This window comes from Variovorax sp. GW821-FHT09D04, from assembly GCF_059416405.1.
The window spans coordinates 57161-102475 of the sequence record NZ_JBWKPA010000016.1; the positions used below are offsets into that span (position 1 = coordinate 57161).

General features: G+C 67.2%; 33 protein-coding genes (1 of these 33 running past the window's edge). 29 read left to right on the forward strand and 4 right to left on the reverse strand.

The window, feature by feature from the left end:
• The 19 genes from AC07O4_RS30110 to AC07O4_RS30200 all read left to right on the forward strand — a co-directional run.
• Positions 1 to 108 carry the end of an ABC transporter substrate-binding protein gene (locus AC07O4_RS30110; RefSeq protein WP_495306432.1) on the forward strand. 1053 nt of this gene lie to the left of the window's left edge, so only the last 108 of its 1161 coding nucleotides appear in the window; its start codon lies beyond the left edge, outside the window; the stop codon is at positions 106 to 108.
• Entirely contained in the window at positions 86 to 598 is a 513-nt protein-coding gene (locus AC07O4_RS30115) for a (2Fe-2S)-binding protein (protein WP_495306433.1), read from the forward strand. The genes AC07O4_RS30110 and AC07O4_RS30115 overlap by 23 nt, the downstream gene beginning before the upstream one ends.
• Positions 595 to 4308, forward strand: a complete 3714-nt coding sequence (locus AC07O4_RS30120) for a molybdopterin cofactor-binding domain-containing protein (RefSeq protein ID WP_495306434.1) — start codon at positions 595 to 597, stop codon at positions 4306 to 4308. Before AC07O4_RS30115 ends, AC07O4_RS30120 begins: the two co-directional genes overlap by 4 nt.
• Positions 4309 to 4373: 65 nt before the next feature.
• A complete protein-coding gene (locus tag AC07O4_RS30125; protein ID WP_495306435.1) occupies positions 4374 to 5561 on the forward strand; it encodes a fumarylacetoacetate hydrolase family protein in 1188 nt (395 codons plus the stop codon).
• A 140-nt stretch (positions 5562 to 5701) separates the two neighbouring features.
• Positions 5702 to 6787, forward strand: a complete 1086-nt coding sequence (gene tssA, locus AC07O4_RS30130; RefSeq protein ID WP_495306436.1) for a type VI secretion system protein TssA — start codon at positions 5702 to 5704, stop codon at positions 6785 to 6787.
• 85 nt (positions 6788 to 6872) lie between these two features.
• Positions 6873 to 7442 carry a type VI secretion system contractile sheath small subunit gene (tssB, locus tag AC07O4_RS30135; protein WP_062473966.1) on the forward strand — a complete coding sequence of 190 codons (570 nt, stop codon included), beginning with the start codon at positions 6873 to 6875 and terminating at the stop codon, positions 7440 to 7442.
• Entirely contained in the window at positions 7439 to 8947 is a 1509-nt protein-coding gene (tssC, locus tag AC07O4_RS30140; RefSeq protein WP_056583649.1) for a type VI secretion system contractile sheath large subunit, read from the forward strand. The genes tssB and tssC overlap by 4 nt, the downstream gene beginning before the upstream one ends.
• Before the next feature lie 51 nt (positions 8948 to 8998).
• Complete coding sequence (locus AC07O4_RS30145; RefSeq protein WP_062473964.1) at positions 8999 to 9481, forward strand: Hcp family type VI secretion system effector; 483 nt, start codon at positions 8999 to 9001, stop codon at positions 9479 to 9481.
• 140 nt (positions 9482 to 9621) lie between these two features.
• On the forward strand, positions 9622 to 10494 hold the full coding sequence (locus AC07O4_RS30150; RefSeq protein ID WP_495306437.1) for a type VI secretion system accessory protein TagJ: 873 nt from the start codon (positions 9622 to 9624) through the stop codon (positions 10492 to 10494).
• Complete coding sequence (tssE, locus tag AC07O4_RS30155) at positions 10491 to 11036, forward strand: type VI secretion system baseplate subunit TssE (RefSeq protein ID WP_062473960.1); 546 nt, start codon at positions 10491 to 10493, stop codon at positions 11034 to 11036. Before AC07O4_RS30150 ends, tssE begins: the two co-directional genes overlap by 4 nt.
• Positions 11036 to 12907: a type VI secretion system baseplate subunit TssF gene (tssF, locus tag AC07O4_RS30160; protein WP_495306438.1), complete on the forward strand. Its 1872-nt coding sequence runs from the start codon at positions 11036 to 11038 to the stop codon at positions 12905 to 12907. The genes tssE and tssF overlap by 1 nt, the downstream gene beginning before the upstream one ends.
• Entirely contained in the window at positions 12904 to 14064 is a 1161-nt protein-coding gene (gene tssG, locus AC07O4_RS30165) for a type VI secretion system baseplate subunit TssG (RefSeq protein ID WP_495306439.1), read from the forward strand. Before tssF ends, tssG begins: the two co-directional genes overlap by 4 nt.
• Positions 14061 to 16769, forward strand: a complete 2709-nt coding sequence (tssH, locus tag AC07O4_RS30170; protein WP_495306440.1) for a type VI secretion system ATPase TssH — start codon at positions 14061 to 14063, stop codon at positions 16767 to 16769. The genes tssG and tssH overlap by 4 nt, the downstream gene beginning before the upstream one ends.
• A 17-nt stretch (positions 16770 to 16786) precedes the next feature.
• On the forward strand, positions 16787 to 19180 hold the full coding sequence (locus AC07O4_RS30175; RefSeq protein WP_495306441.1) for a type VI secretion system Vgr family protein: 2394 nt from the start codon (positions 16787 to 16789) through the stop codon (positions 19178 to 19180).
• Positions 19180 to 19647: a hypothetical protein gene (locus AC07O4_RS30180; RefSeq protein ID WP_095743171.1), complete on the forward strand. Its 468-nt coding sequence runs from the start codon at positions 19180 to 19182 to the stop codon at positions 19645 to 19647. Before AC07O4_RS30175 ends, AC07O4_RS30180 begins: the two co-directional genes overlap by 1 nt.
• A gap of 5 nt (positions 19648 to 19652) precedes the next feature.
• Positions 19653 to 22190 carry a DUF2169 family type VI secretion system accessory protein gene (locus AC07O4_RS30185; protein WP_495306452.1) on the forward strand — a complete coding sequence of 846 codons (2538 nt, stop codon included), beginning with the start codon at positions 19653 to 19655 and terminating at the stop codon, positions 22188 to 22190.
• A complete protein-coding gene (locus AC07O4_RS30190) occupies positions 22187 to 23236 on the forward strand; it encodes a pentapeptide repeat-containing protein (protein ID WP_495306442.1) in 1050 nt (349 codons plus the stop codon). The genes AC07O4_RS30185 and AC07O4_RS30190 overlap by 4 nt, the downstream gene beginning before the upstream one ends.
• A gap of 62 nt (positions 23237 to 23298) precedes the next feature.
• Positions 23299 to 23961: a DUF3540 domain-containing protein gene (locus tag AC07O4_RS30195; RefSeq protein ID WP_495306443.1), complete on the forward strand. Its 663-nt coding sequence runs from the start codon at positions 23299 to 23301 to the stop codon at positions 23959 to 23961.
• A 43-nt stretch (positions 23962 to 24004) separates the two neighbouring features.
• Positions 24005 to 24388 (forward strand): DUF4150 domain-containing protein, encoded by a 384-nt coding sequence (locus AC07O4_RS30200; protein ID WP_095743173.1) that lies wholly within the window; start codon positions 24005 to 24007, stop codon positions 24386 to 24388.
• A gap of 28 nt (positions 24389 to 24416) precedes the next feature.
• On the opposite strand, the gene AC07O4_RS30205 is transcribed toward AC07O4_RS30200, so the two are convergent.
• The 3 genes from AC07O4_RS30205 to AC07O4_RS30215 form a co-directional block, all read right to left on the reverse strand.
• Positions 24417 to 25214, reverse strand: a complete 798-nt coding sequence (locus AC07O4_RS30205; protein WP_095949836.1) for a PP2C family protein-serine/threonine phosphatase — start codon at positions 25212 to 25214, stop codon at positions 24417 to 24419.
• A complete protein-coding gene (gene tagH / locus AC07O4_RS30210; protein WP_495306444.1) occupies positions 25207 to 27105 on the reverse strand; it encodes a type VI secretion system-associated FHA domain protein TagH in 1899 nt (632 codons plus the stop codon). Before tagH ends, AC07O4_RS30205 begins: the two co-directional genes overlap by 8 nt.
• Positions 27106 to 27169: 64 nt before the next feature.
• Positions 27170 to 27544: a TssQ family T6SS-associated lipoprotein gene (locus tag AC07O4_RS30215; protein WP_223301458.1), complete on the reverse strand. Its 375-nt coding sequence runs from the start codon at positions 27542 to 27544 to the stop codon at positions 27170 to 27172.
• 171 nt (positions 27545 to 27715) lie between these two features.
• On the opposite strand from AC07O4_RS30215, the gene tssJ reads away from it, so the two are divergent.
• From tssJ to AC07O4_RS30245, 6 genes are all read left to right on the forward strand, one after another.
• Entirely contained in the window at positions 27716 to 28231 is a 516-nt protein-coding gene (gene tssJ / locus AC07O4_RS30220) for a type VI secretion system lipoprotein TssJ (RefSeq protein ID WP_062473939.1), read from the forward strand.
• Between the two features lie 243 nt (positions 28232 to 28474).
• On the forward strand, positions 28475 to 29770 hold the full coding sequence (gene tssK / locus AC07O4_RS30225) for a type VI secretion system baseplate subunit TssK (RefSeq protein WP_235926916.1): 1296 nt from the start codon (positions 28475 to 28477) through the stop codon (positions 29768 to 29770).
• A gap of 8 nt (positions 29771 to 29778) precedes the next feature.
• Positions 29779 to 31161: a DotU family type VI secretion system protein gene (locus tag AC07O4_RS30230; protein ID WP_369645871.1), complete on the forward strand. Its 1383-nt coding sequence runs from the start codon at positions 29779 to 29781 to the stop codon at positions 31159 to 31161.
• Positions 31161 to 34796 carry a type VI secretion system membrane subunit TssM gene (gene tssM, locus AC07O4_RS30235; protein WP_495306445.1) on the forward strand — a complete coding sequence of 1212 codons (3636 nt, stop codon included), beginning with the start codon at positions 31161 to 31163 and terminating at the stop codon, positions 34794 to 34796. The genes AC07O4_RS30230 and tssM overlap by 1 nt, the downstream gene beginning before the upstream one ends.
• Position 34797: 1 nt before the next feature.
• Complete coding sequence (tagF, locus tag AC07O4_RS30240) at positions 34798 to 35526, forward strand: type VI secretion system-associated protein TagF (protein WP_095743178.1); 729 nt, start codon at positions 34798 to 34800, stop codon at positions 35524 to 35526.
• 36 nt (positions 35527 to 35562) lie between these two features.
• On the forward strand, positions 35563 to 37557 hold the full coding sequence (locus AC07O4_RS30245; RefSeq protein WP_495306446.1) for a serine/threonine-protein kinase: 1995 nt from the start codon (positions 35563 to 35565) through the stop codon (positions 37555 to 37557).
• A gap of 19 nt (positions 37558 to 37576) precedes the next feature.
• On the opposite strand, the gene AC07O4_RS30250 is transcribed toward AC07O4_RS30245, so the two are convergent.
• Positions 37577 to 38914 (reverse strand): YifB family Mg chelatase-like AAA ATPase, encoded by a 1338-nt coding sequence (locus tag AC07O4_RS30250; RefSeq protein ID WP_495306447.1) that lies wholly within the window; start codon positions 38912 to 38914, stop codon positions 37577 to 37579.
• A gap of 244 nt (positions 38915 to 39158) precedes the next feature.
• On the opposite strand from AC07O4_RS30250, the gene AC07O4_RS30255 reads away from it, so the two are divergent.
• From AC07O4_RS30255 to AC07O4_RS30270, 4 genes are all read left to right on the forward strand, one after another.
• Positions 39159 to 40895, forward strand: a complete 1737-nt coding sequence (locus AC07O4_RS30255) for a site-specific integrase (protein WP_495306448.1) — start codon at positions 39159 to 39161, stop codon at positions 40893 to 40895.
• Positions 40885 to 43164: a site-specific integrase gene (locus AC07O4_RS30260; protein WP_495306449.1), complete on the forward strand. Its 2280-nt coding sequence runs from the start codon at positions 40885 to 40887 to the stop codon at positions 43162 to 43164. Before AC07O4_RS30255 ends, AC07O4_RS30260 begins: the two co-directional genes overlap by 11 nt.
• Before the next feature lie 118 nt (positions 43165 to 43282).
• Positions 43283 to 43804, forward strand: a complete 522-nt coding sequence (locus AC07O4_RS30265) for a hypothetical protein (protein ID WP_495306450.1) — start codon at positions 43283 to 43285, stop codon at positions 43802 to 43804.
• A complete protein-coding gene (locus AC07O4_RS30270; protein WP_495306451.1) occupies positions 43794 to 44954 on the forward strand; it encodes a site-specific integrase in 1161 nt (386 codons plus the stop codon). The genes AC07O4_RS30265 and AC07O4_RS30270 overlap by 11 nt, the downstream gene beginning before the upstream one ends.
• The last annotated feature ends 361 nt before the right edge of the window (positions 44955 to 45315 follow it).

Here is a 45315-nt window from a genome sequence, read left to right on the forward strand (position 1 = left end):
AGCACGCGCTTCGGCGACTTCCCCGTCGACTACAGCGCGAAGAACCACAACGGCTCGACCTTCGTGGACCTGGAGATGTACACCCGTGACGGCCAGTTGCGGCGCTGAGCCGCTGCACCTGCAGGTCAACGGCCGGGCCCACGCGCTCGCCGGCGTGCCGCGCGAAGCCTCGCTGCTGCACCTGCTGCGCAACGACCTCGGGCTCAACGGGCCCAAGTACGGCTGCGGGCTCGGGCAGTGCGGCGCGTGTACGGTGCATGTCGACGGCGTGGCCGCGCGGTCCTGCGTGATTCCCGCGCACGGCGTGGCAGGGCGCAGCATCACCACGCTCGAAGGGCTTGGCATGCGCGGGCGCTGGCACCCGGTGCAGGCCGCTTTTGAAGACGCGCAGGCCGCGCAGTGCGGCTACTGCCTCAACGGCATGGTCATGCAGGTGGCGGCGCTGCTCGCGCGCGATCCGCACGCGAGCGAGGCGCGCATCCGCAGCGAGCTGTCGGGCAACCTGTGCCGCTGCGGCACGCACATCGAGATCCTCGACGCCGTGCAGCGTGCCGCCGTGCGCCTGCGCGCGACCCCGCCGGACGCCCCCGCCGCATGACGCGCCGCGCCGACCTGCCGCAGACGCGCGCGGAATTCCTCGCTGCTGATGGCGTGCTGCTGGTGGTGCGCGAGGCACCGCCCCCACCGCCGCCGGCCAAGGGCCAGCCCGCCTTCATCGCCAGCAACCCCGTCGAAGGCGACGAGGTGCTGCTCGCGCTGTGGGACGACGGCAGCGTCTCCGCGCTCAACGGCCACGTCGACTTGGGCACCGGCATCCAGACCGCACTGGCGCAGATCGTGGCCGAGGAGCTCGACCTCGGCATGCCCTGCGTGCGCATGATGCTCGGCGACACCGCGCGCGCGCCCAACCAGGGCGCGACCATCGCGAGCGCGTCGATCCAGATCCACGCGCAGCCGCTGCGGCTGGCCGCCGCGCAGGCACGCGCGTGGCTGCTGGCGCGCGCGGCCGAACGGCTGGGCGCGGCCGCCGATGCGCTGCAGGTGCGCAACGGCGTGGTGCGCGTGGCCGAGGCGCCGGAGCGCCACCTCAACTACGCGGACCTCGTGGCGCACCAGCGCACGGTGCTGCGCCTCGACCTCGACGCCACCCCCAAGAATCCGGCCGACTACCGCCTCGTCGGCACGCGCCAGGCGCGCGTCGACATCCCGGCCAAGCTCGCGGGCGACCTCGTGTTCGTGCACGACATGCGCCTGCCCGGCATGCTGCACGGCCGCGTGGTGCGCCCGCCGTATGCGGGCGCGGACCACGGCGAGTTCATCGGCAACACGCTCGAAGCGGTCGACGAGTCGTCGATCGCGCACATCCCCGGCATCCGCGCCGTGGTCGTGGTGCGCGACTTCGTCGGCATCGTCGCCGAGCGCGAAGAGCACGCCGAGCAGGCGATGCGCGACCTGCGCGTGACCTGGAAGCCCTGGCCCGGCATGCCCGACCTGCGCGACGTGGCACAGGCCCTGCGCGACAACCCCTCGACGCAGCGCCTGCTGGTCGACGAAGGCGATGTCGACGGCGCCATGGCCGCCGCCGCGCAGCCGATGCAGCGCACCTACGTGTGGCCCTACCAGATGCATGCGTCCATCGGCCCCTCGTGCGCGCTGGCCGAGTGGCAACCGGCCGACGGCAGCGGCATGCAGCTGCGCTGCTGGGCCGGTTCGCAGAACCCGCACGTGCTGCGCGCCGACCTCGCGAAGTTGATGGGCGTGGACGACGTGCAGGTCGACGTGGTGCGCATGGAGGCCGCGGGCTGCTACGGCCGCAATGGCGCCGACGACGTGGCGGCCGATGCGGCACTGCTCGCGCGTGCCGTGGGCGCCCCGGTGCGCGTGCAGCTCTCGCGCGAGCAGGAGCATGCGTGGGAGCCCAAGGGCGCCGCGCAGCTCATGGAGATCGATGGCGGGCTCATGGCCGACGGCCGCGTGGCCGCCTACGACTTCGAAACCTCATACCCCTCGAACGGCGCGCCCACGCTGGCGTTGCTGCTCACGCGCACGGTCGAGCCCGTGGCGCAGGCCTACGAGATGGGCGACCGCACCGCGCGCCCACCGTACAGCTACGACAACCTGCGCGTGAAGGTCAACGACATGGCGCCGATCGTGCGCGCCTCGTGGCTGCGCGGCGTGTCGGCGCTGCCGAGTTCGTTCGCGCACGAGTCGTACATCGACGAGCTGGCCACGGCCGCCGGTGTCGACCCCGTGCAGTTCCGCCTGCGGCACCTGGACGATCCGCGCGCGGTCGAGCTCGTGCAGGCCACCGCGCAGAAGGCCGGCTGGCGCATGCGCACCGGGCCGCAGGAGAACGCCGACGGTGGGCTCGGCGAAGGCGGCGACATCCTCTTTGGCCAGGGCTTTGCGTACGCGCGCTACATCCACAGCAAGTGGCCGGGCTTCGGCGCCGCGTGGGCCGCGTGGGTGGCCGATGTCGAGGTCAACCAGAAGACCGGCGAGGTGCATGTGCGCCGCGTGGTGGTGGGGCACGACGCGGGGCTGCTGGTCAACCCGGCGGGCGTCGAGCACCAGGTGCACGGCAACGTGATCCAGACCACGAGCCGCGCGCTCAAGGAGCAGGTGCAGTTCGCGCCGCAGCAAGGTGCTGCTGCTGGCGGTGCGCAGTTGCCGGGCGTGTTGCCGACCGGCGTGGTCGCGAGCCGCGAGTGGGGCAGCTACCCGATCCTCAATTTCCGCGACGTGCCGGTGATCGAGGTGATGCACATGCCGCGCCCGGGCGAGCCGTCGCTGGGCGCGGGCGAGTCGTCGTCGGTGCCGGGCACGGCGGCGATCGCGAATGCGATCTTCGATGCGACGGGCGTGCGCTTCCGCTCGCCGCCGTTCACGCCGGAGACGGTGCTGGCGGAATTGAACCGGGGGTCGCTGCCACCGCCGCCGGGGCAGGGCGATTCCGCCGGACCCTCCTCGCCACCAGCCTCGGGCGCCGGCGTGCGGGACGCCCTGTGGCCGCGTCGCAAGGGCCTGTGGGCCACCGGCGCCGCGCTCTTCATCGGCGGCCTGGGCGTCATCGCCGGCCTGCTCGGCTGGCGCTCCGCCATCGCGCCCGTGTCGCTCAGCGCGCCGGTCTACAGCGAGTCCACCATCGAGCGCGGCCGCGTGCTCGCCGCGCTCGGCGATTGCGCGGTGTGCCACACCGCACCGGGCGGCGCACCCAACGCCGGTGGCCGCGCGATGGACACGCCCTTCGGCACGCTCTACACCACCAACCTCACGCCCGACGCCGAGACGGGCCTGGGCCGCTGGTCGTTCAGCGCCTTCCAGCGCGCGATGCGCGAAGGCGTCTCGCGCGACGGCCACCACCTGTACCCCGCGTTCCCCTACACCGCCTTCGCGAAGACCAGCGACGACGACCTGCAGGCGCTCTATGCGTACTTCATGGCGATGCCGGCGGTGCGTGCGCCAACGCCCAAGTCCGAACTCAAGTTCCCGTTCAACCTGCGCCCGCTGATGGCCGGCTGGAACGCGCTGTTCCACGACCCCGCGCCGCTTCCGCCCGTGCCCACGCAGAGCGCCGAGTGGAACCGCGGTGCCTACCTCGTCAACGGCCTGGGCCATTGCGGCGCCTGCCACACGCCGCGCAACGCGCTCGGCGCGGAGCAGGGCGGCAGCGCGTTCCTCTCGGGCGCGATGGTCGATGGCTGGGAGGCGCCCGCGCTCACGCAGCTGTCGAAAGCCGCCGTGCCGTGGGACACCGACGCGCTGTACCGCTACCTGCGCAATGGCCACTCGCCGCGCCACGGCATCGCGGGCGGCCCGATGGCCGAGGTGGTGCGCGAACTCGCGCAGGTGCCCGACGCCGACGTGCGTGCGATGGCCGTCTACCTCGGCTCGTTCAACCCCGAGCCGGTCGCGCAACCGCAAGCGCTCGCGCAGCAGGCCATCGACAACGCGGCGCGCACGCAAGGCCAGCTGCTCGGCCCCGCGCAGCGCATGTTCGACAGCGCGTGTGCGTCGTGCCACCACGACGGCGACGGTCCCACGCTGCTGGGCGTGAACACGCCGCTCGCACTCAACAGCAGCCTCACGAGCACACGGCCCGACAACCTGCTGCGCACCATCCTCGATGGCGTGCGTGCGCCCGCGCACCGCGACATCGGCTTCATGCCCGCGTTCCGCGAGGCGCTGGACGACCGCCAGATCGCCGACCTCGCCGGCTACATGCGCGCACGCTTCGCGCCGCAGGAAGCGCCGTGGACGAACCTGCCCGCCGAGGTGGCGCGCGTGCGGGCCACGCCGGGCCACTGACACACAGCGGTTCCCGGGGCGCGGCTACGATGGCGCGCAGACCTTATTCACGGAGACACCCCACCATGCCTTTGGACCTTTCGACCGCTTCCAGCCTGCCCCGCGACGCCGAGCGCGCCACCCTTGTCGGCCGTCTCTGGCAACCCGGCGTGGGCCCGGTGCTGGTGGCCGTGCAGGGCGATGGCCTGCACGACCTCTCGACGCTCGCACCCACCATGAGCGACCTGCTCGAAGGCAACGGCTCGCCAGCCGAAGCCGTGCGCGCGGCACTGCAGAGTGGCACCGCGCCACGCATCGCCGCACTCGATGCCGTGCTCGCCAACAGCGACGAGAGCAAGCGCGACAGTGGCCAACCCTGGCTGCTCGCACCCTGCGACCTGCAGGTCGTGAAGGCCAGCGGCGTGACCTTCGTCGCCAGCCTGCTCGAACGCGTGATCGAAGAGCAGGCACGCGGCGATGCCTCGCGCGCCGAGGCCACGCGCGCGGCCATCGGCGACGTGCTGGGCGACAACCTCGCCGACATCGTGCCGGGCTCGCCCGAAGCCATGAAGGTGAAGGACGTGCTCATCGCGCAAGGCATGTGGTCGCAGTACCTCGAGGTCGGCATCGGCCCCGACGCCGAGGTCTTCACCAAGGCGCCGGTGCTCGCGGCCGTGGGCACGGGCGCCGACGTGGGCATCCACGCGGACTCGGCCTGGAACAACCCCGAGCCCGAGGTCGTGCTCGCAGTGAACAGCCGCGGCGAGGTGCTCGGTGCCGCGCTCGGCAACGACGTCAACCTGCGCGACTTCGAAGGCCGCAGCGCACTGCTGCTGGGCAAGGCCAAGGACAACAACGCGTCGTGCGCCATCGGCCCGTTCATCCGGCTGTTCGATGCGCACTTCGGCATCGCCGATGTGCGGCGCATCACGGTCGCGCTGAACGTGACCGGCCCCGAGGGCTTCACGCTCGAAGGGTCGAGCTCGCTCGCGAAGATCAGCCGCGATCCGCTCGACCTCGTGGCGCAGACACTCAACCGCCACCACGCCTACCCAGACGGTTTCATGTTGTTTCTGGGCACGATGTTCGCGCCGACACAAGACCGTCACGGACCGGGGCAAGGATTCACGCATGTCGTGGGCGACCATGTGCGCATTGCTGCGCCTGAATTGGGTGCGTTGAACAACCGCGTCGTGCACGCAGACCAGGCGCCGCGGTGGTCTTTCGGCCTCGGTGCGTTGATGCGCAACCTCGCGTCGCGTCGGCTGCTGTAGCCCGTACTTCTGCACTTTAAAAGCAGATGTACTCCTTTGGAATTCAGAGGCTGCACTTTGCATTCTGTTGCGGTTGACCATGCCTCTTCTTACCCTCAAGATGACTACCATCGCGAGTGGATAAATCAAGGGAGTCGTGGTTGCTGCCGAATGAGATCGATCTGTTGCAGACGCCCGTCGAGGGCCCGCTTCCCTGTGGTGAAGATCTGGAATACGACGCCGATTTCATGGCGCTCCAACAGGCGGCCACGGGCAAGCGCGAGCAGCAGTTCGGCGACACGATCATTCCCGCCGAGCCGCCCGACTGGGCGCGTGTAGACCGCATCGCACGACAGCTGTGCGTGCGCACGCGCGACCTGCGCGTGCTGGTGCCGCTCACGCTCGCATGGACCGAAAGCCGTGGCTTGCCCGGCTATGTCGACGGGCTGCGGCAGGTCGATGCGGTGCTGCAGACTTTCTGGAACGACGTGCATCCGCGCGTCGTCGATGGCACGAACGAAGACCCGCTGCCGCGCATGAATGCGCTGGCCGCACTGGCCGAAGCCGAAGGGCTCGGACGCAGCGTGCGCGATGCGCGGCTGCTCGAAGACGGTGGCACGGCGATGAGCCTGCGGCAGGTCGAGGCGCTGCTCGATTCGAGCAAGAGCGACCAGGTGGACTACCCCGGCGGCGTGGGGCGCCTGCGCGAGGCCGCACGCCGTGCACACGACAAGGCGGCGGCGCCGGTCGTGGCCTTGCGTGAGGCTCTGGCACTGCTGCAGCGCATCCGCGAGACCTGCGAGCGCGCGCTGGGCCAGAGTTGGGCGCCCGATTTTTCACGGCTCGAACGGTCGCTGCGCACCGTGGGCCAGTTGCTGCCGGAGCAGCCGCACAGCGAAGTGCCGCAGGCGTCGGCAGTGGGCGGTGCAGAAGACACAAGCGGTGCGGCGCACGTGCCCGCACCCGCAACGCACGTTGCAGCGGCCACGCAGGCTGCAGTGCGTCCGCTGCGTATTCAAGAGATTGAAATATCGGCTCGTGAAGATGTGCAAGTGTTGTTGGAAAAAGCATGTGAGTTCCTGGAGCGAACGGAACCGAGCCATCCGGCACCCATGCTGATCCGCAGGGCCCAGCGGCTGATGGACCTCAACTTCTTCCAGATCATCGAAGAGCTCGTGCCCGAGGGATTGCAAAAGATAGAAAGCCTTGCCGGCCGCCCGTTGAACGGCGACGCCGCATTGCCCTAGCGGCCGTTGCTGCCGGCGAGCAGGAACAACGCGCCGGCACCGGTCGACCGGTACGACCCATGCATTCAGTTTCAAGAGGACGCTTATGGCAGACAACCGTGTCAGGAACAGTGGTCAGAAGTTCATCGCGCGCAACCGGGCGCCGCGCGTGCAGATCGAGTACGACGTCGAGATCTACGGCAGCGAACGCAAGATCCAGCTGCCCTTCGTGATGGGCGTCATCGCCGACCTCGCGGGCAAGCAGACCGACCCCATGCCCGATCTCGCGGAGCGCGAGTTCATGGCGGTGGACATCGACAACTTCGACGAGCGCATGAAGTCCATCAAGCCGCGCGTCGCGTTCCAGGTGCCCAACACGCTCACCGGCGAAGGCCAGATGAACGTGGACATCACCTTCGACAGCATGGACGACTTCTCGCCCGCGCGCATCGCGCGCCAGGTCGATGCGCTGCAGCAGCTGCTCGAGGCGCGCACCGAGCTGTCGAACCTGCTCTCGTACATGGACGGCAAGAACGGCGCCGAGCAACTCATCGCGCAGGCGCTGCAGAACCCGGCGCTGCTCAAGTCGCTGGCGTCCGCGCCCAACCCCGCGGTCGCGCAGGCGGCCGCCGATGCCGCAGCAGCCAAGCAAGCCGACGACAGGACCGCACCATGAGTACCGCATCCCAGCAAGGCGCACGCGCCCGCACCGCCACCGTCGAAGCGCTCGAACCCAACGAGTTCTCCGACCTCCTGCAGCGCGAGTTCAAGCCCAAGACCGAGCAGGCGCGCGAGGCGGTGGAGAACGCCGTCAAAACGCTGGCCGTGCAGGCGCTCGAGAACACCGTCACCATCTCGAACGATGCCTACCGCAGCGTGCAGGCCATCATCACGGAGATCGACCGCAAGCTGTCGGAGCAGATCAACCAGATCCTGCACCACGAAGACTTCCAGCAGCTCGAAGGTGCATGGCGCGGCCTGCACTACCTCGTGAACAACACCGAGACCGACGAGCAGCTGAAGATCCGCGTCATGTGCGCGTCGAAGCGCGAAGTGGCGCGCTCGCTCAAGCGCCACAAGGGCATCGGCTGGGACCAGAGCCCGATGTTCAAGAAGATCTACGAGGCCGAGTACGGCCAGTTCGGCGGCGAGCCCTTCGGTGCGCTGATCGGCGACTTCCACTTCGACCACAGCCCGCCCGACGTCGAGATGCTCGGCGAGATGGCCAAGATCGCCGCCGCCGCGCACTGCCCCTTCATCGCCGGCGCCTCGCCCACCGTGATGCAGATGGACTCGTGGCAGGAGCTGTCGAACCCGCGCGATTTGACCAAGATCTTCCAGAACACCGAGCACACCGCGTGGCGCTCGCTGCGCGATTCGGAAGACGCGCGCTACATCGGCCTGGCCATGCCGCGCTTCCTGGCGCGCCTGCCCTACGGTGCGCGCACCAACCCGGTCGACGAGTTCGAGTTCGAGGAAGAAACCGATTCGGCGCTGCACACGCGCTACACCTGGGCCAACTCGGCCTACGCCATGGGCGTGAACATCAACCGCTCGTTCAAGCAGTTCGGCTGGTGCACCTCGATCCGCGGCGTGGAGTCGGGCGGCGCGGTCGAGAACCTGCCCACCCACACCTTCCCCACCGACGACGGCGGCGTGGACATGAAGTGCCCGACCGAGATCGCCATCAGCGACCGGCGCGAGGCCGAGCTCGCCAAGAACGGCTTCATGCCGCTGGTGCACCGCAAGAACTCCGACTTCGCGGCTTTCATCGGCGCGCAGTCGCTGCAGCAGCCGGCCGAGTACTACGACGCCGACGCCACGGCCAACGCCAACCTGGCGGCGCGCCTGCCGTACCTGTTCGCGTGCTGCCGCTTCGCGCACTACCTGAAGTGCATCGTGCGCGACAAGATCGGTTCGTTCCGCGAGCGCGAGGACATGGAGCGCTGGCTCAACGACTGGATCATGAACTACGTCGACGGCAGCCCCGGCACCTCGTCGCAGGACACGAAGGCGATGAAGCCGCTGGCGGCGGCCGAGGTCCAGGTGGAAGCCATCGAGGACAACCCCGGCTACTACGCCGCCAAGTTTTTTCTCCGGCCGCACTACCAGCTCGAGGGGCTGACGGTGTCGTTGCGGCTGGTTTCGAAGCTGCCGTCCAACAAGAAGGACAGCAGCTAATTCCACTGTCCCGCTACCGGGCAATTCATCGATAACTTTTGGGGGTCAATCATGGCAGTAGACATGTTCATGCGCGTCGAGGGTGCAAACGGCGAGTCCAAGGACTCCAACCACAAGGACTGGACCGACATCAAGTCGTTTGCATGGGGAGCGACGCAGCCTGGCAACATGGTCAGCGGCGGTGGCGGCGGCGTGGGCAAGGCCAGCTTCAACGACCTGCAGGTGCTCGCGCGCATCGACAAGGCGGCGCCTTCCGTGCTGAAGAACTGCGCGAGCGGCAAGCACCTGAGCAAGGTCGAGGTGGCCGTGTGCAAGGCCGGCGGCTCGCAGATCGAATACACGCGCGTCACGCTCGAAGAGGTGCTCGTCACCTCGGTGCAGTACACAGCCGAGCAGGGCGGCGATGCGGTGCTCGTGCAGTACGCCTTCCAGGCCGCGAAGGTGAAACAGCAGTACTGGGAACAGACCGACAAGGGCGGCAAGGGCGCCGAGACGGTGCTGGGCTGGAACATCAAGGAAAACAAGGAAGCCTGATTTCCTTGTTGCGCGGCGGGGCCGTGGCCTTCAGGGCCATGCAGCCCCCGCCGGCGGTCCACAGCCGTTTGTCTGTCTCCTGCGGCGCCCCTTCGCGGCGCGCCGCCTTTCACCTTTCAGCCAGTCAACGGGGAAGTTTCATGGGCGATGGGTTTGCAGTGCTGGGCGAGCGCTCCGTGGCCGAGCACACCGAATGGGTACAGCGGCAGATCCGCGCCAGTCCCCAGAATGCCGGCCTGCGCCTTGCCCTGTGCCACTTCCTCGCGCTGCGCGGCGAATGGCAGCGGGCCGAAGACCAGCTCAAGCTCGCGACGAAGCTCGATCCCACGTTCACGCCGGCCAGCGTCACCTGCGCGATGGCCCTGCGGGGCGAGCGCGAGCGCAGCGACTTCTGGGCCGGCGGCGGACGCACGCCGGCCATCGTCTCGGGCAATGCCGACTGGGTCGAGCAACTGCTCGGCGCCGCCGTGTTGCCCGCCGAACGCGCCGCCGAAGCCGCCGCGCTGCGCGAGGCCGCACGCGACGCGGCGCCGGCGCTGCAAGGCACGCTGACCACCGTCGACCGCTCCGATGCGCGCGCCGTGCAGGCGCTCGACGGCGAGCCCGCGGCGCACAGCGACTTCGCCTGGCTGTGCGACGGCGACGCGCGCATCGGCGCCGTGCTCGAACTGTTCACGCCCTCGGGCTATGCGTGGCTGCCGCTGCCGGCGGTGCGCCGCATCAAGTTCTCGCGCCCGCAACACCTGGTCGACCTGCTGTGGGCGCCGGCCGAGATCGAGCTGCACGACGGGCGCGGCCTCAACGGCCTCGTGCCGGTGCGCTACCCGGGCGCGCTCGACAGCCTCGACGACGAGACCGCGCTGGGCCGCCGCACCGACTGGCAGCCGCTCGCGGGCGACGACCAGTTCGCGGGCATCGGCCAGCGCACGCTGATCAGCGAGGCCGGCGACCACTCGCTGCTCGACCTTCGGCGCATCGAGTTCGCCGCAGCGACGGAAGGCGCGGCTGCATGACCCCCGCCGTCACCACCGACATCGACGGCGACGCCCAGGAAAGCGTCGCGCGCGACCGCCTGCAACCCGTGCTGCTCGACCGCCTCACCGACAAGGCGCCGCAGAACGGCCAGGAGCGCGCGGGCGCCTTCCTCATGAGCGGCAAGCTGCTGCGCGACTCGGTGCTGCGCGACCTGCAGTGGCTGCTCAACACCACCAACTTCGGAGCCGACCACCGCATCAACGGCATGCCGCGCGCGCGCGGCTCGGTGGTGAACTACGGCGTGCGCGGCTGGGCCGGCGGGCGCATGTCGGAGGTCGACTTCGCCGACGTGGAGGCGGCCATCCGCGCGGCCATCATCGACTTCGAGCCGCGCATCATGAAGGACAGCATCGACGTGCGCTGTGTGACCGATGCGACCGACCTGGAGCACCACAACCTGCTCGCGCTGGAGATCCGCGGCACGCTGTGGTCGGTGCCGTACCCGATCGAATTCATCCTGCGTTCGGAGCTGGACCTTGAAAGCGGGCACATGGTGCTGCGGCCGACAGGAGGGCTGTGATGGACGCCAAGCTCCTCGACTACTACAACCGCGAACTCACCTACATGCACGAGCTCGGGGCCGAGTTCGCGCAGCGCTACCCCAAGATCGCGGGCCGCCTGGGCATGCGCGGCATCGAGGTCAGCGACCCGTACGTGGAGCGCCTGCTCGAAGGCTTCAGCTTTCTCACGGCGCGCATCCAACTCAAGATGGACGCGGAGTTTCCGCGCTTCTCGCAGCGCCTGCTCGAGGTGGTGTACCCCAACTTCCTCGCGCCGCTGCCCGCGATGGCCGTGGTGCAGATCGACGGCAACCTCAACGAGGGCTCGCTGAAGGCGGGCTACGAGCTGCCGCGCCACACGCTCTTGCGCGGCCGCATGATCAAGGGCGAGCAGACGGCCTGCGAGTTCCGCACGGGCCATGCCGTCACGCTGTGGCCCATCAAGATCGCGGAGGCCAGCCTGGGCCCGGTGCCGGCCGAGATCGCGCATGTGCTGCCGATGGCGGCGCGCCAGGCGAAGAGCGCGATCACCATCAAGCTCGAAGCCGTGGGCGGCGCGCGCTTTTCGGAGATGCCGCTGGATCGGCTCGAGTTCTTTCTCTCGGGCGCGGAGCTGCATGCGCTGCGCGTGCTCGAACTGGTGGCTCACCACAGCGTGGCCACCGTGTGCCGCGCCGGCCCCGGCAGCACGGCGCGCATCGTGCCGCTGGGCGACGAGGCGATCCGCCACGAGGGCTTCGACCCCGAGCAGTCGCTGCTGCCCTACGACGCGCGCTCGTTCCAGGGCTACCGCCTGCTGCACGAGTACTTCGCCTTTCCCGAGCGCTACCTGTTCTTCAGCGTGAAGCACCTGCGCGCGGCGGCCTCGGCCATCGGCGGCACCACGATGGAGATCGTGATCCTGCTCGACCGCGCCGACGCCGACCTGGAGCGGCTGGTCGACGCCAGGCACTTCTCGCTGTTCTGCACCCCCATCATCAACCTCGTGCCGCGCCGCAGCGACCGCATCCCGGTCGGGCCCGGCCAGCACGAGCACCACGCGGTGATCGACCGCACGCGCCCGCGCGACTTCGAGATCTTCACCGTCGAGCGCGTCACGGGCCACATGGCCAACGGCTCCGAAGAGCGCGAGTTCCGGCCCTTCCTCGGTTCGTTCGCGTCCGACGACGGCGACTTCGGCGCCTACTTCTCGCTGCGCCGCGAACCGCGCCTGGTGTCCGACCGCGCACGCGCACAGGGCACGCGCACCAGCTACACCGGCAGCGAGGTGTACGTGTCGCTGGTCGACCAGCACGACGCGCCGTTTCCGCACAGCCTGCGCCACATCACCATCGACGCGCTGTGCACCAACCGCGACCTGCCGCTGCTGCTGCCCACCGGGCTGGAGTCGGACTTCACCTTGCGCGTGTCGGCGCCGGTGCGCGGCGTGCGCATCCTGCGCGGCCCGTCGCGGCCGTACCCGGCGCTGGCCGAAGGCGCGCTCACCTGGCGCCTCATCAGCCACCTGGGCCTGAACTACCTGAGCCTGACCGACGTCGATGCCACGCAGGGCGCCGCCGCGCTGCGCGAGATGCTCGACCTGTACGGCAACCTCGCCGACCCGGCCGTGCGCCGCCAGATCCAGGGCGTGCGCTCGATGGCGCTGGCACCGGTGTTCCGCCGCCTGCCCGAGCCGGGTCCGATCGTGTTCGGGCGCGGCGTGGAGATCGCGCTGCAGATCGACGAGGTCGCGTTCTCGGGCGCGAGCCCGTACCTGTTCGGCGCCGTGCTGGAGCAGTTCTTCAGCCGGCACGTGTCGCTCAATGCCTTCACCGAGTTCGCGCTGTCCAGCCTGCAGCGCGGCGAAATCGCGCGCTGGACCCCGCGCGTGGGACGCCGCCCCACCGTATGAGCACGACCGGCCTCACCGACGACGCCATGCTGCAGGTGCTGCCGGCAGAGGCCGAGGTGCGCGATGAGGCGGCCGTCGATGCGCGCAGTCCGGCGCACGCGAAGGCGAAAGCCCCGCCGCGCCGCGGCGTGCCCGAGGCCGACCCCGCGCTGTGGGCCCGGCTCGTCGAGCAGCCCTTCGAGCACGACCTGTTCATGCTGCTGCGCCGGCTCGACGCGCAGGGCGACCATCCGCTGCTGGGCCGCGCGCCGCGCCCGCGCGACGAGCCGCTGCGGCTGGGGCAGGAGCCCTCGATGGCCTTCGCGCCGTCGAACGTGTCGGGCGTCGAGGTCGACGAAGACGGCGCGCCGCGCATCTCGATCTACGGCTTCGGCCTGTTCGGTCCCAACGGCCCACTGCCGCTGCACCTGACCGAGTACGCGCGCGAGCGCAAGCGCCACCACGCCGACAACACCCTCAGCGCGTTCGCCGACCTGTTCCATCACCGGCTGATCCTGCTGTTCTACCGCGCCTGGGCCGACGCGCAGTCGGTCAACAGCCTGGACCGCCCCGACGGCCACCGCTTCGTCGACTACGTGGCCAGCCTCATGAACATGGGGCAGCCCGGCCTGAAGGCGCGCGACCGCATCGCCGACCACGCGCGCACGCACATGGCAGGGCACCTGGTGCGCCAGACGCGCAACCCCGAAGGGCTGATTCAAATTCTTCGCCTGTACTTCGACGTGCCCGTGCGCGTGGTCGAGTTCGTGAGCGACTGGGTGCACATCGACGAGCGCCAGGTCAGCCGCATCGGCCTGCTCGGGCGCAACCACCGGCTGGGCAGCGGCGCCACCATCGGCCTGGCGGTGCGCGACGCGCAGGGCAAGTTCAGGCTCGAACTCGGCCCGTTGTCGCAGCAGCAGTTCCGCGAGTTCCTGCCGGGCAGCCCACGGCTGCAGCAGGTGGTCGACTGGGTGCGCCAGTACGTCGGCATCGAATTCGCCTGGGAGCTGCGGCTGGTGCTCAGCAAGCCCGAGGCGCGCGGCATGCGGCTGAGCAGCGACCAGCGCCTGGGCTGGGGCAGCTGGCTCGGCACCCGCCTGTCCGACACCGACGCCGGCGACATGGTGTTCCAGCCCGAGGCGCTCTTTTCCCGCAACGCACCGGCTTCCTCATGACCGACATCCGCCGCGTCTCTCTGTTCTCGAAACTGAATCCGATGCTCTACAAGGCATTGGAGACCGCCACTGCCTTCGCCAAGCTGCGCGGCAATGCCTACGTGGAGCTCGTGCACTGGCTGCACCAGATCCTGCAGCTGCAGGACAGCGACCTGCTGCGCATCATCAAGCGCGCGGGGCTCAACCTCGATGCGGTCGAGCAGGACCTCGTGCGCGCGCTCGACCGGCTGCCGCACGGCGCCACGTCGATCAGCGACATCTCCGAGCACGTCGACCACGCCGTCGAACGCGCGTGGGTGTACGCGAGCCTTCGCTTCGAGGCCACGTCGATCCGCGGCGCCTACCTGCTCGCGGGCATCGTGAAAACGCCGGGCCTGCGCCAGGTGCTCTCGGGCATCTCGCGCGAGTTCGACAAGCTCGTGCCCGACGTGCTGGTCGCGCAGCTTGCCGCGTGGACCGAAGGCTCGCCGGAAGACGACTACGACGCCGCGTCGGAGGCGGGCGGTGGCGCACCGGTGGCGCAGCATCAAGGCGATGCCCCCGCCGCCGGCGGTTCGGCCCTGGCCAAGTACGCGAGCGACCTCACGGCCAAGGCGCGCGCCGGCGAGCTCGACCCCGTGTACGGCCGCGACGACGAGATCCGCCAGATCGTCGACATCCTCATGCGCCGTCGCCAGAACAACCCGCTGCTCACCGGTGAGGCCGGCGTCGGCAAGACGGCCGTGGTCGAAGGCCTGGCCTCGCGCCTGGCTGCAGGCGACGTGCCGCCTTCGCTGAAGGACGTGTCGCTGTGGGTGCTCGACCCCACGCTGCTGCAGGCCGGCGCGGGCGTGAAGGGCGAGTTCGAACAGCGCTTGCGGCAGGTGATCGACGAGGTCGAGAAAAGCCCCAAGCCCATCGTGCTGTTCGTCGACGAGGTGCACACGCTGGTCGGCGCGGGCGGCACCGCCGGCACCGGCGACGCGGCCAACCTGCTCAAGCCCGCGCTCGCACGCGGGCGGCTGCGCACCATCGGCGCCACGACGTGGTCGGAGTACAAGAAGTACATCGAGAAAGACCCGGCGCTCACGCGGCGCTTCCAGACCATCCAGGTGCACGAGCCCACAGAGCCCAAGGCCGTGGTCATGCTGCGCGGCATCTCGGCCGAGCTGGAGAAGCACCACGGCGTGCTCATCCTCGACGCCGCGCTCGAAGCGGCCGTGAGCCTGTCGCACCGCTACATTCCCGCGCGGCAGTTGCCCGACAAGGCCGTGAGCCTGCTCGACACCGCGTGTGCGCGCGTGGCGCTGAGCCAGCACGCGTTGCCTGCGGCGCTCGAAGATTTGAAACGGCGCATCGAGGTGCTGGGCATCGAGTCGGGCATCGCGGGGCGCGAGGCGGCGATCGGGGTCGGCGAGCACCAGCGCGTGGAAGACATCGCGGCCCAGGTGGCGGCGGCGCAGGCTGAACTCGAACTGCTGGAACAGCGTCGCGTGGAAGAGGCCGCGCTGGTCGAGCGCATCGTCGCGCTGCGCAAGCTGCTGTCGCCTGCGGCGGTACCGGTGCAGGCTGAAGTTGAAGAAGACAACAACGAAGAAGAAGCGCCTGCTGAGCCCGAGCGAACGCCCGAAGCCATCCGCGCCGAACTCGACGAAGCACAAGACCAGCTCGTGAAGCTGCAAGGCGAGACACCGCTCATCCTCGCGGCCGTCGATGCGCAGGCCGTCGCCACCGTGGTCGCCGACTGGACCGGCATCCCCATCGGCCGCATGGTGCGCGACGACGCGCAGTCGGTGCTGCGCCTGGGCGAGATTTTGTCGGCCCGCGTGGTCGCGCAGCCCGATGCGCTGGAGACCATCTCGCGGCGCATCCGCACCGCGCGTGCGCGGCTGGACAACCCCAACAAGCCCGTCGGCGTGTTCCTGCTGTGCGGCCCCTCGGGCGTGGGCAAGACCGAGACCGCGCTCGCGCTGTCGGAGGCGCTGTACGGCGGCGAGCAGAACCTCGTCACCATCAACATGAGCGAGTTCCAGGAGTCGCACACCGTCTCCACGCTCAAGGGCGCACCGCCCGGCTACGTGGGCTACGGCGAAGGCGGCGTGCTCACCGAGGCCGTGCGCCGCCGGCCCTACAGCGTGGTGCTGCTCGACGAGATCGAGAAGGCCCACCCCGACGTGCACGAGATCTTCTTCCAGGTCTTCGACAAGGGCTGGATGGAAGACGGCGAAGGCCGCCACATCGACTTTCGCAACACCGTGATCATCATGACGTCGAACGTCGGCACCGACCTCGTCATGCAGCTGTGCGAAGACCCGACCTTGCGCCCCGACCCCGAGCCGCTGGCGGCCGCGCTGCGCGAGCCGCTGCTGAAAGTGTTTGCGCCCGCGCTGCTTGGGCGCCTGGTCGTCGTGCCTTACTACCCGCTGCAGGCCGATGCGCTGCACCGGATCATTCGCCTGCAGCTGGACCGCATCGCGGCGCGCCTGCAGGCCAACCACGGCATTGCATTGGCTTACAACGACAGCGCCGTCGCGCTTGTCGCACGCCGCTGCACGGCCATAGAGTCGGGTGGCCGGATGATCGACGCGATCCTCACACACACCATCCTGCCCCGACTGAGCGAAGAAGTCATCGGCGCCACCGTCAGTGCGCGCAAGCTCGCCGGCGTTCAGCTGGGCGCAGCGGGCGACGACTTCCAGTACGAGTTTTCAGAACGCCCCGCGTAGACACCAGGGAGAGCCGCATGGACAGAGTCGTCAAAGCCCACACCCCGCTTGGAGAAGAACAGCTGCTGTTCCGCTCGATGCACGGCAGCGAAGGGCTGTCGCAGCTGTTCGAGTTCGAGGTCGACCTGCTGAGCCCGAACACCTCGGTCGACATGAAAGGCCTGCTCGGCAAGCCGCTCGCGCTCGAGATACAAACGCAGAGCGGCACGCCGCGCTACCTCAACGGCCAGATCACGCGCTTCACCATGATCGGGCGCGAGGGCGGCTCCTCGCGCTACACCGTGTACCGCGCCTCGGTGCGGCCGTGGCTCTGGTACCTCACGCGCACCAGCGACTGCAAGATCTTCCAGAACAAGTCGGTGGTCGAGATTCTTGAAGACGTGCTGGGCGAGTACGGCTTCGCCTTCGAGAAGAAGCTCAGCGCCTCGTACCGCCAGTGGGAGTACTGCGTGCAGTACCAGGAGACCGACTTCGCCTTCGTGAGCCGGCTCATGGAGCACGAGGGCATCTACTACTACTTCAAGCACGACAGGAACCAGCACACGCTGGTGCTGGCCGACGACATGAGCGCGCACGAGACGCTGCCCGGCTACCCGAAGATCGGCTACCTCGCGAGCGACCGCGCCACCGACCCCGGCCGCGAAGTGATCGACCAGTGGGAGGTCACCGAAGAGATCCGCCCCGGCACCTACGTGGTCGACGACTTCGACTTCAAGAAGCCCAGGGCCGACCTGCTCAACACGCGCAGCCAGCCGCGCGGCAACGACCACGGCCGCTACGAGATGTACGAGTGGATGGGCGGCTACAGCGACGCGGGGCAGGGCGAGCACTACGCGCGCATCCGCCTGGAGGAAGCGCAGGCCCAGGCCGAGGTCGACACCGGCCACACCAACGTGCGCGGCATGGCGCCCGGCTACCGCTTCACCATGCAGAACGCACCGCGCAACGAGGACAACCGCGAGTACCTCGTCGTCTCGGTGATGTACAGCCTGCGCGAAGGCGGCTACGCCAGCGGCGGCATGCCGGGCGAGTACAGCTTTCACTTCGGCGTGCAGCCCACCTCGTTCCCGTTCCGCGCACGCCGCATCACGCGCGTGCCGAGCACCCAGGGCCCGCAGACCGCCACCGTGGTCGGCCCGCCCGGCGAAGACATCTGGATCGACAAGTACGGCCGCGTGAAAGTGCAGTTCCGCTGGGACCGCTACGGCCAGCGCAACGAAGACAGCTCGTGCTGGGTGCGCGTGTCGAGTGCCTGGGCCGGCTCCAACTTCGGCGCGGTGAACCATCCGCGCGTGGGGCAGGAGGTGATCGTCGACTTCATCGCCGGTTGCCCCGACCGGCCGATCATCATCGGGCGCGTCTACAACGCCGACCAGATGCCGCCGCTGGAGCTTCCCGCCAAGGCGACGGTCAGCGGGTTCATCAGCCGCACGATCAAGGGCGATGGCGAGCTGGCCAACCACTTCATCATCGACGACGACCCGGGGTGCGAGTCGATCAAGATCCATGCGCAGAAGGATCTGACGATCGAGGTGGAGAACAACGAGACGCACACGGTGGAGGGCGAGCGCACCACCTTCATCGACGGGGCCGACAAGTACACGGGCGACACTTCGCTGGACGAAACCATCAACGGCCCGCACACCCTGACGGTGAACAAGGGCGGGCCGCAGAAGATCACCGTCAACGGGGGTGACCAGTTCATCAAGGTGGATGGCGGCAACCAGCAGGTCGATGTCATCGGCAACCAGACCATCCACGTGACCGGCAAGCGGCACGACACGGTGGACACGGGCGAAGACCGGTTCATCAAACCCCACCTGAACGAAACGGTCACCGGGACGAAGGACCTCACGGTCACCGAAACGCACACCGAGACCGTGGGCCGCAAGATTCTCAAGACCACCAAAGGCCGGTGGGAGGTGGACGTCGCCATGTTCGCGACCCTGAAGACGGGCGGCTTCTACAAGGCGAACATCAAGGGCAACTACACCGTGGAAACCGAAGGCGGGGACATCACCTTCAGGGCGCCGGGGAAGAACTGGCTGGTCGAAGCCGACAAGATCACCCACAGCTCCAACCAGAACGAGGTGAGGTACAAGAAAGGCGTGAACACGGAGGCTGGCGAATACGTCACGACCCACGCCAAGGACCTGATCAAGTCCTCGTCCGACACCAAGGTGCATTCGAAGGCGCCGGAGATTCGGACGGAAGCGACGACCGTGCTGGACATCACCGCGCCTTTCAACATCTCGTCGACCTATGTCCTCGCCTTCAACTACGCCACGGCGCTGGTGGACATCAAGGTCGCCAAGCTCAACATGTCGGGTGTCAACATCGCGCTCGACGTGCTTGCCTTCGGCGGGGCCGTCTGGCGCAACGAGACCTCCTCGCTGTACACGTACTGGTGATGACGGCCCGTCGGATCACGCTGCTGGTGTGCGTCGCGTCGATCGCGGTGCTGCTGCTGGTCGGCCTGATCTTTCCACGCATCGCCGGGACGTCCACGGCGGCGAATCTCACGCTCGGGGCCGTGGTCGGCGGCGGGATCGTGCTGACGATACTGCTGTGCGTGGGCGTGCACTTCTGGGTGTCCCGCAAGCCCGAACCCCATGACACGCGGCCGGCGCGCATCGTCGAAGCCAGCTCGGACAACACGATGGTGCTGAACCAGTACGTCATCCGGCTTGTCGTCGAGTTCGACGGGCCGGGTGGCGAGCGACGCCGCGCACAGGTGGAGCAGGCCGTCGACATGATCGACATGGCGGGCTACGCGCGCGGCCGCGAAGTGCTGCTGCACCGCGGCAGCCGTGGCGGCAAGGAAGTCGCCTGGGTGAGCCAATCCGATCCGCGCATCGACGAAGGAGCCGCCTCTTGAGGACCGTGAAGCCGATCCACCTGAGCATGCTCACGCATCCGTACCGCTGGCAGCGCAGCGACCACCTCGGGGTCGCGGTGATGGCCATGAGCACCCTGGGCGACAACCCGCATCTGGTGCTGGAGCAGGAGCTGTGGAAAAGCACGGCCGAACTCATCGGCCCCGGCGCGGTGCTGGACCTGGGCGTGCCCAAGCTGGTGCCCGAGGTGCTGGTCAGCGGCTACGCCTACACGAGCCACCAGCAGGACAAGACCAGTTGCGCGGTGAAGCTGCAGATCGCCGGGCTGCAGAAAACCCTCACGGTCCACGGCGACCGCTACTGGCTCGACCGCCGGGCCACGGCGCCGCAGCCTTTCGAGAAGATGCCGCTCGATTGGCGGCATGCCTACGGCGGCCCTGGCGTGCCGGAAAACCCGCTGGGCATGGGGACGGTCGAGGAGCTCGTCAACGGCGTGCGCGCCACGCGGCTCGCGCACATCGAGACGCCGGGCCGGCAGCCCACGTCGCCGAAGCAGGCCGTGCCGCCTGCCGGCTTCGGCGCGATCCCGCCCGACTGGCCGCAGCGCGCGTCGCTGATGGGCACGCAGTACGGCCAGGGATGGCTGGAGAACGACTACCCGGGTCTCGCCAAGGACGCCGACTGGCGCCACTTCAATGCGGCACCGGCCGATCAGCGCTGGGAAGGCCTGCAGGAAGTGCCCACCGGCGCGGCCTACGAACTCTGGAACATGCATCCGGACATTCCGGTGCTGCGCGGGCAGCTGCCGCGCTGGCAGGCCCGCTGCTTCGTGCAGCACACGCCCAGCGGCCCCGCGCTGCGCGAGGTGCCGCTGCGCCTGAGCACGGTCTGGTTCTTTCCGCACCTTGAACGGATGGTGCTGATCTGGCACGGCGTGTTCCCGGTCACGCAGGACGACGCGGCCGACGTGCCGCTGGGCATGGCGGCGCTGGAGCGCATGGACGACACGCCGCGCACCCTGGCGCACTACGAGTCGGTGCTCAAGCTGCGCTCGGAACCCGAACGCGGCGGCCTGCACGCGATGCGCGACAAGGACCTGGCGCCCCCGGAGGTGCTGAGCGACTGGGCCGATACCTTTCCGGCATCGGTCAACGAACCGCTCGTGCGCAACCTGCGCGCGGGGCAGCTGCGCGATCACGAGCGGCGGCGCGAAGAGCTGCGCGCACGCGGCCTGGACCCGGAAGTGCACCTGCCCGCGCTGACCCCGCCGGCCCCCCCGCCGCACGTCGATGACCTGGTCGAGCACCTGGAGCGGATGGAGGCGCAGGGCCGCGACGCCAAGGCAAAGATGGAGGCGTTCGCCAGGCAGGCGGACGCCTCCGGTGTGTTCGCCCTCGATGCGCTGGGCGCAGGGCCGTCCCTGGCAGAGGAAGATGACGGCGACGGGAAGGACGATGCGCTGGTGCTGCCCGTGCCGCCGCCTTCCGACACCGCGTCGGCGTTGCGGCAGCAGGCCGGTCTTTATTCGGCCCACCTGTCGGGTCCCCGGCCACCGGCGCCCTCGTTCCGTTCCGCCAAGTGGCGCCGGCGGCTCGAAGCCGTGGACCCGGCGCAGCGCGACTTCTCGCGCCTCAACCTCACCGGCGTCGACCTGTCCGGCATGGACCTGCGCGGCGCACGCTTCGTGGAGGCCGTGCTGCAGGACACGAACCTGCGCGGCGCGCAGCTCGACGACTGCGATTTCTCGCAGGCCGTGCTGGTGCGGGCCGACCTGAGCCAGGCCTCGATGGCGCGGGCGAAGCTCGTCAAGACCAACCTGGGCAGTGCCCGCTGCGAGCAGACCGTCTTCGACGGGGCCGAGCTGCGGGAGGCCAGTTGCGACAAGACGCATTTCGACGGTTGCCGCATGGTGGGCATGCGCTTCGAGCTGACGCAACTGGGCGAAGCGACGCTGCAGCGCTGCGACCTCAGCCGCTCGCACTGGCAGCAGATGGTCGTGCTGCGCCTGAAGCTGGAAGACCTGCGCTTCGACGGTGCGAGCTTCGACCAGGTGACCTGGGTCGAATGCCGCCTGCAGAACGTGTCTTTCGTGGGTGCGCGCCTGGAGCGCTGCGGCTTCGTCACCGCCGACTGTTCGAACGGCGTCGATTTCTCGAGTGCGCACCTCGAAGGCAGCGGCTTCGCGCACGGCTGCACGCTGGCGCAGGCCCGTTTCAACTCGGCCCTTCTCAAGGAGTGCGGCCTGCGGACCACGCCGATGCGGCAGGCCGACCTGAGCGATGCGCGCATCGACAACAGCGACCTGTCGGAATGCGACCTGAGCCATGCGCGGCTGGACCGCATGGTGGGTGGCGACAGCCTGTTCATCCGGACCAATTTTTCCGGTGCGTCGCTGCGCGAGGCCAACCTGATCGACGCGAACCTTGCCAAGGCCGACCTGCGCGGCGCCGACCTGACGCGCGCCAACCTGTTCCGAGCCGACGTGTCCCAGGTGCTGTTCGACCCCGCGACGCGCATGGATGGCACCTACACCAAGCATGCCAAGGTATGGCCGGCGCGTCGACCCGAGGCGCCGACCGCATGACCCGCGATGAACTGCTCGACCACATCCGCCATGGCGTCCAGGTCCGCACCGCCGACTGCCGGGGGTGGGACATGAGCGGGCTGGACCTGTCCGGCGCGATGCTCGACCACGTCGACTTCAGCGGTGCCCGCTTCACCGGTGCCAACCTGGAGGGCAGCGTGCTGACGCACTGCCGCCTGGACGGCGGGGACCTGTCGCGCAGCACGCTCGACAACGTGCAGTTCTTCAGCTGCCGGCTGCCGCAGGCGACGCTGGACGGTGCGCGGTGCGAAGGCACCCGTTTCTCGGAATCGGTGCTGCCGCAGACGAGTTTCCTGGACGCCCATGTCGACAACGCGCTGTTTTTTCGCTGCGAGCTGACGCAAAGCCGCCTGCGGTCGGACCACTTCAAGCAGGTTTCCTTCACGGAGTGCCGCCTGGAGGGGATCGATTTCTCGGGTTCCACGCTGCACTCGGTCACCTTCCATCGCCAGGACCTGACCACCGCGGTCTTCGCGGGCGCGAGCTTCGACACCACGCTGTTCATCGAGTGCGACCTGACGAAGCAGCGCTTTCCCGCGCAACGGTTCTTGCGCTGCGTGTTCACCGACAGCCGGATGGACCACGTCGATTTCGGCAACGCCGCCCTGGTGCAGTGCATCTTCAAGGGCGCCTCGCTGCGCCAGGCCAACTTCGCGCAGGCGGATGCGCCCAACGCGCTGTTTCCGGCCGCCGACCTGCGCGGCGCCACCCTGCAGCGCGGACGCTTCGATCGCGCCATCTGGGTGGAAGCCTTGCTTGAAGGCGCGGACCTCAGCGAGGCCCACATCCACGAGAGCGTGTTCCATCGGGCGCGCTGCAAGGGCGCCAGCTTTCGGGGGGCAAGCCTGCACGACGCCGATTTTTCCTACACCGAGCTCGTCGATGCCGACCTGCGCGACGCGCAGTTCCTGCGCACGCGCGTGCATCGCACGATGGAGGACGGTGCGCGGTTTTCGAGGCGCAAGGGCCTCATCGAGAGCGATCCCGAGCTGCACAAGGCGCAGACGTGGTCCAAGGTTCAGTGACGGCGAATGCAGCAGCCCGCCACATCGCAGGTCTTACAGCACATCAGACAAGGAGATTCACCATGACAGTCGTTCCACTGCGCACACCGGTCGAAGTGTCCGGGCCGGTCCAGCACCTGGGCCAGCTGGTGTCCGTCGATGCCGACGGGCTGTTCGAGGTGCACACCGAAGACGGCGCCACCTGGCACTGCCGCCGCGCCGCCAGCTGCCTGCTGCAGCCGCAGCCGGGCGACACCGTGCTGCTGTCGGGGCCGGACTTCCGGCGCGTCTACCTCCTGGCCGTCATCGAGCAGGCCGACGCGTCGGTGAGCCGCATCGAGGCGCCCGGCGATCTGCGCCTGGCGGCGCCCGCGGGGGCGATCTCGATCGAAAGCGCCGCGGACCTGCGCCTTCGCAGCGCGGCGACGCTGCAGATGCAGGGCGCGCAATGGGCGCTCGACGCGCAACAGGCGCAGTGCGACGTGCGCGAGATGCGCTACACCGGGCAGGCGCTCGATGCCACGGTCGGCCGGCTGCGCCTGGTCGGCCAGGTGTTCGAGTCGGTGGCCGAGCGCGTGATGCAGATCGCGCGCAACGCACTGCGCTTCGTCGACGGCGTCGAGCAGGTGCGCGTCGGCCACCTCGACCTGCGCGCGCAGGAGACCGCCATCGTCCACGGCAAGCACGTGGTGATCACCGGCAAGGAACTGATGAAGGTCGACGCCGGGCAGATCCACATGGGCTGAAACAGACGCATCCCACCCCACAACAAACCCAAGGAGAAACACGATGTTGGCGACACACCAATGGATGGGCGGCGCACTGGCGTTCCCGGACGTCTGCAAGATGCCGTTCCCGTTCCCGTTCTTCAACCTCGGCCTGCGGCCGATGACCATTCCGGCGTGCTGGCACATCCTGCTGTACGGCGGTCCGATGCACAACCTCTTCGCCAAGACGCCCATCACACTGCTCGACCAGCCGGGGGTGCTGGGCGGCATCATCTCGCAGGTGTTCATGCAGATGCAGCGGCACATCACGGGCTCGTTCACCCTGCTGCTGCGCGGCGGGCCGGCCACGCGGCTGACCAGCCTGGCGGTTCAGAACCGCATGAACATCATCGGCTTCGAGTGCATCCCCGGCCTGCACTTCAAGTTCTTCAACTTCAAGTTCTGAAGCGCTTCGGTCGCGGCCTGGCGAGGGGTCAGGCCGCCGTCCCCGCCAGCGTCACCTGCTGCGGCGACCCCACCCACACCGCCAGCGCCGAGTAGTTGTCGCGCGACTTGTCGGCCTTGGCCTCGGCCGCGCGGCGCAGCAGCGCGAGCCACTCTTCCGCGCTGTCAGCCAGCTGCAGCGATCGCTCCATCACCTGCTGCGAGATCAGCTGCCAGAGCCCGTCGGTGCACAGAAGAAACGCATCGCCATCGGCGAGCCGCTGCGGTGTCGACACCGAGGTCTCCGCCGTCGCACGCGCGCCGAGGGCGCGGTACAGCAGGTTGCTCTTCACCAGGCGCTCGCCGCCGTTGGCGCCCTGGCCCGCGGCGGCTTCGCCCGAGCGTTCCGAAAGGCTGTGGTCTTCGGTGCGCTGCATCAGCGCGCCGCGGCGGAACCAGTAGAGGCGGCTGTCGCCCACGTGGGCCCAGCAGGCTTCGCCGGTGGCGCGGTCGACGAACAGCGAGACGATGGTCGCGCTCATGCGGCTCTGGTCGGCCAGCTCGCGCTGCTTGGCGAGCACGGCGTCGTTGGCTTCCTTCACCGCGTGGCGAATGTCGTCGGCCGCGACGGACGGGTGGTCGACGAAGGTGTTGAGCGCGGTGTCGACCACGATGCGCGAGGCCAGCTCGCCGCCCGCGTGGCCACCGACGCCGTCGCTCACGACGAAGCAGGCGTTGCGTTCGTCCAGGTGGTAGCCGATGGCGTCCTGGTTGCCGCTGCGTTCGCCCACGCACGAGAACTGCGAGGTCGAGATGGGCACGGCGAAGGCGTGGGTGGCTTCAAGCACGGCGCGCCTCCTTCAAACGTTCCATCTCGCGGTCGTACGCCTGCTGGAAGGCGCGGCCGAAGACGGCCTGGAAGTCGTCCTCGACGGCGGCGGTGGTGTGGGCGTGCAGCTGCTTCAGCTGGCGCCACAGCCGCGCCTCGCGTCCGCCGGGTAGAAACTTCTCGCCGAGCCCGCCGTCGTGCGGCGTGGCCTTGTCGAGACCGCCCGGGTCGAAGCGGTGCAACAACGTGAGCAGCGCGGCGCGCATGCCGGCGACCATGCCGAGCTGGTGCGACTGCAGGTCGCCCAGCGCATCGTGCACGGCGGCCTCGGGCGTGAGAAAGCCGGGCATGCGCGCGCCGAACATCTGCATCAGCACGGCGCGGCCGTTGGGCAGGATCTTGAAGGGGTTGTTCTCTTCGTCCACGATCATGGTGATCTCGGCGCGCACCTCGCGCTTGAGCATCGCGCGCGACGACAGCAGCTCGATGGTGCCGTCGGTGAAGGCGCGCATCAGCCGGCCGAGGTGGCGCATGGCTTCGGCATCGAGCGGCTGCTGGCCCGCGATCTCGGGCACGCCGGCGCCTTCGAGGAACGCCTTGAACAGGTCGTCGCCGGAGGAGGGGGCGCGTGGTGAGGTCGGCGCTGGCGCAGGGACTGCAGCGACGGGCAATGCAGGCGGCGTTTCTTCAGGCACGGCCGGTTCGGTCGCTGCGACGGGAATCTCCGGCGCTGCGACAACGACAGGCTCCTCCTCAACAGGCGCAGCCTCTTCCACAGGCTCCGGCACGGCGACCGATGGCGCAACCGCCACCGGCTGCGGCGGATTGAACTGCGAGGTCATCTCGCGCGCATGGTTCGCGAGGCTGTGGCCCGACGACGCGGCCGGCGGCCGTGCGATCAGGTCCATGGCCGGGTGCACGTCGTCGAGCGGGTTGTCCTGCGTCAGCGCCGTGGGGCGCGGGTCGGACAGCGGCGAGGGCGCGTCGCGGTCTTCGGCGAAGAAGGAGAGCGGGTCCATGCTGCGCTTGAGCGCGAGGTCCGACAGGCCCTGCGTCGCCTGCGGGTCCAGCCCGGCGAGCGGATCGACGGGGTTGCGCTGCGCCTGCGAGGGCAGGGCGAAGGGCTCGTGCGCCAGCGGGTCGGGCATCGGTGCCGCCGCATCATCGGCACGGCGCGGCGCGTTCGCGAGGATGGCGTCCCAGTCGGCGGCCGACGGCATCTGCGCGGACACCTGCGTGGTCGTGGAAGGCGCTGCAGCAGTAGAAGACAACGGCGGCGGCGGCGGCGGTGCAGGCAAGGGCGCAGGGGCCGGCGCATTCACCGGCGCCTGCGCGAAGGTCGGCATCGCGACCGTCTTCTCGGGCGGTGCATCGCCAAGAGGCAGCGCGCCTTCGCCGAACAGGTCCGCGAAGACATCGGAGGCCGGCGATGCGGTGGGCAGCAGCGCGCTGATCGACGGGGCCGATGCGAGGTTCGATGCCACAGGCGGAGCAGACACCAACTGCGACAGCGACGGCTCGGTGATCGGTGCGGCCGGTGGCTCCGCGAGCGGCTCGGTGATGGGCGCCTCGGCGATCGCAGGCGGTGGGGCCTGGCTTGCACTCGCGGCTTCGAGCACGTAGCTGCCGATGGTCACGCGGTCGCCCAGCGCGACGCGCGATTCTTCTTCGTGGCGCAGCGTGCGTCCGTTCACGCTGATGGGCAGCACCGCGCTCATGTTGCGCACCACGGCGGCGCCGTCGTCGTCGAAGCGCACGGTGGCCTGCAGGCGCGAGATCTGCCGGTGTTCGTCGGGCAGCACGAGGTGGTTGTCGGGGCTGCGGCCGATGGTGCCGCCCGGGGCGGCGAGCAGCGCCGAAGGCCCCGAGGCCACGGGCATGCCGCCGTGTTCAATCACTGTCCAGCGCATGGCATCTCCATGTTCGTCGCGGTGGGCGCGAGCGTGCCCGGGCGCGGCCGTGGCCGGCCGCGTGTCATCCGCGCTTCATCTTCTTCGCGGCCTCGAACGCGGGGCCCCACACGGGGTGGGTGCGTTCCGCGACATTCAGGTCGAAGCTCGGGAACACATCGAGGAGCTTGCGGAATTGCGTGCGGCATTCCGCGATCTGGTTGTTCACGCAGTAGCTGAAGGCTTCGAGCTTCAGCGCGGCGAGTCGCGTCGCGGGCTCGGCCCCGTCGAACACCGACACGCCGCCGCTCTTCAAGGTGGAGATGGCCTTGGCGTAGTCGCCCGCATCGTAGGCCTGTTGCGCGCGTTCGAGCGTGGTGCGTGCCACTTGCTGGCTCAGGCGTTCGGGTTGCTGTGATGCATCCGGGGTGCTCTGGCAGCCGCTCAACAGCGCAAGCATGAAGGCAAAAGACAGAACAGGCAGGCAAGACTTCAATCTTTTCTCCTACTTCGCGAGAGGCAATGCGTGAGAGAGGGCGTGCTGTTGCATCACGATGCAACAGCACGCAATGCACACCGTGCGCGTGCATGGTTTCGATAATATAGATCGCGAAGCTTTCAGGGAGATCTCATGCATCGACGGACCTTGATTCAAGGCGCATTGGCCACATCGCCGTTGCTCGCAGGCCTCGCTGGTTGCGCATCGACCGCGAAGTCGATGCCCACGCCGTATGCCATCACCGTGCGCATCGACGACGGCGTGAATCCCGATGGTCGCGGCCAGGCCGCACCGATTCTCGTGAAGGTCTTCGAACTGAAATCTTCCGGCAACTTTGAAACGGCAGACTACTTCGCGCTGCAGGACCGCGACCGCGAGACGCTCATGACCGAGCTCGTGAACGCGGACCAGGCCATCTTGCGCAGCGGCGAGGAACGCGTGTTCAAGCGCGAGGCCGGACTCGACTCGCGCGCCATCGGCGTGATCGCCGGCTATCGCAAGCTGGAAGCGGCGCGGTGGCGCATCGTGTTGCCGTTGAAGGAGCCGAAACAAACGAATCTTTACAAGGTGTGGCAGTTTTCTCCGAGCGAGCAGAGCGTGCGCATCGCGGTGCGCAAGAGCGGCCTCGAACTGCTACCAAGTCGTTAAGTTTCAGCACGCGCTAATACGAAAGTGCGGCGCATTCGCCTCTGAAAAGGCATGCAAAACGCAAGAGGCGCCGTGTAGCATCAGACGCGAAAGAAGATCGAGCGGGGAGCCGCTGTACAGCGCATTTCCCGCCTCCGTGTGAGCACTCCAGGAGGTTCTTTGGTGACAGTTCGCAACGCGGGCGCAGCCGGTCAGGGCGCCCAATCTCAGGCATTGGCGAATCGCGTGGTGTGGTCCGAAGGCATGTACCTGCGGCCCCAGCACTTCCAGCAGATGGAGCGCTATGTCGAGCAGTACGTCACTCGCCGCACCGCGGGCATGCAGGGTGCCTACTGGGGATGGCTGCACCTAGACATCGACCGCGATGCCTTCGCGCTCGGGCGCGTGTCGCTGCTCGGCGGCGCGGGCGTGCTGCCCGACGGCACGCCGTTCTCGTTCGGCCTCGAAGACGCACCGATGCCCTTCGACGTGCCCACCGACCTCACCGATGAACTCATCGTGCTCGCACTGCCGCTGCGCAGGCCCGGCAGCGAAGAGGTGATCTTCTCGGAAGACGAAGGCTCGGCCGCGCGCTTCGGCGTGGTCGAGCGCGAAGTGGCCGACGGCAACGCGGTGGCGCTCGGCCCCGCGGTGCTGCAGCTGGCGAAGCCGCGCCTGCGGCTGGCGCGCGCGTCGTCGCTCACGGCCGAGTGGCAGGCCATCGGCGCGGTGCGCGTGATCGAGCGGCGCACCGACCACAAGCTGGTGGTCGATGCCAACTACATCCCGCCGGTGCTCGACGCCTCGGCGCATCCCATGTTGCGCAGCATGACGGCCGAGCTGCACGGCCTGCTCACGCAGCGCTCCGAAGCGCTGGCCTCGCGGCTGTCGCAGCCGGGGCGCGGCGGCGTGAGCGAGGTCTCCGACTTCCTGCTGCTGGAGCTGGTCAACCGCTACCTCGCACTCACTTGGCATGCGCAGCAGGCGGTGCAGGTGCATCCCGAGACGCTGTTCGTCGACTGGCTCAAGCTGGCCTGCGACCTGGCCACGCACACCTCGCCCACGCGCCGTCCGGTGGTGTGGCCGGTGTACGACCACGACAACCTCAACGAGAGCATCCGCCCGTTGATGGAAGAGCTGCGGCGTTCGCTGTCGGCGGTGCTCGAACAGAGCGCCATCGCCATCGAACTCGAAGAGCGCAGCCACGGCGTGCGCGTGGGCCGCATGCCCGACCCGGTGCTGGTGCGCAACGCGGCCTTCGTGCTCGCGGTGCATGCCGACCTGCCGGCCGATGCCGTGCAGCAGCGCTTTCCGACGCAGGTCAAGATCGGCTCGGTCGAGCGCATCCGCGACCTCGTGCAGCTGCAGCTGCCCGGCGTGGTCGTGCGCTCGCTGCCGGTGGCGCCGCGCCAGATCCCGTACCACGCGGGCTACCACTACTTCGAACTCGACAAGGGCGGCGACATGTGGCGCCAGCTCGAGAAATCGGGCGGCGTCGCCATGCACCTGGCCGGCGACTTTCCGGGGCTCGCCATGGAGTTCTGGGCCATCCGTCCGTGAGGGACCCTATGAACGGTGCCAATGACATGGCCGTCGGCCCGGGTGGCTTCGTGCCGCCCAATCCGGGCGGCGGCGCGACCACGCACAGCGGCCCGGGGCCGCAACCCCAGCAGCAACCCCAGCCCGATGCCTTCACCGCGTGGCACGACGCGCGGCGCCCGCATGCGGGCGACACAGCGCTGGCGGGCAACAACCCGCTGGTGGCGGCGGCCAACCCGCTGCTCGACCTGATCCCGCAGATCCGCGCCACCGGCCACCACCCGTCGCCCGCGCAACTGCGCGAACACCTGGTCGACGAGGTGCGGCGTTTCGAGACGCGCGCGCAGCAGGCCGGCATCGCGCCCGAAGTGATCATCGGCGCGCGCTACTGCCTGTGCACGGCGGTCGACGAGGCCGCGGCGCTCACGCCGTGGGGCGGCAGCATCTGGTCGTCGCAGAGCCTGCTCGTGATGTTCCACAACGAGACCTGGGGCGGCGAAAAATTCTTCCAGCTGCTGTCGCGCCTGGTGCAGAACCCGCAGCAGCACCTGCACCTCATCGAGCTCATCTACTTCTGCCTGGCGATGGGCTTCGAGGGGCGCTTTCGCGTCATCGACAACGGCCGCTCGCAACTCGAGACGCTCAAGCAGCGGCTGCTGCAGATCATCCGGCAGGCGCGCGGTGAAATCGCGGCGCCGCTGTCGCCGCACTGGCAGGACGCGAGCGCGCCCGTGCGCCGCACGCGCCACTGGCTGCCGGTGTGGGCCGTGGGCGCGGTGGCGGCGGTGCTGCTGGTGCTGGTGTTCGCGGTGCTCACCTTCAACCTCGCGGGCCATTCCGACGGCGCGTTCTCGGCCGTGAATGCGGTGCGCCTGCCGCAGACGCAGCGCGCGGTGGCGGTGCCCGCGGCGCAGCCGCGCCTGCAGCGCTTTCTCGAGCCCGAGATCCGCGACGGCCTGCTCACGGTGCGCGACGAGGCCGACCGCAGCGTGGTGGTGCTGCGCGGCGACGGCCTGTTCGCCTCGGGCTCCGACCGCGTGCTCGACCGCTACGCGCCGGTGCTCGCGCGCGTGGCCGACGCGCTCAACGCGGTGGAAGGCAACGTGCTGGTCAGCGGCTTCAGCGACGACCAGCCGATCCGCAGCGTGCGCTTCCCGTCCAACTGGCAGCTCTCGCAGGCGCGCGCCGATGCGGTGAAGGCCATGATCGCCACGCGCCTGAGCCGGCCCGAGCGGCTGCGCGCCGAAGGCCGCGGCGACGCCGATCCGCTGGTGCCCAACGACTCGGCGGCCAACCGCGCGCGCAACCGGCGCGTCGAGGTGACGCTGCTGGTGGCGCCGGTGGCGGGCGTGCCCGTGCCGGGGTCTGCGCCGCAACCCCGGCAGCAACCACCACAAGGAGGAACCCGCTGATGCTGCGCGCGCTCTTCCGTTTTCTCGTCAGCCGCGACCTCTGGGTCTTCTTCGGGCTGGTCGCACTCGCGTTCCTGATCTGGGTCATCGGCCCGGTGATCGCCGTGGGCCGCTACCGGCCGCTCGAAGGCGAGTTCGTGCGCATCGTGGTCATCGCGTTGATGTTCGGCGTGTGGCTGGTGCGCGTGGCCTACCGCAAGTGGCGCGAGCGGCGCCTCAACGCGCAGCTGCTGCACCAGCTGCGCACGCCGTCGCCCAAGGCGAAGGAGGCCAAGCCCGAAGAGGCGCCCGAGATCAAGGAGCTGCACAGCGGCTTCGCCGACGCCACCGCGGTGCTGAAGAACATGCGGTTCGGCCCGGGCCCCGGCGGCAAGGCGGCCGGGCGCTTCGCGCTGTTCGACCGGCAGTACCTCTACCAGCTGCCCTGGTACATCTTCATCGGCGCGCCGGGCTCGGGCAAGACCACGGCGCTGGTCAACTCCGACCTCGACTTTCCGCTCGCCGACCAGCTCGGCAAGGCGGCCGTGCGCGGCATCGGCGGCACGCGCAACTGCGACTGGTGGTTCACCAACGAGGCGGTGCTCATCGACACGGCCGGCCGCTACACCACGCACGAGAGCCACCGCGAGACCGACGAGGGCGAGTGGAAGGGCTTCATCGAGCTGCTCAAGAAGTTCCGGCCGCGCCAGCCGATCAACGGCGCGATCCTCACCATCAGCATCGCCGACCTGCCGCTGGCCGACGACGCGCAGCGCGCGCGCCACGCCATGGCCTTGCGCAAGCGGCTGCTCGAGCTGCGCAACGACCTGGGCATCAACTTCCCGGTGTACGTGCTGGTCACCAAGACCGACCTGCTGGCCGGCTTCAACGAGTACTTCGGCTCGCTGGGCCGCGCCGAGCGCCAGCAGGTGTGGGGCTTCACCTTCCCCATCGAGGGCAACCCCGCCGACCCGGCCAAGGCCGACCTGCGCGAGCGCTTCCACCAGGAATACAAGCTGCTGCACCAGCGCCTGGACGAGCGCCTGCCCGAACTGATGGCCACCGAGCCCGACCCGATGCGGCGCGCGCAGGCCTACCTGCTGCCGCAGCAGTTCGCGAGCTTCGAGGACATCCTGGGCACCTTCCTGGCCGACGTGTTCAACCCGTCGAAGTTCGAGGTGGCGCCGCTGCTGCGCGGCGTGTACTTCACCAGCGGCACGCAGGAGGGCACGGCCTTCGACCGCGTGATGGGCGCCATCAAGCGCTACCTGCAGGTGAACGCGCCGCCCGCGCCGCCGCCGGGCCCGGGCAAGAGCTACTTCCTCAAAGAGCTGCTGCAGCAGGTGATCTTCCGCGACGCGGGCGTGGCCGGCACCAACCTGCGCTGGTACCGCCGCCGCCGCGCCATCGACCTGGCGGGCTACGCGCTGGTCGGCGTGCTCGCGGTGGTGCTGCTGGGCGCGTGGGCCAACAGCTGGCGCCACAACAAGGCCTACGTGGCCGAGGTCGACGGCAACGCCAAGGCCTTCAACAAGGCCGCCGCGCGCGGCGAGCTGCCGACGGTGGTCGATTCGAGCGGCGACATCGCGAGCTCGCTGCTCATCCTCGACCGCTTGCGCGACCTGCCCAAATCGGCCGAGTTCGACATCGGCGATCCGCCCGTGGGCTACCGCTTCGGGCTCTACCAGGGCGAGAAGCTGCAGGCCGCCACCGACGGCGTCTACCAGCGCGCGCTCGAAACCGTGCTGCTGCCGCAGGCCGCGCAACGCGTCGAGCAGTCGCTGCGCGAGGCCGCGAAAGCCGATGCCGAATACAGCTACGAGGCGCTCAAGGCCTACCTCATGCTGTACGACCCCGAGCGCTACGACGCCGACTTTTTGCAGGCCTGGCTGCTGACCGACGTCGACCGCAAGATCGGCGCTTCGCTCACGCGCGAGCAGCGCACGAACCTCGAGGCGCACCTGAAGACGCTGTTCGCCGACCGCGTCGTGAGCTCGCCCTTCACCAAGGACGACAAGCTCATCGCGCAGACGCGCGAGCGCCTGGCCGGCGTGCCGCTGGCGCAGCGCTCCTACGCGCGGCTGCGCCGCATCCTCCTGCAGACCAGCGCGCCCAATGCCTTCACCATCGCCGAGGCGGGCGGCGCGGAGTCGGCGCTGGTGATCCGGCGCGCCAGCGGCAAGCCGCTGACCGACGGCATTCCCACGCTGTTCACCTACCGCGGCTACTGGGACATCTTCGACAAGCGCATGGCCGAGACCACGCTGGCGCTGGAGCAGGAAGACCGTTGGGTGCTGCAGATCCGCGCGCCGGGCATCGCCGACATCACCTCGCGCGAGCTGCTGCTGCGCGAGGTGCGGCGCCTGTACCTCAGCGACTACATCCGCACCTGGGACGAGTACCTGGCCGACATCCGGCTGGCCGAGAGCAAGTCGCTGCTGCAGAGCATCCAGATGACGCGCGTGCTGTCGACCGGCGAGTCGCCGATGTCGCGCCTCATCCGCGGCGCGGCGCGCGAGACCGACCTGCTGCGCAACCACGACGAGGCCACGCGCAGCCTGCTCGACCAGGCGCAGAACCGCGTGACCAGCACGCGCGAGCGCATCGAGCAGCTCATCGGCCAGCCCGACGGCAGCCAGCGCCGCAACACCGCGCCCGACCGGCCCGAGTCGCTGGTCGACAACCACTTCGCGCCGCTGCGGCGCATGGTGACCGCGCCCAAGGCCGGCGGCCAGACGCCGCTGGACCAGACGGCCGCGCTCATCAACGAGCTGTACACCTTCCTCACCGCCACCGACACCGCGCTGCGCAGCGGCAACATCCCGCCGCCGGGCGATGCCGTGACCAAGCTGCAGGCCGAAGCGGGGCGTTTGCCGGTGCCGTTCCAGGGCATGCTGAACGACCTGTCGGCCACCGCGTCGTCGAAGGCCGCGGCGGTGACGCGGCAGAACATCGGCCAGAACGCGGCCGCGACCATCGGGCAGTTCTGCAGCCAGGCGATCGCGGGGCGCTACCCGTTCGCGCGTGGCTCCAACCGCGACGTGGCGGCGGGCGACTTCGCGCAGCTGTTCGCGCCGGGCGGGATGATGGACGACTTCTTTCAAAAGAACCTCGCCTCGCAGGTCGACACCTCGGTCAACCCGTGGACCTTCAAGCGCGGCGTGGACGGCAGCGCGTCGGGGCGCTCGGCGTACCTCGATGCGTTCCAGAAGGCGCAGGCGATCCGCGACGTGTTCTTCACGGGCATGGCGGGTGGGCGCACGCCCTCGTTCACGCTGGACATCCGGCCCGAGGACATGGACGCCACGCTCACGCAGTTCACGCTGGACATCGACGGCCAGACGGTGCGCTACGCGCACGGCCCGCAGGCGCCCAGCAGCATCAAGTGGCCCGGCCCGCGCAACAGCAACCAGGTGCGGCTGCAGGTCACGGTGGCCAACGGCACGCCGGCCGGCGGCATCGTGACCGAGGGGCCGTGGGCGCTGCACCGGCTGTTCGACAAGGCCTCGATCTCGTCGGGGCGCACGCCCGAGTCGTTCAACGCGACCTTCGACCTGCAAGGCAAGAAGGTGGTGCTCGCGGTGACGGCCAACAGCGTCTACAACCCGCTGCGGCTGTCGCAGATGAACAGCTTCTCCTGCCCCGGGAAATCCTAGGATGACGCCTCCCCCGCACGCCTGGTCGCCGCTCGACGAGCAGATCGGCTGGTACGGCAAGCTGCCGTCGGCCGGCGACTTTCTCTACCGCCGCATGCCGCGCGAACTGCAGGCCTGGTGGGACCGCTGGATGCAGAACGGCCTGGGCAGCTTCAAGCGCTGGCCCGACGCCATGACGCGCCACTACGCGGTGGCCCCGGTCTGGAACTTCGCCATCCCCGCCACGCACGGCGTGAACGCGGTGCAGCTGGGCTGCATCGCGCCCAGCTGCGACCGCGTGGGCCGCTACTACCCGGCCTGCGTGGCGCTGCAGGTGGACGCGGCGCGCTACCACCCCGCGCTGCTCGAAGGCTCGGCCGCGTGGTACTGGCAGTGCGGCAGCGCGCTGCTGCAGGCCATTCGCCACGGCGTGGCGCCCGACCTCTTCGACGGCCAGGTGCTGGCCGCGGGCCGCACGGGCTTTCGCACCGCCAGCGGCGGCTCGGACGACATCCTCTCGATCCTCGGCGCGGCCGCCGGCCCTGCTGCCAACGGTGCGCGCGGCGCGAGCGCGCAGCAGCGCCTGGGCTGGCCCGAACTGCCGCTGTGCTTCGACCCCTTCGGCGGCACCAGCTACTGGTGGACCAACCAGGCCGACGGCTCGCCGCTGCGCACCGCGGCGCACGGCGGCGGGCTCAACACGCCGCTGTTTTCCCAGTTGTTTTCGCAAGGCCACGTGCCATGGGCATGACGCGCCCGACCCACCCGCAGGAAGAAGAGACACCCCATGACGACGCCCGCCAGCCCTAGCGCGACGCCCGACCCGCAGGAGGAGCGCCCCCATCCCCTCGGCACGGGCCACCGGCTCGACGAGTTCGAGCTGCTCGAAGTCATCGGCGAGGGCGGCTTCGGCATCGTCTACCGCGCCTACGACCACTCGCTGCAGCGCGAGGTGGCGGTCAAGGAATACATGCCCTCGATGCTCGCGCGCCGCGTGGGCGACAACAGCGTGCACGTGCGCTCCGAGCGCCTAACCGCCACCTTCGCTGCGGGCCTGCGCAGCTTCATCAACGAGGCGCGCACGCTGGCGCAGTTCAGCCACCCGGCGCTGGTGCGGGTGCATCGCTTCTGGGAGGCCAACTCCACCGCCTACATGGCGATCCAGCTCTACAAGGGCCGCACGCTGCGCCAGCTGGCCGAGAGCGAGCCGGCCACGCTGACCGAGCCCTGGCTGCTGGGCATGCTGGGGCCGCTGCTGGGCGCGCTCGACACGCTGCACCACAGCCAGTGCTTCCACCGCGACATCGCGCCCGACAACATCTTCATCCAGCAGCAGGACGACCGCCCGGTGCTGCTGGACTTCGGCGCCGCGCGCAAGTCGATCGCCGACCTGGTCGACGAGGTCGCGGTGATGGTGAAGTCGGGCTACTCGCCGATCGAGCAGTACGCCGACGACAACACGCTGCTGCAGGGCGCGTGGACCGACCTCTATGCGCTGGGCGCCGTGCTGTACCGCGCGGTGACCGGCCACCCGCCGCCCTCGGCCGTGGTGCGCAGCGTGCAGGACGCCTACGTGCCGCTGTCGTCGCTGGACCGCGACGACCTGAGCCCGGCCTTCTGCGCCGCGGTGGACCACACGCTGGCCGTGCACAGCAAGGACCGCACACAGACGGTGGCGGCCTTTGCGGCGGAGCTGGGGTTGGTGAAGCTGGGCGATCTCTATGTGGTGGATCGGTCGGCGCCGGCGGCTGCTGCCGCTGTTGTCGTGCCCGTCGCGGCGCCCGTGGCGCAGGAGCCGCCGGCACCGGAGCCGGAGGAGGAAGCGCCACCACCCGCGCCCGAGGTGCAGCCCGTGCCTGTGGAAGCGGCGACCGCGCGCGTGCAGGCACCGCCGCCGCCTGCGCCGCCATCGCCTGTTGCACGACCGAAGAAGCCGTCGAAGCGCCCGCCGTGGTTCCTGGTGGGCGCGCTGGTGCTGGCGCTGTTCGCGGTCGGCGGCTGGATCGGCTGGCGGCTGACGGCCAAGGCACCGTCCGATCCGATGATTGCGGCCGCGCCGCCGCCCGGCACGCCGATGTCCGATCCGGGCGCGCCCCCGGCCGCGATGCCGCCGGCCGGCGCGACCTCCGAGGCGCCGCCGGCGTCCGCGCCCGCTGCATCGGCCAGTGCCCCGCTGAGCCCGCTCGACAACGTGCCGGTCGCCGCCGCGCCCACGCCACCGGCCACACCGCCCGCCGAGCCCGAGGCACCGCCCGCGCAGCCCGCACCGCCTGCACAACCGGCGCAACCGGCACAACCGGCCCAACCCGAAGCGCCGCCGCCCCCCGACCCCGCCGTGGTCGCCGAGGTGGAAGACTGGAACCTGGCCCAGGCCGAGAACACCCGCGAAGGCTACGAGGCCTACCTGCGGCGCCACCGCCGCGGCCTGCATGCGCGCGAGGCGCGCAACGCCATCGCCCAGCTCAACCGGCAGTCACCGCCGCCACCCGCCGCGGGCAGCACGAACCCCGTGCCGACCGTGATCGCGGGCGCACCGCCGGCTCCGCCACCGCCGCCGGCCGCGGCGCCCGGCATGGGCCGCGTGCAGTTCAACATCCGGCCCTGGGGCCAGGTCTTCGTCGACGGCGCCGACCGCGGCGTGAGCCCGCCGCTCAAGTCGCTGCCGCTGCGCCCCGGCATCTACACCATCGAAGTGCGCAACGGCGACCTCACGGCCTACCGCCAGCGCGTGACGGTGCAGGACAGCAAGTCCGCACCGGTGGTGAGCCACGAGTTCAAGTAAGAGGGAAGAGGGCAGCAGGTCAGGGCGTGCCGGTGCGCAATGCGCGGCGGTACTGCACCGCCTCCGCCACATGCGCGGCCTGCACGGCGTCCTGCCCCGCGAGGTCGGCGATGGTGCGCGCCACCTTCAGCGCGCGGTGCGTGCTGCGCGCCGACCAGCCCAGCCGCGCGGCCGCCTGCTGCAGCAGCTGGCGGGCGGCGTTGTCGAGCACGGCATGCGTGTCGATCGCGCGGCCCTGCAGCGCCTGGTTCGCATGGCCCTGGCGTTGCAGCGCGCGGTCGCGTGCGCCCACCACGCGCGCGCGGATGCTGTCGGTCGATTCTCCCGCCGGCGCGTCGAGCAGCTGCGGCGCCGACACGGCCGCCACCTCGATGTGCAGGTCGATGCGGTCCAGCAGCGGGCCGCTGAGCTTGTTCTGGTAGCGCGCGACGCGCTCGGGCGTGCAGCGGCAGGGCTTCAGCGTGGAGCCGAGGTAGCCGCAGGGGCAGGGGTTCATCGCGGCGATGAGCTGGAAGCGGGCCGGGAACTCCGCGCGCCGGGCGGCGCGGGTGATCGTGATGGTGCCGGTCTCCAGCGGCTCGCGCAGCGCTTCGAGGGCGGCGCGCGTGAACTCGGGGAACTCGTCGAGAAACAGCACGCCGTGGTGCGCGCGCGAGATCTCGCCCGGCCGGGGCGGCGAGCCGCCGCCCACCAGCGCCACCGCGCTCGCCGTGTGGTGCGGAGTGGCCGTCGGGCGGTTCATCCAGCGTTCGGGCGCCAGCCGGCCGTCGAGGCTGGCGATGGCTGCGCTCTCCAGCGCTTCGTCCACGTTCATCGGCGGCAGCAGGCCGGCGAAGCGGTGCGCCAGCATCGACTTGCCCGAGCCCGGCTCGCCCACCATCAGCAGGCTGTGGCCGCCGGCCGCGGCGATCTCGAGGGCGCGCTTGGCGCCGGTGTGGCCCTTGACGTCGGCCAGGTCGGCATAGCGCGGGGCGCCGTCGCCGGGCGCGGCGCGCACGCGGGTCCAGCCGTCGTCGCTCGCGTCGACGGGCCCGCCGCCGCTGGCGACGAACTGGCGCACCACGTCGAGCAGGTGCCGGGCGCCGTACACCTGCGCACCGGGCACCAGCGCAGCCTCCTGGGCGCTGTCCAGGGGCAGCACCAGCCGCACGGCCGTGCCTTGCGTGTAGGTGGCCACGGCCATCGCGAGCGCGCCGCGCACGGGCCGCAGTTCGCCCGACAGCGACAGCTCGCCGGCGAACTCGTGGCCGGCGAGGCGGGCGTTCTCGATCTGCCCGCTGGCCGCGAGGATGCCCAGGGCAATGGGCAGGTCGAAGCGGCCCGAGTCCTTCGGCAGGTCGGCCGGGGCGAGATTCACCACAGCCACGTATGTAGCATCAAAAATCGAGCAAGGTAGTGCCTGCCAAGTAGCGTCGGCATTGCCCACGATCCATCAACCTAACTCGGGCAAGGCATTGATCCAGATTCAAGTTACAAAAATGGTGCGCAGGATCAGATACCGATCGACCGTCGAGTTCCACTTGGACCGCTTGGCGATTGTTCCCGGGACGTGGCCGCATGCTTTTCTTGAAAGTCTTGCGCGATCAAGCTTGGAGGACCGGATGTACCGATCGGTTGTCGAAAGACTGCACTGGGCGCTGAGGCTCCTTGCGTCGGATAACCAATGGCGGCTAATTAGTACCAAAGAGCCAAAAAGCATCTGCAGCGAGGACTTGTCGAGTTTATTTTTTTCTTTGGAACAACGTATAGATGGAATGTTGTGGGCACCCCAGACGAAATCCAATACCTCGTCTGAATTTAGAAAATTAATCAGAGGGCACCTGCATGAAAAGTTTGGGAACGTCGAATTAGCGAAGAAGGTCTTTGCTTTTTCGACACGTTTCATAGAGAGAGGTGCCAGAGAGCTCATAAGCGATATTGAATCGCAAAGTGACCCGCATCGCTCTCCTGCTGGCGCAATTCCACACGCGTCCGTTGAAGATCTGAAGAATAAACTTACGACTCTGTTGGCTGATGATTTGAAGGCAATTGAGAGGGCGTGCATCAGCGAAATTGAGTTGTACCGGCTGCAAGCACGTAAGTTGGTTGAGTTAGGACGCCAAACTCTGACTTTTGAAGAGCAAAGGCTTGTAAGTTCCATCTTCGATCAATCGGGCCCAGAAAATCTCAAGCTCGCGCTTCGAGCTGCACCTGGAAAAATAGCTTTTACGTTGAATATGCGCCACGCAATTTCCGGGCTTGATGATGCTGGACGACCACCATTCGGGCTTGAATCCTTTTGCGGAGTTAAGCAGGCACACGAATATGCAATGGAGTTTATTTCTGAGCCACAGATTCACAAGCATTCCATATATTATTTTCCTTTCGTGGCCAACTCCGTGGTTTTGGTTGCTTGCCTGCTGATACTGCAGATCTATACAGGTTGGAACGCCAGTTCGGTAATTTCTCTTTGCCTTGATGACATAGTGCCTAAAGGACAAAGGCTCGTCATCCAAGGGTATAAGTCGAAATCTGATGACCACACACCGGCTGTCGTGGTGTCACCCTCCGACCATGCAGCATACGCAGCGCTGACATTGCTTATAGAACGGCTCGCGCACCTCAAACGGTTAAATTTTACCGATCCAAAGGCGAGATCGCTTTGGCTAATGCCTACACCGCCAAACTCAAAGCGAAATCGGGAGCGTCTGATTTCGGGTGTTCAGCGACCGCGCGACGCAATTTGTAAAAAATACGCGCTTCCAAGCTTCTCGTTTGATCAAATTCGCACCCAAGCCTTGGCACTCGTTTCGCTAAAAAAAGGCGGGCTCGAGGTCGCACGGCGGCTAGGAGGGCATAGCCGCGCTGCAACGACGGCGCACTATCTAGATCAATTGCTGTTGCGAAAACTAAATTCGGCGATGAATTTGGAATTTCAAAAAAGACTCGAAATCTCTGTTGTATATGTTTCTCAAAAAGCGGACTCCGCGGAATATCCTGAGGGGTTCCTTTTATATCCAGTGGGAGATGGAAGTTCTTGCTCCAATCCCCTACAACCGCCCAAGGCTGACTGGGTGTTAAACGGCATGTGCGGCGCGACGCGATGCCACAGTGCCGAGGGATGCCCTAATCGGCAGATCTTGATTGATGCCGACCGGATCGAAGAGATTGCGGCGACCGCAATTTTCTACGAGGAAAGCTGGGGCCGGTTACTGGGTGAAAACGAAGCTCGTTTTAAAGAGATTCATCTGCCTGGAATGCTTTTTAATCTGGCCCTGTCCGGGCTCATCAGTCGCGGCCCCTACGGGCCGAATTTCCGAGCTTCCTACGCACGACTGAAAGACGAAAATGGCGTCTAAACATCAAGCTCTTGCAGCCGAAACGTACAGCAGCCAGGCGACCCCGTTTGAGCTCTATCAAATTCGAAGTGGCGCCTTCACGCTCTCGCCTGCGGGGGTCATCGAGATACCTAAGCTTTTTTGGCATCGCAGTGAAGGCCTAGCTGCCTATTTAGATCTTAATTCTCTAATTCTCCCTGCGACTCCGTTTTTAAGCGAGGGCTGTTCAATTGCCGATCGGCCAGATCTTTGCAGCGCCATCATTCGAAGCTTGGATGCGTTATTCTTGGCCGGGCGCGACAGCAAAGCTCGCCATACCACCGGTCTCCTTTTAGTTCGCACCCTCGCAAAGATTTTTGAACACGGGTGGTTGCATGGCATTTACTCCCTCAAGGACTGGACTCCGGCAGCGTTTGATCGCTTGGCACGCCAGCTTGCTGCCGGCGGTTGGTATGACGCATTGCAATTGGAGACGCGGTGTGACTCAATGTTTGGGTCACTATCCGACGACGAACGAGTCAATCTGTGGGCAGTTCGGAGGTATTGGAAGAACGGCAAAGTGACAGTAAATCTTTCGCGGAAGGTCATGCTTGCACTCAGAACCAACGCCCGCCACTGGGAGGTATTGCGATTGCGCAAGCATTTGGCAGGTAGGTGCTCGGATATTTGCCCTGAAATAGCCCTCCTCGCGTCGGCAAAAGTTCTCTTCGGTACAACTGGGTCGCGACAATGTTTGCAGAACTTCATGCAATCAGCCAATCATCTGGCTATTCCAAAGTTCGGCGTCGACTTTGTTCCGTTTCCTAATCCCGCCGCTTCATTGCGAACATATGGCAGGGAGGCGAGGGGTAGGACTCGGTCAATTGGGCCAGCTGAACTCTCTAGCATTCTGTCTCGTGCTCAGTGGTGGATATATTCGGTTGGCCCTGTGTTGATCGCTGCGCATGAGCGACTCTCGCAGCAACGGCACACGTTTCGCGGAGATCAACGGCGAGTCTCCAAATGCATCATTGAGTGCGAGGAAATTAAAACCCTCGAAACCATGCTTGGCCAAAAAGTTAGAACCGCATCAGGTTCTGGTGTTCGAGGAGGTGTGCCGTTAAAGGCGGTAACCGAGGCTTTTTTATTGGCTGCGATGACGCTTATAGCCACCCTCAACGCGCGCCGTCGCGATGAAATATTACACCCAGTGCTTGGTCTTCAAACAACGTGTTTAAGACCGGTTAGCGAAAGCTTGGGGATCTATCTTTGCGACTTTTACATCGAAAAATCCCTGCGTAGACGTGTGCCTTTCTATGTGGGGCGAGTTACTAAAGATGTGGTCGCCGCCTTAATTAAGTTGTCCACGATCGCACGAAAAGTTGCTGGCGAAGGGCTCGCTATGACCGATCCGGTTGCGCAAAGTCTATTCAGTATTCCTGTGATAAGGGCAAATCCAGACGGTAAGCTGCATTGGCTGGCGTCCAAGGCATCGACACGCGTCACAAATCATGTGTTCGAGCCAATGGGGAACGGCCGTATAACTGCGCATATGTTTCGGCGTGCTTATGCACTTTTGTTTCATTACCGCTATGAGCACGGCACCTTACAAGCACTCTGTCAGCAGCTTGGCCATGAAACTATAGAAATGACACGGACGTACGTGACAGATACCCCCGCAATCGCGATCGACAGGACTGGGGCTGCGCTATTTGCACAACTAACGAATCAAGAGCGCGAAGCGCTTGCTGCTGAAAAGGCCGTTCTCGAAAAAGAACTCGACGACGTTGCTGAAGAGAAACTGTCTGATTTCATCGCCCGCGTCGTTCGGCGCGAGGACGACACGTCTGGCGGATATGGGCGCCTTGTTCAACGCTTTCATCAGGCTTTACGTGGAACGCTTTCGTACCGCGAACAATCCCTGCAGGACCAAGCAAAAGTGCTTAGCAAAGCTCTTCTTCATCGAGGGCATTCGCCGCTTCCGATGAGGCATGGGACGTGCATGGTGGGAGGAGTTGCGCAACGTGCTCAAGGGCACTGTCATTCTGCAGCGACAGGCGCGCTCGAAAAATCAAATGCATCGGCTGAAGTCTGTGGTCGCTGCCCCTACCATCTGGTCACGGCTCAGCATGTCGAAAATCTTAAACAGGAGCTGCGGGAGACGGAGCAACTTTTGCGATCGAGTGACGCACCAACCTTGCAGCGAAAAGCGCTTGGTCATGCCTCGACCGCACTGAAGTCCATGATTGAGCATCACATTAAACGGATGGACATTGCAGCCGGAGGTCGCGATGCCTGTCCGGTCAGGTAGTACTTCTAGGAAGCGGGGGGCGCCTCCCGTGGCGGAGGTGAACAGGGCGAGGGCTGCAGACAACATTCGAAATAAGGTGAACCTACTTACAGACGTGGTGCACGCAGTAAGCAAATCGTTGCTCGATGTGAAGGTCCACGCTCTCGCCATGGAGTTGTTCGAGCGACAACTGCTGCCGCGTTCGGTCCGGCAGTTCAATGCATGGTGTTCTGCAGATCTACCTAGTGACCTCAGAGAGCGATGTTCAGCCTTTGTTAAAAATGCCAATGTCACGCTCAAGGCTCATAAGTCGCTGTTGGATGGGTGCAAGGCGGCGATTGCTGCCATCGAAGGTCATCGGGCCGCGCTCAATTCGCGTCCGCAGAAAGATGACCGAATTCGGAAACTTGAGCGCCGGCTCGCGCTGGCCGAAACGCTAGCCCGCGTGAGCCAGGCTGAGTTGTCACGCCTACTGGTAGCTGCTGCAGAAAAACGTGAGACAGAGTCGTTGCTTGAAGCGCGCTATCTAGCGCTCGAGCGTGAAGCCAATGAAGCCATTGGTTCGCGCGACCTAGAAATCGCAGCACTCCGGCTCAGGAATGCTGAACTCACTTCGTCGCTAAGGAAAATCACGTCCTTGGGGGTGAGTCGTGCCCGATAAGACTACTCGCCTCCATCTATCACGTAGCGGGAACGACGCTAGACCCATTCTTCTCGTTTTCGATCTGCTCGACAGAAGCCTCGTTAGAGAGCTGACCGACTATTCCGTTGATCTAACGGTGCGTCGTCAACTTTCCGGCTTGACGATCGAAAAAAGAGTTCGCAGCGCGATGGGGTTCTGGGAATTTTCTCAGACGCATCAGCTTGATCTTTCGCTTATCTCTAACCTCGAACTTAAACGTTTTAGGAACGAGTCGCTTGTTCAGATTTTGCAGCGGACGTCGTCTCGAACCCGGGACATGACTGCAAAGCGGACGGTTAACGAAAAAGTGAATAGCGTGTTGGATTGGTTGGAATGGTATGCAACGCGACGTCGTGAAGAGCTGGGGTTGTGCTCACCGCCCCCGAGCGCGACAGGCGTTGAAAGCCAGCGATTTCGGCCAGAAGACTTCCCTGGTTTGCTCTATCGACATGTGGGATCAGGTTCAAAGCACAAGACTAGCTACGCGCTAGATGACCAGCAACTGGACCAAGTGAGGCTTTCTTTTCTGGTCTCTACTGGCACTCCATTTATTTCCCAGAGGAACATCCTCATCGCTGACATCGCGAACACCGTCGGTCTGCGGAGAGGCTCTATCAATTCGCTCAAGGTTGAGCAGTTCGATCGAGAGAGTATCGAATCCGAATCCCGGCCGACGATCCTCATTCGCCCGACTAAGCAAAAGTTCGGCTACGAAACCGAGTTTGCCTTTCCAGTATGGCTTGCTCTGCGAGTGTGTGATTTCATAGATCATTACCGTCTTCCATTTGTCAACAGTAAGAAAGTTCGTCAAGTCGATCATCAAGGGAACATCTTCTTGTCAGCAAGAGATGGCCGTCCCCTTACGGATCGCGCGATAACAAAATTATTCTCAACTTCATTCAAGGCGGTTGGAGCGCCGGCCGGCTCCTCGATACATGCGCTTAGGGCGAAGTTCGCGAACGATGCGATTTCCGCTGAGCTTGAGACACGACTACGACGCGGGATGGATACAAGCACTGAATCGGTTGCAACCGCCGTGGCGCTGCGCATGGGGCATCGGAACACCAAGTCCTTATACGCGTATGTGTCACGTGCTCAATCTTTGAGCGGATCAACACTCGATCTCTGATCGAGACGGCTGTCGCATCTCACTCGGAAAGGAGTTTTTCGCTGAGCTTGGAACTGCTGCGGTGCTGCAGCAGTTGCTGGCGCCTCCGCCGCCAGGCCGTCGTTTTATAGAGCGCGGCCTGCTCTTCGATCGACGGATCATCTTGGAGTGTCTTGCTCGTCGCTTTTGGTGGGGCCAGCCGCTGTGCGTTCGCGCTGGACTAGCCGGCGCGGGCCGCAAACCCTGGACAATGCAACCGATACAGCCGCTCTACCTAGTCCACCGAAAAGCGACTGAGCTCCGGGTGTTAGCGCCAGTGCAATCGAGATCAGCGGTGCCAGTCGAACATTGACCAGGGGCTGGAGCTGGTTCTGGTAGGAGC

Bases quoted from the DNA above. Each gene is read 5' to 3' on its own strand.
- AC07O4_RS30120 (WP_495306434.1), top strand. From the start codon at position 595: ATGACGCGCCGCGCCGACCTGCCGCAGACGCGCGCGGAATTCCTCGCT.
- AC07O4_RS30125 (WP_495306435.1), top strand. From the start codon at position 4,374: ATGCCTTTGGACCTTTCGACCGCTTCCAGCCTGCCCCGCGACGCCGAG.
- tssB (WP_062473966.1), top strand. From the start codon at position 6,873: ATGGCAGACAACCGTGTCAGGAACAGTGGTCAGAAGTTCATCGCGCGC.
- tssC (WP_056583649.1), top strand. From the start codon at position 7,439: ATGAGTACCGCATCCCAGCAAGGCGCACGCGCCCGCACCGCCACCGTC.
- AC07O4_RS30145 (WP_062473964.1), top strand. From the start codon at position 8,999: ATGGCAGTAGACATGTTCATGCGCGTCGAGGGTGCAAACGGCGAGTCC.
- AC07O4_RS30150 (WP_495306437.1), top strand. From the start codon at position 9,622: ATGGGCGATGGGTTTGCAGTGCTGGGCGAGCGCTCCGTGGCCGAGCAC.
- tssE (WP_062473960.1), top strand. From the start codon at position 10,491: ATGACCCCCGCCGTCACCACCGACATCGACGGCGACGCCCAGGAAAGC.
- tssF (WP_495306438.1), top strand. From the start codon at position 11,036: ATGGACGCCAAGCTCCTCGACTACTACAACCGCGAACTCACCTACATG.
- tssG (WP_495306439.1), top strand. From the start codon at position 12,904: ATGAGCACGACCGGCCTCACCGACGACGCCATGCTGCAGGTGCTGCCG.
- tssH (WP_495306440.1), top strand. From the start codon at position 14,061: ATGACCGACATCCGCCGCGTCTCTCTGTTCTCGAAACTGAATCCGATG.
- AC07O4_RS30175 (WP_495306441.1), top strand. From the start codon at position 16,787: ATGGACAGAGTCGTCAAAGCCCACACCCCGCTTGGAGAAGAACAGCTG.
- AC07O4_RS30180 (WP_095743171.1), top strand. From the start codon at position 19,180: ATGACGGCCCGTCGGATCACGCTGCTGGTGTGCGTCGCGTCGATCGCG.
- AC07O4_RS30190 (WP_495306442.1), top strand. From the start codon at position 22,187: ATGACCCGCGATGAACTGCTCGACCACATCCGCCATGGCGTCCAGGTC.
- AC07O4_RS30195 (WP_495306443.1), top strand. From the start codon at position 23,299: ATGACAGTCGTTCCACTGCGCACACCGGTCGAAGTGTCCGGGCCGGTC.
- AC07O4_RS30200 (WP_095743173.1), top strand. From the start codon at position 24,005: ATGTTGGCGACACACCAATGGATGGGCGGCGCACTGGCGTTCCCGGAC.
- tagH (WP_495306444.1), bottom strand. From the start codon at position 27,105: ATGCGCTGGACAGTGATTGAACACGGCGGCATGCCCGTGGCCTCGGGG.
- AC07O4_RS30215 (WP_223301458.1), bottom strand. From the start codon at position 27,544: ATGCTTGCGCTGTTGAGCGGCTGCCAGAGCACCCCGGATGCATCACAG.
- tssJ (WP_062473939.1), top strand. From the start codon at position 27,716: ATGCATCGACGGACCTTGATTCAAGGCGCATTGGCCACATCGCCGTTG.
- tssK (WP_235926916.1), top strand. From the start codon at position 28,475: ATGTACCTGCGGCCCCAGCACTTCCAGCAGATGGAGCGCTATGTCGAG.
- AC07O4_RS30230 (WP_369645871.1), top strand. From the start codon at position 29,779: ATGAACGGTGCCAATGACATGGCCGTCGGCCCGGGTGGCTTCGTGCCG.
- tssM (WP_495306445.1), top strand. From the start codon at position 31,161: ATGCTGCGCGCGCTCTTCCGTTTTCTCGTCAGCCGCGACCTCTGGGTC.
- tagF (WP_095743178.1), top strand. From the start codon at position 34,798: ATGACGCCTCCCCCGCACGCCTGGTCGCCGCTCGACGAGCAGATCGGC.
- AC07O4_RS30245 (WP_495306446.1), top strand. From the start codon at position 35,563: ATGACGACGCCCGCCAGCCCTAGCGCGACGCCCGACCCGCAGGAGGAG.
- AC07O4_RS30255 (WP_495306448.1), top strand. From the start codon at position 39,159: ATGTACCGATCGGTTGTCGAAAGACTGCACTGGGCGCTGAGGCTCCTT.
- AC07O4_RS30260 (WP_495306449.1), top strand. From the start codon at position 40,885: ATGGCGTCTAAACATCAAGCTCTTGCAGCCGAAACGTACAGCAGCCAG.